The following is a 57,671-nucleotide window of genomic DNA, read 5'->3' as shown; positions in this document are numbered from 1 at the left end:
GATCGCGCCGCACTCGGCGTTCTTCAGCATGTCCGTCACGGACGACTTCTGCACGTTGAGGATCTTGCCGCGGATCGGCAGCAGTGCCTGGAACTCGGAGTTCCGGGCGAGCTTGGCCGTGCCGAGCGCGGAGTCGCCCTCGACGATGAACAGCTCGCTGCGGTCGACGTCGTCGCTGCGGCAGTCGGCGAGCTTGGCGGGCAGCGAGGAGGACTCCAGGGCCGTCTTGCGGCGCTGCGCGTCCTTGTGCTGGCGGGCCGCGATGCGGGTCCGGGCCGCGGCGACGGCCTTCTCCATGACGACGCGGGCCTGCTGGGCGTCGTCACGCTTGGTGGAGGTCAGGAACGCCTTGAGTTCCTTGGAGATCACGTTGTTCACGATGCGGCGGGCCGCCGAGGTGCCGAGGACCTCCTTGGTCTGGCCCTCGAACTGCGGCTCGGCCAGACGGACCGTGACCACCGCGGTGAGGCCCTCGAGGGCGTCGTCCTTGACGATGTCGTCCTCGGCCACGCGCAGCAGCTTCTTGGCGCGCAGCACCTCGTTCATCGTCTTGGCGACGGCCTGCTCGAAGCCGGCGACATGGGTGCCGCCCTTGGGGGTGGCGATGATGTTGACGAACGACCTGAGCGTGGTGTCGTAGCCGGTCCCCCAGCGCATCGCGACGTCGACGCCGAGCTCGCGGGTGACCTCGGTGGGCGTCATCTGGCCGTGCTCGTCGAGGACCGGGACGGTCTCCTTGAAGGTGCCCTGTCCGGTGAAGCGGAGGGTGTCGCAGATGGGCCGGTCGGAGGCCAGGAACTCGCAGAACTCACTGATGCCGCCGTCGAAACGGAACGACTCCTCGCCCTTGCTGCCGCCCTCGCCGAGCCCGAGCTCGTCGCGGACGACGATGGTCAGGCCGGGGACCAGGAACGCGGTCTGGCGGGCGCGCTGGTGCAGCGTGTCCAGGGCGAGCTTGGCGTCCTTGAGGAAGATCTGGCGGTCGGCCCAGTAGCGCACGCGCGTGCCGCTGCGGGTCTTGGGGATCTTCTTGGCCTTGCGCAGTCCGCTCCCGGCCTCGAACTTCGCGTCCGGGCCCGCGGCGGCGAAGACTCCGGGGACACCGCGCCGGAAGCTGATCGCGTGGGTGTGCCCGCCGCGGTCCACCTCGACGTCCAGCCGCGCGGAGAGCGCGTTGACGACGGAGGCGCCGACACCGTGCAGACCGCCGGAGGCGGCGTACGAGCCGCCGCCGAACTTGCCGCCGGCGTGCAGCTTGGTCATGACGACCTCGACGCCGGAGAGGCCGGTCTTGGGTTCGACGTCGACCGGGATGCCCCGGCCGTTGTCCCGGACCTCCACCGAGCCGTCGTCGTGGAGGACCACGTCGATGTGGTCGCAGTAGCCTCCGAGGGCTTCGTCCACGGAGTTGTCGATGATCTCCCAGAGGCAGTGCATCAGGCCGCGGCTGTCGGTCGACCCGATGTACATTCCGGGGCGCTTCCGCACGGCCTCGAGCCCCTCGAGGACGAGCAGGTGCCGCGCGGTGTAGTTGGAACCGTCCCGGTCTGCTCCTGCCAGCAGCGCTGTGGACGGCACGGACGTCTCGGCGGTCACGCGGTTCGCTCCTCGCTGAATTTCAGATGCGGCCCTTGTGGGTAAGGGCGCGGCTTCAGTCACCGGTGAGAGGGTACCGAGGCCTGGTAGAGCCGTTGTACCGCCACCCTCGCTTCAGCCCACCCTAGTCCAGAGTCGCATGCGTGTTCGATCCCTCGATGGAGTGAAGCACACATCACGTTCCCTTCGAGGCATGAACCATTTAGGCTCCGGGCACGTCCTCATGAACAACCGGCAACCCAGCCGGGAGGGCCGACCACCGATACGAACGCGAATCCGTACGACACATCAGACACGCACTACGGCACATTCGCCGCCAACCGGCAACAGCCACCCACCTCGGAAAATTTTTTCGAGGAGAAGCCACGAGCGGGAACGTTTTGGGGCTGGTTGGATGTTGACCCTGGTACGACAGCTCGTCGAGCTAGAGAAGAGGCGACGTGACTACTGTTCTGACCCCCGCGAGCCCCCTGACGGCCGCCGATCGCTGCGACCGCTGCGGCGCCCAGGCATACCTGCGCGTCGTCCTGCTGAGCGGTGGAGAACTGCTCTTCTGCGCCCACCACGGCCGCAAGTTCGAGCCGGAACTCAAGAAGATCGCCGCTGAGATACAGGACGAGACGGAGCGGCTCACCACCCCTCCGGTGACCGCTCCCGACGAGGAGCGCTGACAGAGCTCCGACACTTCGCGTCCGACGACGAGCAGCCCGGCACAGGCCGGTGAGCGGGCGGCTGCCTCCCTTCAGGAGGCAGCCGCCCGTCTCGTACCCCCGCCCGCCGGGAACCGCTCAGCGGCCCCGCCCTGTCCCCTCCCGGCCGTCCTCAGCCCTGCGGCCGTCCAAGGGTCCGCAGGATGTCGGAGACACGCGTGTACACCCCGGGACTGCCCTCCCAGCCGCACCCCGTCCCCCAGGAGACGAGGCCTATCAGCCGTCCCTGGGCCACCAGCGGCCCTCCGCTGTCCCCCTGACAGGCGTCCCGGCCTCCCCGCACCTCTCCCGCGCACAGCATCGTCCCGGCGCGGTAGGCGCCCTCGGAACCGCCCGGATACGCCTTCTCGCACAGCGCGTCGGGCTGCACCCGCACGCGTGCCGCGTGCAGGCTGCCGGCATAGGCCCCGGACCCCGTGGTGTCCCCCCACCCGTAGACGGTGGCCGCGGTACCCGCCCGGTACGCGGGATCGCCGGCCCCGGCCATGGCTATCACCGAGCTCGAGGGCAGCGGCTCGGCCAGACTGAGCACGGCGTAGTCGCCGGAGTTGGTGACACCGTCGTAGTCCGGGTTCACCCAGGTGTCGCGTACGGCGATCTCCTGACCGCGGTCCGAGAGCAGTTCCGTACGCCCTGTGATCACTCTGAGGTCGTCCACGCGTCCCGGGGGTGCCCCCAGCACCTCCTCGTCCATGCAGTGGGCCGCGGTGAGCACGGTGGTCCGGCCGACCGCCACACCCCCGCAGAACTGTCCCGCCCGCGTATCTCCGAACCGGTCGCGGCTGGACAGCGCCACTGTCCACGGCCCCTCTGAGACATCGACGGGGAAGCCGCCGACGACGATGCTGTCGGCGGCTGCCGGCACGGCCGAGGCCAGTGGTATGACGGTCGCGGCGGCCGCGAGGGCCAGCGGCCGGGCCAGGGCCCGGGCAAGACGACGTCGCATGCGCGCTCCTCACACTGGGGTGTTCCTTAACCACCCACAGTGATGGACCCCGTCCGAGCCCGCACCCGCGCGGCAACGCGAAGGCCCGGCTCCCCAGGACGGGAAACCGGGCCTGACGCGGACCGGCGCACGACGGTGCGCCGTGGCGGGCGGACCTGCCTAGTCGAGGTAGTCGCGCAGCACCTGGGAGCGCGACGGGTGGCGCAGCTTCGACATGGTCTTGGACTCGATCTGGCGGATGCGCTCGCGCGTGACGCCGTACACCTTGCCGATCTCGTCGAGGGTCTTCGGCTGACCGTCGGTGAGACCGAAGCGCATGGAGACGACACCCGCCTCGCGCTCGGACAGGGTGTCCAGGACGGAGTGCAGCTGCTCCTGCAGCAGCGTGAAGCTGACCGCGTCGGCCGGGACGACCGCCTCGGAGTCCTCGATGAGGTCACCGAACTCGCTGTCGCCGTCCTCGCCCAGCGGGGTGTGCAGGGAGATGGGCTCGCGGCCGTACTTCTGGACCTCGATGACCTTCTCGGGGGTCATGTCGAGTTCCTTGGCCAGCTCCTCCGGGGTGGGCTCGCGGCCCAGGTCCTGGAGCATCTGGCGCTGCACGCGTGCCAGCTTGTTGATGACCTCGACCATGTGCACCGGGATACGGATGGTGCGCGCCTGGTCGGCCATCGCGCGGGTGATCGCCTGGCGGATCCACCAGGTGGCGTACGTGGAGAACTTGTAGCCCTTGGTGTAGTCGAACTTCTCCACCGCGCGGATCAGACCGAGGTTGCCCTCCTGGATGAGGTCCAGGAAGAGCATGCCGCGGCCGGTGTAGCGCTTGGCCAGGGAGACCACCAGACGGAGGTTGGCCTCCAGCAGGTGGTTCTTGGCGCGGCGGCCGTCCTCGGCGATGATCTCCAGCTCGCGCTTGAGCTTGGGCGCCAGCTTGTCGGAGTTGGCCAGCTTGTCCTCGGCGAACAGGCCCGCCTCGATGCGCTTGGCGAGCTCGACCTCCTGCTCGGCGTTGAGCAGGGGGACCTTGCCGATCTGCTTGAGGTAGTCCTTGACCGGGTCGGCGGTGGCACCGGCGGCGGCGACCTGCTGGGCGGGCGCGTCGTCCTCGTCCTCGTCGGAGAGCACGAAGCCGGCGTTCTCGGTGCCCTCGGGCTCCTCCGCGGCCTTGGTGTCCTCGAGGACCTCCTCGTCGCCCAGCTCGGCGTCGTCCTTCTTGGCCGTGGTCTTCTTGGCGGCCGTCTTCTTGGCGGTGGTCTTCTTGACGGCCGCCTTCTTCGCGGTCGTCTTCTTGGCAGCCGCCTTCCTGGCGGGTGCCTCCTCCTCGGCGGCGGGGTCGGCGGCGGGCGCCGCCGGAGTCGCGGTGACGGTGGCCTTCCGGGTGGTCACCGTCTTGGCGGCGACCGTCTTGGTGGCGGTGCGCTTGGCGGGACTCTTCGCTGCGACGCTCTTGCGGGTGCGCTTGGGCTCTGCGGCACTGACCATCAGCGTCACACCCTCTTCCTCGAGGATCTGGTTGAGGCTGCGCAGTACGTTCTTCCACTGAGTGGCCGGAATCTGGTCAGCTTCGAAGGCCCGACGCACGTCATCGCCGGCGATCTGCCCCTCAGCCTTTCCCCGCTCAATGAGCGCCATGACAGAGACGGACTCGGCGATCTCCGGCGGGAGCGTACGGGATGTGCTGGCCGACACGAACAACCTCTCGGAACGTTGGAAAACGGCTTCCGGCCCCGTCCACAGTGGACAGGAGCCGACCGCCGGCTTGGGGATGGGCCGACGGCGCGGGCGGGGGCCGGGGAGGATGCACAGCGCCATGAACGGCGTCCGTATTCCCTCCGCGGCTGTCACCTCTTAGGTCATCGCGTTCTCCCCAGGAGCGTTACGCCCAATCCGCGTGGCCCGAGTCACACCCCGTAAGCGCACATAATCGGTCAAACAATCGCGAAAGCGTTCACTCAGGGGCGAGGAGGTCACCCCTTCGAGTCTGCCACGCCGTTCTGGGCATCGGACCCCGCGGGATCGCCGGCGATCCCGCGGGGTCCGACGGGGGACGGCTCATCGGTGGGGCGCTGCCACAGGAGGGGGATGGCATGCCGGACCGCGCCGTCCGCGGAACGCGGTCAGTGCTCGCGCGGAGCGGGCACCACGCGTTCCACCTCTGGATGGACCGTGAGCAGTTGCCGCATGGCTGCCTCGGCCGCCGCGCCGTCGCCACCGGCGAGGGCGTCGACGATCCGGCCGTGCTGCGCCAGGGACGTCTCGTTCGGCCGCTCGCAGCCCGTGGCCGGGCCGCCCGAGACCTGCAGCGCGGCGGACACGATCCCGGAGAGGTGTTCCAGCATCCGGTTGCCGGCGACCTGGATGAGCAGGGAGTGGAACTCCGCGTCGGCACGGGCGAAGGTCAGGGCGTCGCCCTGCCCCATGGCGTGACCCATGATCTCGACCATGTCGGTCAGACGCTGCTGGACGTCCTCCCGCCCGTGGCCGGCCGCCAGGAAGGCGGCGAGCGGCTCGATCGTCCAGCGCAGCTCGCTGAGCTCACGGCGCTGGTCGTCGCGCTGCGGCCCGAAGGCCCGCCACTCGATGATGTCCGGGTCGAGGAGGTTCCAGTCGCTGACGGGGCGCACGCGCGTGCCGACGTTCGGCCTGGCGCTGACCAGCCCCTTGGCCTCCAGGACGCGGAGCGACTCGCGGACGACGGTGCGGGAGACCTCGAAGCGCTGGCCGATCTCCTCCGGCACCAGCGGACGGTCGGCGCCCAGGTCCCCGGAAACGATCATCTGACCCAACTGCTGGACGAGTTGGCCGTGCAGCCCCCGACCGCGGCTGCCCGCGGCCCGTCGGCCCACACGGCCCAGCTCCGGGTCCGCGCCGTCCCAGGCGGGGGCCCCGACGCGGTCGACGGCGGGCGTCTCGGCGTAGGGGTAGCGGTCGAGTCCGCCCGGACTCGCGAGGCCGGAGTCTGCGGAGCGGGCGGCGGTCATCATGGTGTGCGCAAGGGTACTCACGCATCCTTTGTCGGCTCCGCTTCCAACTCCCTTGAGGTCTTTGGTGAAAAGCACACGAAAGGGTGATCGCTCACCCCGTCGCAATTGACGCCTTATCGGAAAGAAATGGGCTTTCTGCGGGGAGTTGTGGGCAGGGGTGGATCGACTCGTTCATGGACGGTCGTTATCGGACTCTGCTCCGCAGACCGGTGAGCACGTACGCGCACAGCAGCGCCGCCAGCGACAACGTCAGCGCACCGCCGACGGGTTGGGCGACCAGGCGCAGGACCGCGTCCAGATGATGTCCGCCTCCGAAGGGCCACCGGAGCGGCACACCGTCCCGCAGCCGCGACGCGAGCGGGACCGGGGTGCGCGCCGCGGGCCCTTCCGTCACCTTGTGCACGAGCGGCACGACGAGAAGGGGTACGGCGACGACGGCGGCGAGACCGGCGGTGGTGGACCGGAACACGCCCGCGGCCAGCACGCCGGCGCAGGCGCATCCGGTCACCAGGCCGAGCCAGCCCGCACTCAGCGGCAGCCAGTCGGCGGGAACCCCGACGGCCTCCCGGCCGTAGACGAGGTACAGCAGTTCGGCGTCGCACCCGACGGTCAGGACGGCCAGCACCAGCGCGGTGGCCGAGGCCACGAGGAGTTTGGCGGTCAGCAGCCCCAGCCGCCGGGGCACGGTGCCGCGGTCCGCCGCCAGCGCGGGGTGGCGGAACTCGTCGCCGAAGGCCAGCGCGCCGAGCAGTCCCGCGCCGAGCGCCGCAGGCGGCAGCGGCAGCTCCCTCGGCCACGCGGCCAGCAGGCGCGGCTGCGGGGTGTGTCCGGCCCGCGCCAGCAGTACGGCGGTGAGCGCGGACACGACGAGCACGGCCGCCCCGACGAAGAACCCCGTGCCGACACCCGTGGCGCGGCGGATCTCGTAGCGCAGGGGGCGAAGGGGCCTGGGGGCGGGGCGGACGGAGACGGAAGGGGGAAGCCCGGCAGCGGCGTCGCGCGCGCGGGCGGCCCGGCGCCGGCGGGCCCCGGGAGCCGGGCGGGCCTCCTCGGCGGCGGATTCCCCCGGATCCCGCCGGGGCGGGGACGCGGGCGCGGGGGCACCTTCACCGGCCGAAGCGCCGGGGACCGGGCGGGCCTCCCCGGCAGCGAATCCCCCCGGGTCCCGCCGCGACGAGGACACAGACGCGGGAGAGCCCTCACCAGCCGAAGCGCCGGGGCTGGGATCCGGATCGCGTGCCGTGTCGTCCGCGGGCCCGGGTTCCCCGGCGTCCCGGACCGCGGTGCCGGCCGGGGTCGCCCGCTCGCCCGGCGCCGGTTCGCCCGCCCCGGCGCCGGGGCCCATGTCCCCGGTCTCGTCCGCCAGTTGGTGCACGACGATGCCGTGCCGGAACGCGACCTCGCCGACGTCCGCGCAGGTACTGCCGTAGACATAGAGGCGGTTGCCGCCCTCGTGCACGGCCTCCACGGACCGCCGGGTGGCGCGGGCCTCCTGCGCGAGCAGGGCGGAGAGGCGGGCGGCGTGCGGGCTGCGGACGGCGACACGGGGACGCAGCCGGGTCCGCGAGAAGTCCGCCGCCGCCTGGTCGGCGACGACTCTTCCGCGTTCCAGGGTGACCACGTGGTCCGCGATCCGCGCGGCCTCCTTCGGGTCGGCCGTCGTGCACAGCACCGTGCCGCCCTGGGCCGCGTACGCCCGGAGTGTCCCGTACAACCAGCGGCTCTCGGTGGCGGAGAGACCGCGCGCGGGCTCGTCGAGCACGAGGGTGTGCGGGTCCGGCAGCAGTGCGCAGGCCAGTCCCAGGCGGCGGTCCATGCCGCGCGACAGGATGCCCAGGCGTTCGTCGCGCAGGCTCACGAGCCCCGCCGTCTCGAGGACTTCGTCGGCCCGGCGGACCGGGACGCCCGTGGCGGCGCACAGCATGCGCAGGTGTCCGCGGACGGTGCGGGCGGGATGGCCCGGCACATCGCCGAGCAGCACGCCGACTTCGCGGGCGGGGTGGGGGATGCGGTGCAGCGGGCGGCCCCTGAAGTAGGTGATGCCCCGGCCGCGTTGGAGTTCGAGCATGAGCCGCAGCGCCGTCGTCTTGCCGGCGCCCGGCGCTCCGAGCAACGCGGTGACGCGACCCGCGTGCGCCTCGAGGGAGACGTCGTCGACGGCGGGCGGAAGCTCTTTGCGGGGGCTGCTGGTCAGTCCGGTGGCCTGGATCACCCGATGCAAGATAGCGCGCCATATCGGATTTTCCGGGCATCTGGCGGCCGGTCGGCGAAGGAGGAAGGACTCTGCTCCGCCGGGACCGTTGACCGGGTCCGGCCGTGCCGTGTCAGACCTCGGGGCGCAGCATCGGGGGGTTGAGCAGGGTGGCGCCGCCGGCCCGGAAGAGCTGGGCGGGACGGCCGCCCTGCCGGGTGGTCGTGCCACCGGTGGGGACCAGGAAGCCCGGCGTGCCCGTCACCTTGCGGTGGAAGTTGCGCGGGTCGAGCGCCACGCCCCAGACCGCCTCGTAGACCCTGCGCAGCTCGCCGACGGTGAACTCGGGCGGGCAGAAGGCCGTCGCCAGCGACGAGTACTCGATCTTGGAGCGGGCGCGTTCCACCCCGTCCGACAGGATCCGGGCGTGATCGAAGGCGAGTGGCGCCACCGGCTCGCCGTCCCGGCCGTAACCGCCCTGCTGCAGCAGTTCCTCCACGGGTGCCCAGCGTGCGTTGCTGGCGTCACCGCCCGCCCGGGGCGCGGGCAGGTCGGGGGCGAGGGCGAGGTGGGCGACGCTGACGACCCGCATCCGGGGGTCGCGCCCGGGGTCGCCGTACGTGGCGAGCTGTTCCAGGTGAGCGCCGTTGTCCTGGGCGGGGACGGCGGGGTCGTGCACCCGCAGCCCGGTCTCCTCGGCCAGTTCCCGGGCCGCCGCCTGCGCCAGGTCCTCGTCGTCCCGCACGAAGCCGCCGGGGAGCGCCCAGCGCCCCTGGAACGGCGCCTCGCCCCGGCGTACCGCCAACGCACACAGGGCGTGGCGGCGTACGGTCAGCACGACCAGGTCCACGGTGACGGCGAAGGGGGGAAAGGCTGACGGGTCGTAGGGCATGCGATGATCATAGTCGTCTGCCTGACGATAAACACTCCCTTCGCCGACCGTGACATCAACTGATCCACTCCGCTCCGGCAGACCTGTCGTCCTGTCCTCCCCGGCGAGGACGTGCCCCACCGGGTCAGGCTCCCAACTGGAGTCCGTCGGCCGCCTCCTCGACCATGGCGAGACCGAGCCGGCTGATCCGTACGGCGAAGGGGGCACCCGCCACGCGCAGCCCCGTCAGGACCGTCTCGCCCAGCGGGGCACCGCGCACCGGTCGCAGCGCGACCGTCCGGGCCGGGGCGTCGGGGCGGATCCCCGCGAGCGTGGTCAGCAGCAGGACCCCGGCGGCCGCCGCCGTGGCCGCCGGGCGGCAGGCCGCCGGGTGCGGGAGCGGAGCGCTCCCCTCGGTCCGCTGCTCCCCCGCGTACATCTCGGGCAGCCGGTGGCCGAACGCCTCCGCCGCCGCGAGCACGCCCCGCAGCAGGGACGCCGCCTCCCTCTCATAGCCGGCGGCCGCGAGTCCCGCGACGGCGAGCGCCGTCTCGCGGACCCGCACGGCGCCGGAGCGGTGTCCGAACGGGTTGTGACCCGCCTCCTTCACGCCCATGCCGCGCAGTCCCCAGCCCGAGTCCAGGTCGGGGCCGCCCAGCAGCCGCGCCAGCCGCTCGGTCCGCACCTTGTCGAGGAGGCCGGGCGCGAGTTCACCCCCGCCCAGCAGCCCGGTGTCGAGGAGGTGCGCGGCCGGTGCTCCCAGGTGCGGGACGGGGCGGCCGTCCGGGGCACGGGCCGCCGCCGGCCGGTCTCCGCGCGGGCCGTCGATCCAGAAGTCGTCGTGGAAGGCCCCGCGCAGGGTCCGCGCCCACTGCCGCAGTCCGGCACCGCCCGGTCTGCCGTACGCGTCGAGCAGATCGGCGCCGAGCAGGGCCGTCCGGTGGGCCTGGGCCTGTGTCTCGCAGCGGACGGGTCCGCCGGGTTGCGGGTCGGGCAGGTAGACGCCGTCGCCCACCGTGTTCCGCAGCCAGGTCAGACAGCGTTCGGCGGCCGGAAGCAGCTCCTCGGTCTCGCGTTCGGGGAGCCCCCAGCGGCGGGCCTCGGCCAGGAGCACGGGGAAGAGCAGTGTGGCCTCCGTTCCCGTGCAGCCGGGAGGCAGATGGGGACCGGCGTCGCGGCGCGGACCGGGGATCATGCCGGCCTCCGGCCCCGGCCCGGGGAGCTGGGTGCGGGCGAGGACGCGCAGGGTGCCCGCGGCGAGCCCGGTGCCGAGCGGCAGGGCCATCCGGGCTGCGGCGAGGGCCTCGGCCGGGGCGAGCCCGCAGCGCCAGGGGGCGCCGGCCGCGAGGTGGAGGTCGGCGGGGTGCGCCGGGTCACGCAGCAGGAGGGCCCGGAGGTCGTCGACGCTCGTCCGCAGCAGGGCGGGGACCCGCGGGTCGTCCCCCGTGGCATGCGCCGGGGCGAGAGGGTTCGTGACCGCGCGGCCCGCGGAACGAAGAGGTGCCGCTCCGTCCTGCCGCACGCGCAACTCGATGCTCGCGCTGCCGCCCGGGGGCAGGTCGAACTCCCAGCGCAGCAGTCCGGCGGAGGCCAGTGCCTCGGCGGGGGGCGGTTCGGCGGTGACCGACGCGCGGGCGCCGGCCCGGGACCAGCGCAGGCCACAGGCGTGGACATCGGCCGGCAGTTCGGGCCCCGCGCGGCCGGCGGCGATCGCCCCGAGGTCGGCGAGATCCGTGCCGAGGGCCACCTCGACGGGCAGGCGCAACGGACGCGGGGCCGCGCTGCGCAGCGTGATCCGTTCCGTGCCGTCCGCGCAGCGTGTCCGCTCCACGACCACGTCCGGGTCCGGGCCGCCGCCCCGTGGGGACACCCGCAGCGTCCCCACGAAACGGGCCCGGTCGGCGGCCACCATCCGGGCCTGGACCGCGAGCGGCTCCCGCCCGGCCACGCGGATCTGGCACCGGGAGAGGAGACGCCGCCCCGCGCGGTAGAACCCCTCCAGCCCGCTGCCGGTCTGCTGTCCCTGTTCCGTCGAGATGGCGAGGCCGGGCAGGGCGACGCAGATGATGGCGGTGTGCGCGGGCGGCAGTTCGGCGGGCCACCGGCGGGCGGAATGGTGATCCCGCTGTCGTGGCAGTGGCGTCCGCGTGCCGGCCAGGGTTCCGGCACGGTCGGCGAAGGGGGCGGGCGGAGCCGGCTGGTGCATGGGAAGGCTTTCTCTGTGCTCGGTGTGGCTCGGGCGGGCCCGCCGCCGACAGGCTTCGGTCAGGCCGGTGGAGGTGGACCACGACGTCACGCCCCGACCGGGCGTTCCGCCACTCAGGTGAACGGAACCAGTCGTCTCCGAGTCACGCCCACACCTCGGGCAGAGCCGTGCCTCCCCCGTGCCTGAACGGCCTGGGAGGTGTCCCCGAGGCGATGGGGGTGCCCACTCGAACGGAGCCGAGAGCGGATGAAGGCGGGCGGTGGGGGTGCCTCCCTTTCATGAAGCCTCCGCTCGGGCGAAGCCGGGAGCGAGTGAAGACGGGCACCGGAAGTGCCTCCCGCTCATGGGACCCCGCTCGAGCGAAGCCGGGACCTGGGGAAGCACCCCGCCAACGCCGGGCCGCGTGGCCTCCCGCCCGCTCCGGTACAGCCGTCGCCTGTCCGGAGCGGACCCCGGGACGGATTCCGGCCCGATGGCACAGCACGGACAACACCCCCGCCACCCACCACGCCTCCTTGAGGCCGGTTCCTGCTCGATGAGCGCGAAGCCGCAGATCACTCCTCCCTGTCGCCGCCCCGGTGACCGGTCCGCGCGCCCGGCTGCGGGGTACCACGGCGACGCCCCGCGCCGGGACGTGTTCCGCTCTCGTCCGCGCCGCCCGCCGCGGGGTGGGCGCCCGCCGCCGGCGTACGCGCATGCGGAACCCGTCGTCCCGGTCGGCCGTCCTCCGTGCGGACCCGGCGGGGGAAGACGCTGCCGGTGCCGGGCGTACGGGTGCGGCGCCGGCGGGGCAGGGGGGCCGCTTCGGGGCCCGGAACCGCGGGTTCGGCAGCCGGTGGCTCCGTGGCCACGGCCGCCGGACCGTCCGGCGCCGCCCGCCCGCGGTCCCCGCGCTCGGACCGCAGGCAGCGGCGGATCGACTCCGGGTCGAGTCCCTCGTTGCACGCCTGGTGCAGAAGCCGGGCGAAGAGGTAGTCGGGGTCGGCGCCCAGGGCCATGGCGAGTGCTTCCCGGGCCTCCAGTTCGTCACCGGTGGACCAGGCGACCCATCCGGCGAGGGTGAGGGGTGCCGCGGCGTGTTCGCCGTACGCTCCGACGCAGCGGCGGGCCAGGGCGCGCCACAGGCGAAGGGCCGGGCCCGCCTCGTCGCCCTCCATCCACTCGGCCGCGCGGTCGCGGGTCGTGCGGTCCTGCAGGCCGAGAATCAGCGCCGCGGCCTCGTCGTGCCCGAGCAGTTCGTCGTCCCGCAGGTCCGCCGGGAGCGTGCCGGGCACGGGCGGGGCGCCGGCGAGACGGCCCAGGATCCGCTCGGCCAGCCCCAGTGTCTCCCCGGCGACCTCGTGCCGGCCCTCCGCGTCGAGGATCCTGGGGATCAGCGCCAGGCCGGCGGCGTCCAGGGCGGCCTCCTGCTCCCGGGCGGCGGAGTGCTCCCACGGCTGGAGCCTGGCGCGCAGTTCGCGCAGGGTGCCGCGGACCTGGAGCCCGGCGTAGGTGGCGGCGGCGGCCAGCACCGAGGTGCCGGGCAGGCCCATCGGTGTCCCCTCGGACGGGCAGCAGTCCTCGTCGTCGCAGCAGTACGACCAGAAGCGGCCGTCCGAGACGCACAGGGCCTCGACCACCGGAATGTCCAGGGCGCCGCACTCCAGACGCAGGGTGTGGGCGAGCGGCCCCAGCCGCTCCTTGACCTGCCGGCCGGATTCGCCCCGGACCGGTTCGTGGCAGAGGAAGACGACCATCTGCTCGGGCCGGGCGCCCCGGCGCTCGCTGCCCGTCACCAGGCCGTGGGCCAGCTGCCGGGCGGCGGCGGGCCAGTCGTCGGGGTTGGCGGGGATACCGAGCCGGGCGCGGCCGCCGAACCGGCCCCGTCCGTCCTTCTCGTGCAGGGCGACCAGCACGATGCTGTCCTCGGGGCGGTAGCCGAGCAGGTAGGGCAGGGCGTCGGCGAGTTCGGCCGGGGACCGCAGGGTGACCTGCTGCCCTTCGCCATGGCTGTCGTACGCGGTGCGGGTGATGTCCTGCGGACACGGTGCGCGGTCTTCGCCGCCGGGTGTCCGGGGACCGGTGCCGTGCCCGGAGATGTCACCGTTTTCGGGGGATCCAGTGCTTTCGCCGTGGTTCGTCATGCGAAGACGATCTCGCGGATTACGCTCTTCCGGTTTGCCCTGTGGATAACTTCGACCAGGAACATGTCACCGATCCCGGATCGGCGGGGCCGCTCCCGCGCTCCCGCCCGCATGTCAGTGGCGTCCTGTTGTATGGACCCATGGAGCACACGAGCAACGCGGATCTCCGTACGGCCGCCGACGCGGTTCTCGCCCGCCTCGTCGGGGACGCCTCGGGCGGGGCCCGGCTGCGCGAGGACCAGTGGCGGGCGATCGAGGCACTGGTCGCCGACAAGCGCCGGGCCCTGGTCGTACAGCGCACGGGCTGGGGCAAGTCCGCGGTCTACTTCGTGGCCACCTCGCTGCTGCGGGCACGGGGCAGCGGCCCCACCGTGATCGTCTCCCCGCTGCTGGCGCTCATGCGCAACCAGGTGGAGGCCGCGGCCAGAGCCGGAATCCATGCCCGGACCATCAACTCCTCCAACAGCGAGGAATGGGACTCCGTCCAGGCGGAGATCGCCGCGGGCGACGTCGATGTGCTGCTGGTGAGTCCGGAGCGGCTGACTCACTTGAGCGGCATTCGGATTCCAGGAGCGCCTCCGGCTCGATCAAACATCGCAGCTTGATCTGCGGAAGCTGCGGTGCCGGCAACGGCGTGCTGCGCTCGTGGGCCAGAGCCTCCATCACCTGCTCCCAGAAGCCCGACTTCCTCCACCGCGTCCAGTAGGTCTGGAGCGTCGCCGGACTACCGAACAGCGAGGGGATGTTCTTCCACGGAGTGTCCGTCCGCACCTTGTAGAGGATCCCCGCCAGCACCGTGCGGGGGGCGAGATTTCGCGACTTCCAGTCCACGAGCGGGGCAACCCTGGACCACCCCTCGTCGGTCATCACGGGAACCTCCAGATCCCGCTCGGAGAACCAGGCGGCGAGTGCACAGGGCTGCCCCTTCCGACCTTGAGGAGGATCTCCGATAATGGTCACTTCTGCTTCGAGTAGCACCATGAGTTCGCGCTGTTTTTCCAGCGGCATGTTGAGCAGTCGACGGTTTGCCATCTCGACCAGGTTGATGAGCTGCGTGATCCGCTCTCCAGCAGCGTCGGACTCTTCTTGCCAGGAAGCGATGTCGGCACGGTCCTTCTGGAGCTTGGCCAACTCCTGCTGAAGCGGCGCTACGACCTCGGACACGCGTTTCTCGACTTCCTCCTCCGATATATCCTCATTCTCCAAGGCGACCTGCTTGGCGGTCATACTGATAGTGACATTGACAGCCTTCGTCTGTGTGGAAATCTGCTTATCCAGTTCTGCGATGCGTTCGGCGAAGTTGATTCGGCTTCCTGCACGAACTCCGATCCAGTCATCGGCCATCGCCTTGAGTTGGTCAAAGTTCCCGAGGAGCCGCTTCACCTTCTTCCATGCCTCCTCTTCGACGGGTTCGGCTCGTAGGTATACACAGTCACATGTAGGGGCTCCCGCATATTCGGCCGTGCGCCCTTGGCAGCGGTACTGTTTTTCGCGACGCCCCTTACCTCCTCCGATATAGCGCTTGCCGCAAGGGCTAAGGATCTGGCCACTAAGGGTATAAATGCGCGATGTGGAAGGTTTACGGGGAGGCTTTTCGTTGGCTTTCCTGAGCTCCTTAATTTCTTCGGGAGTGAAGATCGGGTCAAGTTTGATGATGACGGATTCCCCGTATACCGGGTTTCCGTCAGCGTCGCGCTGCACGTAGCGCGAACCGCGAAAGACCTGACGGGCTTCGAGGATGATGTCACTCAAAATCTGCTGACGGGCTGAGTGATAGCCCCAGAGTTCACCGTTTCGCTTTCTGTAGCCGTCAGCGTTGCACCGAGTGGCAACTTCGTTCCAGTCGCGCAACTCGACAAAATATTTTCGCCCCGCGCACAGGAAGTCCGCCTCGTGCCTGGTGACGCAGCTCGGATGGCAGTCTGCACAGTCGTCGATAACGAGGCGGGACTCACCCTTGACTCCTTTGTCAATAACTCGGTAGCCGAATGGTACCTTTCCCCCTACATAGCCGCCCTCCTCCGCTTTCTCCTGGATTCCTCCTTGTGTCCTCTCCCGGATGGTCTCGCGCTCGTCTTCGGCACGATCGGCTGCTTTACGCATCCGGGAACGGCCCTCGGCAGTTGTGTTGTCGTAGTCACCTTTGACGATGGCGACAAAGACGCCTAGGTCTTCGAGTTCCCAGACCCAGGGCCAAAAGGCGCGGCCGGCGCGGCCGATGGCGCGTTCCTCTGGGACGCAGACGACATCGAAGGGGCGGGGTATATGCCGGGCGTCTTGCATGAGGCGGTTGAGGTCAGGACGTTCGTGGGCTTCCAGACTTCCACTAAATCCTTCGTCGGCGTAGGTGCCGACGTGTTCCCAGCCCTTGTTCCCCATGTGCTTCTTGGTGCGCTTGCCTGTGTAGGCGATTCCGTAGCCTTTGACCTGTTCCTCGGTGCTGACCCGGAGGTAGTCAACAGCCCGGAGCTTGCTGGTGGTTGCCCGCTTCCTCGCCGTTTCTATAGATCCTGCAAGGTTTTTCGACACGTCAGCCCCCGAGACTGGCCAGCCCCAGCGCGGCAGCGCGCGCCCGGGATCGATCATTTGGATGCCATCTTATGATGCCTCGCTCTCATCTTGGCGTGCGAATAGGATTTCAAGGACGCGACGGTAGGCTCCTGGGGGCAGTAGGCGCTTCATTGGAGAAGCAGTAGGGGTCGTCTGCTCTTCGCCATATGCCACCCCGAGCAGTTCCTGTTCAGGGCTCAGGCTGCACACTCCTCAGCCGCCGGCATCGCGTGGTTCTCAGTAGAGGTCGAGTAGGTAAGCAGCTCGCGCGCCCGCTGACACCTGAGGGGTAGACGGGCACAGGGTATTGGGGTTCGGCACATTGAAGGTCCTTGCAGGCGGGCACTGGTTGAAAGATGATGCGATCGGTGAAACCTGATGCTTGTCGGTTTCGCCCCAATCGAGCCGTTCACCAACGACTCGTGTAATCGTTCGCTGCGTCCGTAAGCGCCCCACCGCCAAGCACAGCTGCTCACGGACACCTTCAATGCTCGCGATGATTGCCGGTTAGGCAAACCGGCAATCATCGGTTATGTTGTGCGGCCTCGCACTATCACTCCTGTCGATCCAAGCCCCCTACTCGTGGCAGATGTCTCGGCGGGATTACCAGGTCGGGGCGCCAGGTCGTTCGGATCGTCAGCCGTTCCTCAAAGGCTGCCGACGGCGGCAGCAGCCTGGACAGGCATATGGAGGAGGCAGCTGGCCGAAACGGTACTGGCACAGCGTTTCCAACCATCCTCCGTAGAGCCATGGGGCAGCGAGCGTGCAGAGAAGTGGCCGCCAAGGTGGCACCAGACGCTGTCCCCGGTTGGTCCGGTGTGGGCACCGAACGAAAGACTGGTTCAGGGCGAGCCGGGGGGTGCCAGATTTCGGAAAAATCCCTGCTTCCTCGTCTGCGGGTACGTCATGATCGCGGGCATGCATCCTCGGGACGAAGAGATATGGCGGGCGATCGACCAGGGCCTCCGGGCGATCGACTGGGACGCGTGGTTCGGTGGCCCGGAGGGCGCCGACTACCTCTCCCCCGCAGGTCACGAGGTGACCGCACGCGCGGTGGCCGGTCTCACCGCGTTCTTCGATAGCCGCTGGCTACCCAAGGCCGTGACCCCCTCCCTCGGCTCGGGCCGCGCCAGTGACACCTTCGTCGGTCTGGGCCGAGCCGCCCCCGTACTCCAGATCATGAACGGAGCCGCGCCGGGAGCGTGGGTGGAGGCGGTGCGGTGGTGGTCCGCGTACGCCTATCTGGAGGAAGCCAGGGTGCCCGGCCTTGCCTCGGTCAGGCGGGATGCCCGCCGCGACGTCACCCTCTCCCGGTTCCTGCACACGCAGACGCAGGCCCGGCTCGCGCTCATGGGGGCTGCCCGCGGACTCCCGGTCGAGCTGGAGCCGACGAAAGCCAGTGGCGGCCCTGGCGACGTCCGTATCGGTCCGGTCTTCATCGAGGTTGTCACATTCGCCGAGGACCAAAAGTTCCAGGACTACGAGAAGTTCCGCCAGAACTGCCGGGTCCACCTCCTCTCCCTGGACAGGGACCGTGACATCTACTGGGAAGGCGACCTCCCCGAACTCCTCAACGACGATGACTTCGAGACCTGGAGGAAGCGGACCGAGGAGGCCGCCCAACAGTGTGCGGCATCGGGGGCCGCGGTCGACGTCCTCAGCAACGCCGGGAGACTGGTAACCGTCCGCCCCGGAACGGCTCCCCAGGGCACCACCCTGACCGGAGATACCGTGGAGAGCGACCAGGGCAAGCGGCTCCTGGGCAAGGTGCGGGGCAAGTGCGCCAAGACACAGGGAGCGGGCACCGCGTGGATCTGGGTAGAGGACCACAGCGGCCTCTTCCACTTCCCGACGCCCTTCGCCGGCATGTCGCTCGCTGCCAAGACCGACGCGCTCGCAGACCTCTTCGGGCCACTCCTGAAGGAGTACGTCCACGTCGCCGGGATCATCGTCTCGAACGCGGCCCGTCGACGCCTGCCGCTCCCGCCGGATGAAGACGCGCCCCGCCCCGCCGCGCAGGGCTTTCGAAGGGGGCTGCCCCTCGACCGAGTCCGCGAGACGATCATGATCCCCCGGCAGATCCTACTGCCTGAGCAGACCAGCCTGATAGCCAGGATGTGCGACGTCGAAGCCACCGTGCTCGACTGGGTTCTGGGTAGGCTCGGTGTGCCCGGAGGTGTGATATCGCTGCTGGCCGACTCATCGACGCCGCACCGGATTTCCCCGCTGTGGACGCCGTGAGCCGGCCCTGACGGTGAATGAGCACGAAGTCGGCCGAGGACCGGCCAGTGCTCATCCGGCTACGGAAGGACATCGTGTGCTCGGCCATCCTCGGGCTTCCGTGGGACGATCCACGACAGTGCACGCCCCTGCTACGGAGCCTGGACCTCATTGATGAGGCAGAGGAGGGCCTTGGTGGCGGTGAGGTCGGGCAGAACGTGCTCTGCTCCTGCAGCACGTAGTTGCTGTTCGGTGGTGGTGCCTGACGCGACCGCGATGACCTTGGCGCCACCTTCCAGGCCAGTGCGCACGTCTTCCAGCGAGTCACCCACGATCACGGTGTTGTCGCGGTGGAACCGGCCTCCGTGCTTCGCGGCTGCCCGGTCTTGTGCGATGCGGACGAGGGCCGGACGGTGGGGATCATCGGACGCGTAACCGCCGATGGTGGTGTCGAGGTAGCCGATCAAGCCCAGCTCGGACAGCTTGGTTTCGGCGCTGCCTCGCAGGTTTCCGGTGACGACGGTCGGGATCAGGTGCTCCGCCTGCTGGACTGCGGCGAGCGCGTCCACGGCTCCGGGCATGATGATCCCGTCATTGGCCAACAGCTCCCGGTGTCCGGCGAGGCGCTCGGGGAGCTCGGCGATGATGCGCGCTGCAAGCGTCTCCACCCTCTGTTCGGGAACTTGGTTGACGCGCAGAAGCTCGCGGACGGCCAAGGGCATGGTGACTCCCGTGCCACGGGCGGGCAGGGCTGTTGGGGGGCGACCGACGACGTCGGTGAAGGTCTCCTTGTAGACGCGCCGATCGATGTCACCGGTGTAGACGAGGGTGCGGTCGATGTCCCACAGGACCAGGATCATGCGGCACGTTCTTCCATGACGGTCTGACCGCGTTCCAGGAGTTCCTGGACGGGTGCCGCCGAGGAGTAGCGGCGGGCTTCGGTGAGCATCGTGGCGAGGTTGTCGTCCAGGCGTGCGGAGCGTACTCCGGCGACGAGAGCGAGGACTTCGTGTCCGGTGATAGCTCCGGCGTCGACGTCGCCGGCGCGCATCTGGGCGGTGGCGGCGCGGGAGAGGAACTGGGCCCGGGTGCGGATCTCGTTCGGGCTGAAGGCGTTGCGGGCATCTGCGAACGCCTCGGCAGCCTGATCGGGATGGCCGAGGTCGAGCAAGCAACTGCCGGTCTGTCCCATGATCTCGCCGGGGTTGATCCAGTACAGCCAGCGTGGGTCGTCCTCTCCGCCGCCGCGGGCGCACAGAACCTGTGCCTCTTCCAGGGCGATGAGGGCCTGACGGTCTTCGCGTAGACGGGCGTGCCCGCGGGCCTGGCGGGTGAGGAGCATCGCGTGCAGGGCAGGTGCGTCCTGGTCAGCGATGACCTGGCGGGCGGTGCGTGCGGCGGTGACCGCATCGCGGGGGTCACCAGCGGAGTAGCCGTGAATGGCGATGAAGGACAGCGCCCCGGCCCGCAGCCTGCTGTCACCACTGGCATGGGCAGCGCGCAGGGCTCCAAGGAGGAGGTTGTGGGCGACGGTGTGGGCGCCGCTGTCGAAGTAGTACCAGCCAGTCTGGATCGCAGTGTCTGCAGTCACCGCCGCGAGGCGTCGGCCGGTCGCCTCGTCAAAGTCGCCTTCCTTCAGGAGCCGGAGGAGGAATTTGAGGTGTGCTGTGGCGGCTCGGGCAAGATTGCCGCTGCCGTGGCTGGCGTCGGCCTGACGCAGAGCATCGGTGGTGGACTGCAGGCTGGTGAGGAGCTGGTCGGAGACGCTGATTCCGTTCCGGACGGTGGCGGCGACGGCCTCGGGAGGGGCGATGGCTGCTTGCAGGATGTACTGCGTGAGACCGGCCCCACCCAGTGCGGCGATCACGCTGCGGCGGTTCAATCCGTTCATGGCTCCTCCGACGGCTACTTCCAGTGACGTCACCATACGAGCCGCCGTCCACGGCAAAGCCGGGTCGATGGACTCGCCAAGTCGCTGCGATTCGGCCTGTGCGAAGGGAGCGAGGAGGAGCGGGCGCAGGTCGGAGGGAAGCCCGAGTCCGGTCAGGAGATCGATGATGGTCTCGCGGCCGTTGACCTGCTTGAGGCCGCGCTCCAGGTCCGAGATGAAGCCTTGAGTCAGCCCGGTCAGCTCCCGAACGGCCTTCTGCGACAGCCCAGATCGGCGCCGGACCAAACGTAGGACCGTTCCGAAATCCCAGGCCGCAAGGGCTCGGTGCACTTCCTCGTCGCGCCAAGCCCGGTCGGGGATCGTCGGTGCCGCATCGGCCCGGGCGCAGGTGGAACAGCGTGTATCCGGGTTGTACCGGCTGATCGGCAGCCCGCACCGCACGCACGTGCGCCCTGGCCCCCCTGACATGGTCACCTCGGCTTTCCTTGTCACGGTCCAGCTCACCCAACCGTGAAACCAGGCTAGGTGGAGATCGATATCGCTGCAGCGATATCGCTACAGCGATGCCCCTCAAAGCCGAAGCGCCTCCAGACTCATGGCACTGCACCGTCCGCGCACCGACGAACTGCGTTGGTGACAGGTCATCTTGATCTGCCAGCCCAGAGAGGAGACTCCCGTTGGGAACCAGACGCTTGGCTGTGCCCACGTCGCAGGGGACCTGTCGTCGGCTAGATGGCGACCTCAATGCGGAGTTGAGACAGGGCTGGGGTGGCAACGTCCTGGGTGTCGGTCACCCTGCCATCGATGGTACGCTGGCTCACACAGACGGCACGCAGATGCACGGGTCCGTATCTCATAGCTGCTGGCGTCGAATCGGCTGTCCCATCACGGGATGCGAATCATGCTGGCACGGCGCAGCGGAATCCGACGAGTCGTGCCCGCGCCTGAAGTCGCAGTCGCATGTTCACCGCGCCATCCATCTGGGGGGAGCCCGATGACCGTCGCAACAGCTGTCGCAACAGTGATGGCGACATCGCTGCCGCCCCTTGGGTATGCCGCTTTCGAAGCGTGCTTCGCCGCGGAGCCGATCTGTGTGGGCCGATCCCGTCACGTCAGCAGCGTCTTCCTGAAGCTCTGCAAGGTCGCGGAGCCTTTGAGGGAAAGCGTGGTTCTTTGCGTTTCGGAGCTGGTAACCAACGGGGTCAAGCACGGAACTGGAGACGTCGCGCTGCGCGTCCGGTGCCGAGGCGCCGAGATCCGTGTCGAGGTCGTGGACGGCAGTTCGACGCCGGCGACCTTGCGTGGGGCCGAAGCGGAGGACACCTCGGGGAGGGGTCTCGCTCTGGTCCGAGCCTTGTCCTGGGAGTGGGGGGTTAGCAAGGACGGCCGGACTACGTGGTGCACCTTCCGTATCCCCGCGGGTGGGCCCCGATGAACACTCTTGCAGGTGAGGAGTCGCTTCGGCGAGTCAGCTTACGGACGCTCCGATGCATCAAGCCAGTAGGTGGCAAGCATCTCGGCCGGCCAAGCTGGCTGACGGATCGGGCCTCGGGGCCCCATCTGCGTGAAGTATGGCGCCATATCGAGTACGGGGGTTCCGTCAACAGCGTCCAAGTCGGTGACGACGAGGTCCCGGCCGTCCACACTGAGCAGCCTCGGGTAGCTGATCGCCAGTTGGCTTGGGCGCCGGTGGTTGCGGTGGACGAACGTACCGGTCGCCGGCCAGATCGGGTTTCCCCGTGGGCTGCGCGCGTGAAGCTGTACGTCCTCGGGTCGCGCCAGGTGGAAGCGCCAGGTCACCGCCAGGTGGGAGAACTCCTCGATCCCCTGCAGCGTTTCGAGCGGGAAAGCGTCGTTCAGTCGGATGATCGATTCGATCCCGCCTTGGTAGTCGTCCTGGACGCGGGTGTGGCCCCCGACGACCGTTCCGATCGATTCGACTTCGTATGTTGCCATCGGCGCTCGTTCCTCTCCCCCAAAATCGCGTGTTCGGCAGTCGCCGACCGCAGGCGCGATCTTCCATTGCGGTCAGCCTATGGCGCGCAGCATTTCCCGTGCGCGGCGGTCCAGTTCGGCGGCTTGGCGGCCTCCGCGTTGCCGGACGGGCGAGAGGTCGCTCCGCATGCGAACGATGACGTCGCGGGCACGGCCGGACTGAACGCCGACCATGGCGTCGAGGGCTTGTTCCCAGGTGCCGCACGCCTCATCGAGGCGTCCCTGCTGGACCTGGACGGCACCGAGGTAGCCGAGGGTCACGCTGTGGGTGCGGGCGTACTGCTGCTGGCGGCGGGTGGCGACGCTACGCTGAAAATGGATCTCCGCCTCGACGGGGTTACCCAGGTCGCGCAGGGCGCAGGCAGTTTCGTGGGCGAGGGACGCGTCCTGGAAGAAGCCGACGCGGTCTGGCGCGTCCTCGTTGTTGGCGTGTGCGAGGTCACGCTCCGCGCGGCTGATGGCCGCGAGGGTGCCGGGGCGGTCGCCGTCGGCGGCCAGGGCGCGGGCGTGGACGATCGAGAGCAGGGCCTTCTCGCGCGAGCTGGCCTGGCCGTAGTGGGTGTGGGCCATGGAGGCGTCGGCCAGGTCGAGGGCCTTGCGTGGGTGCCCGAGGTCGACTGCTTGATGGGCAAGAGCGCGCAAGATGTGGCCGCCCAACGGTCCGTCTCCGGCTTCGGCCGCGATGCGTGCGGCGAGGGTGAGGTACCGCTGGGCGGTGCGGTGCTCCGAGGCATCGAACGCCATCCAGCCGGCGAGGTAGGTCATCTCTGCCACGGCCGAGTACGTGTCCCGGCGGTGCCGTTCCGTGCGGAACCGGCTGCCCAGCAGCGGAACAGCTTCGTCGCGAAGATGGCCGGCCAAGGCCGAGCGCCCCGAGGCTCCACCACGCTGCTGGTCCCGTGCGGAGTAGAAGGCCGTCAGGTTGCGGACGTCGTCGATGTCGGCCTGCGTTACCAGCCGTGGGGAGACTGCTGCGCGCGATGCCGCCGCGGCTGGGGCGGTTGTCCACCACGAGCTCGCAGGCAGAGTGAGGCCGGCGGCCGAGTATGCGGCGGTCGCCAGCAGCTTGCGTCGGTGCATGTCCAGATCGTCGCTTCCCAGCTCGGCCAGCACGGTCAGAGGATCGACGCTCCAGTCGGAACTACTGTCGGTCGAGCCTGTTGGCCCGTCTTCCAGCCCGAGGTCAGCGAGGGTGAGGCGTCGGCCGAGCCTGCGGGACAGCGTCTCACGCAGGATATGAGGCGCTCGTCCGCTGGGCTTCGTGCCCTTGACCCACATGGCGATGTGCGAGCGGGAGATGGCCTCCAACTCGCGTGCACCACTCTCCGCGGCAACACGAGCGACCGCAGCGGCTGCTTGGGGCTGGGACCAGCCCGCTTCGCGCAGGAGTGCGGCGAGGGCGACGTTTCGCTCACGGGCCATGGACTGCCCCTCATGTCCGAAATGATCTTTGACGCCTTTGACGGCCTTGGGGGCCACGCAGGCATACCCATCAGCGGGGATTCGCGGTTCGCTCAACGTAGCGGCCGGATCACTCACCTTGCACGCCGGCCGACTGCGGTGCACGGCGTTCCTCAATCAACTTAGCTTGATCCATATAGGAGTTGTGTCATGCGTCTCTCACTGGCCCCTCGCCGGGTGCCCTGCCAACGCAGTGGTCAGGACCGGAGAGCCCTCAGTGAGCCGGGGGTGCGGCGTGACCAAGCAGCTTCCGCGACGGAGACGGTGACGCTCGTGCTGGGCGAGGACTCGCCGGTGCCCGAGACTGCGGCCGATGTGGAGGACCTCGCACTACGGCTACGCGGGCACATCAACCAGCTCGGAACCCTGACGTCTTCGCAGGAGCCGACCCTGCTCCGTGCGCAGCGACTCTGCTCGGATGGCCTCCCGGAGGGTTACGTGCCCAGCCGGGTACATCTCGTCAAACTCGCCGAAGCGACCCAGGAACTCATCGCGAAGGTGCAGCAGGACGACATCGGAGCGACCCCGCCGGCGCGGAGACGGGCCTGGCGGAAGCCGCAGCCCAACGTCCTGCGCGGTGCGGTCTTGGCCGTCGCCCTCGTCTGCCTCGTCTGGGCCGCTTCGGTGCCTCGGACATGACCCTCACCGGAGCCGTCCTCATCGGCCTGATCCTCCTCCCGACGGCATGGCTGGTGTGCCGAGGCGCTCGCGCGGCTGGCCTAGATCCAGCAGACAGGGACTCCACGCCGCTTTCGACGATGCCTCCTTCATCCCCGTGACCGCGGCTCCTTGGACTCACTGCCCGGCCCCGGCCGCTTCGGCGGCCCTGACGCCACCCCTCGCCCAGCGGGGCTTAACGGAGACCCACACGATGAAACGCCTTCCACGTATCGAGCAGTACGGCCTGATCGGCGACATGCAGACCAGCGCCCACGTCTGCGACGACGGTTCGATCGACTGGCTGTGCCTGCCCCGCTTCGACTCACCGGCCGTCTTCTCTGGCCTCCTCGGCACGCAGAAGCACGGCACCTGGCGGATCGCACCGGCCTCGCCTGTCGACCGGCCCGGCTCCGAAGCGATCGCCGAGCGCCGGTACCGCGGTGACTCGCTCGTACTCGAAACGATCTGGCGCACCTCGACGGGTTCGGTCCGCGTCCTGGACTTCATGCCGCCGCGCGACGGAGCACCGCAGGTGATCCGGATCGTCGAGGGACTGGCTGGCGAGGTGGAGATGGTCTCTGCCATGCGTCCGCGTCCGGGGTACGGCAGCGTCAGCCCGTGGATCCACGAGGTCGGTGGGCGCATGGTCGCGGAGGCCGGCGCGGACGCTCTGTGGCTCGACACCTGCGTCCCGCAGGTGGAGAAGGACGGCGTGGTCGTCAGCGCCTTCGTCATCGGCGCCGGGCAGAGTGTGGCGTTCGTGCTCAGCTGGTGCCCGTCCCATGCAGCCGCGTCCGACGTTCCCGACCCGGAGGCCGCGCTCGGCGAGACGCTCGCCTTCTGGCAGGACTGGACGCAGGAGTGCGCCTATGACGGGCCCTACCGCGAGGCCGTGGTCCGTTCCTTGATCGCGCTGAAGGCGATGACCTATGGGCCGAGCGGCGGGATCGTGGCTGCGCCGACCACGTCGCTGCCCGAGGAGATCGGCGGCCGGCGGAACTGGGACTACCGCTTCACCTGGCTGCGCGACGCCGCCACGACGCTTGCCGCGCTGCTAGGAATGGGGTATCGGCAGGAGGCGCAGGCATGGCGGCGCTGGCTCCTGCGTGCCGTGGCCGGTGACCCGGAGAACCTGCAGATCATGTACGGGATCACCGGGGAGCGTGATCTGCGGGAAAGGGAGCTTCCCTGGCTTCCCGGGTACGAGGGCTCGGCCCCCGTGCGGGTCGGAAACGGCGCGGCGGATCAGCTGCAGCTGGACGTGTACGGCGAGGTGATCGAGACCTTGTACGTCGCGCACCAGAGCGGTGTCGCCCACTGCGCCGACACCGCGGTCCTGCACCAGCGGCTCGTCGAGCACCTGGCGCAGCGCTGGCAGGAGCCTGACGAGGGCATCTGGGAGGTCCGCGGGGCCCGCCGGCATTTCGTCCATTCCAAGGTGATGGCCTGGGTGGCGGTTGACCGCACCATCCGCCTGGCCGAAGCTGGCGCGCTCACCATGGACCTGGCCCCCCTGGTCGAACTGCGGGCGACGATCCACCGGGAGGTCTGTGACAAGGGCTTCGACCCGGTGCGCAACACCTTCACCCAGTCCTACGGCTCGAAGGAACTGGACGCCGCCACGCTGCTCATCCCCCGCACCGGCTTCCTTCCGCCCGACGACCCGCGCGTCATCGGCACGGTGGACGCCGTACGTCGGGAACTCTCCACGGATGACGGGCTCGTGCATCGGTATCGGACCCGCGGCAAGCGCACCGGGGTGGATGGTTTGAAGGGCAATGAGGGCACTTTCGTCCTCTGCTCCTTCTGGCTCGTGGATGGCCTGGCCCTGACCGGCCGCCTCGGTGAAGCCCGTGGCCTGTTCGAGCGTCTCCTGGCGTTGCGTAGCGACCTCGGGCTCCTGGCGGAGGAGTACGACCCTGTCCAGCAGCGCCAGCTCGGCAACTTCCCGCAGGCGTTCAGCCACATGGGCCTGATCCAGAGCGCCTTGCTCCTTCAGCAGGTGGCGAAGCAGTCGTCCTCCCGCCACGGCGCGGTCGCGGTTCCGGCGCCCCGCTCGACCTCCCGCAGCACGCGCCAGAGCGCCGCAGATCTGACGCCGCAGCACGCATAGCCACCCCACCCCCTGACGAGGATTCCCATGTCTGACAGCGCCTTCCCGGCACGGCCGGCCGCTACTGGCCACCGCAGGCGGCGGCCCCCGGTCGACGCGAACACGCTGCGCCTCGTCCGCCGCGCCGTGGCACTGCCCCTGGTGCTCCTTGCCGCGGTGCTGGTCGCCGCCTTCGCTCTCCAGTCGGTGTCCGCAGTAGGCCCCGGCTGGGTCCTGGCCGGCCTCGTCTGCGGACTGGCGGGCGTCGTCACGGTGGCGGCACGCGGAGCGCGCACCGTCGCCAGAGCCGTGCAGTCGGCCGGGGAGGGGTTCCGGGCAGCGGCACTGAAAGCGGTTGCAGGAGCAGCGGCAGCCGTCGAGAAGTCGGTGCAGTGGTCGGCGGACGAGCTGTGCCGTGGAAAACGCCCACCGTTGCCGGATCCGCAGACGCCGCAGTCGCCCACTGCGAACGCCGGGATCGACAACGCGTTGAGTGCTCTCCAGGCGCAGGCCATCGCGTCGCTGATCCGCGTGCACGACGAGTCCCAGTCCGTCGTCCTCCTGGAGGTGCTGCGCCGCCTGGCCATGCGGGAGCACGCCTTGGTCAGTAAGGCGCTCCAGGCACTGAGTCGGCTGGAGATGCTGACCGACGACCCGGAGCTGCTGGCCGCGATCTTCGAGATTGATCACCTCGTGACGCGGATGCGTCGCCAGGTGGAGAGTACGGCGGTGCTGGGTGGGCAGTCCCTGCGCAGCGTGCGCCGGCCCGTTCCTGTCACGACGGCCCTGCGCGGTGCCGTCTCCGAGGTCGTGCAGTATCCGCGGGTCGCTGTCGCGGCCGGGTCCGTGGGCGCCGAGCTGGGTCTGCCCGGCCATGTAGGTCCGGACCTGACGCACCTGCTGGCCGAGCTGATCGAGAACGCCTGCGAGTGCTCCGATCCGGCGACGAAGGTGATGGTGCGTGCGCAGCGGGTGGCGAACGGGCTGGCCATCGAGGTCGAGGACCGGGCCATCCCCATGCACCCGCAGACGCGGGCGCAGATGAACCATCTACTCAAGGCCCCGGACGAGGTCAACGTCAGCAGTCAAGTCCGGGCCGGGCAGCTCGGCTTGCTGGTCGCCGCGTTGATCGCCCGGTCACACGGGCTGTCCGTCCTCCTGCAGGAGAACGTGACGGGGGGCACCACTGCCCTGGTCGTCATACCGGCACGGCTCCTGGTGGCGATTGCCCCGGTCGACGATGCGGGCGCGTTGCCGCCCGAGGAAGTCCGGCCCTCCGGGCGGCAGCCGCAGCAGGTTGCCGCGACTCCTGCCGCCCCGGGGGCAAGTCAGGTCGCACGCCCCGGCATCGCAGGGGGGCCGGAAACCGCAGCGGCTGGCGACTCGGCCGACGCGCCCGCTCTTCCCACGCGTACACGCCGGACGGGATCTTTCCGTCCACCACACGAGCGGGAGCAAGTCCCCGTGGCTGCAGCGACGCCAGGGCTCGCAGCCGCCTTCCGCAACGGCCTCCAGGCCGGCGGGACCGCCGGTTCCCCTACCGCCTCGACAGAGCACCCCACACCCTGACTCGTCCTTCCGCGTTCCCGGTGGCCCGGTACATCCGCTGGCCCTTCCCCCTTCTGGAGCGATTCCTATGAGCACCCACCCCGCGATGAGCAACGTGACCGGCGGCACGCCCGCATCCGCGACGACCACAAGCGGACAGCGGGACAGCATGGTCTGGCTGCTGCGTCAGTTCGCCTCCGAGACGCCGGGCGTCACGCACGCCGTCCTGATCTCGCGCGACGGACTGCGGCTGCTGGACAGCGACGTCGACAAGGACTGGGCGGACGAACTGTCGGCCGCCTTCAGCGGGGTGGCCTCCCTCGCGGCGAACATCACCGGCCCCAGCAGGAAGAAGAGGCCGGCCCGGCAGGTCATCATCGAGCGAGACGACTGCCTGTTCTTCGTCCAGAGCGCCGGGCGCAGCGCGGCCTTCGACAACCACCCCGGCAACGAACGCGGTGAGGTGGACACGATCCTCGCCGTCATCGCCGCCAGGGACGCCGATGCGGGCACCGTCGGGTTCGAGATGGGGCGCCTGGTCCAGAAGTTCGCCCCGTACATGCTGATCCCCGTCCGTGTCGGCACGGGCGGAGAGGTCCGGTGACCACGTACGGTCGCGCGGCCGAGGAGTCGGCGTTCGTGCGGACCTACACCCTGACGCGCGGGCGTACCAAGCCGCGGCACCTGCTCGGTCTGGAAACCGTGCTGGAGGCCGGGCTGAGAAGGCCCGGCCCGACGCAGGCCGAGGAGTGCGCGGAGATTCTCGCCCTGTGCCGGGAGCGCCGGCGGTCGGTGGTCGAACTGGCGGGCCGCCTTGGCCGTCCCGTCACCGCCGTCAAGATCCTCGTCTCCGACCTCCTGGACGCCGACGCCCTGGTCGTCCCCCTGACCCAGTCCTATGCCGATACCGGTGCAGGTTCCGGTCCGTCTACCCAACTGCTGGCAGCCCTTTCAGCGGGCTTGAAGAGGAAGTGGCCTGATGCCGTCGCCTATCCCCAGGCCGGATGACCCGGCCGCGGTGCTGCGCAGTTCGCCTCACCCGCGGGCCGCTGCTCCGACGGTGCTGAAGATCGTCATCGCCGGGGGCTTCGGCGCGGGCAAGACCACCGCCGTGGGCGCCGTCAGTGAGATCACGCCACTGAGCACAGAGGAGTACCTGACCGAGGCGAGCACGGACGTGGACAGCCTGGCGGGCATCGAGGCGAAGCAGACCACCACGGTCGCCTTCGACTTCGGCCGCCTGAGCCTGCCCGACGCGCCGACGCCCCTGGAGCTGTTCCTGTTCGGCACGCCCGGCCAGGACCGGTTCGTCAACCTCTGGTACGACCTGGCCCGCGGCGCCGTCGGCGCGGTCGTCCTGGTCGACACCCGCCGTCTGGAGAGCAGCTTCACCCCGGTCAGCTTCTTCGAAGACATCGGCCTGCCCTTCGTCGTCGCCGTCAACCAGTTCGACGGCGCGCACCGCTACCACCCCGAGCAGGTCCGCACCGCCCTCGAACTCCCCGCCTCCGTACCGGTGGTCACCTGCGACGCCCGCGACCCGAACCACGTCGTCGGCGTCCTGCTGACCCTCGTCGACCACGCCGTGAACAACGCCGCCACCACCAGCCGCGCTGGTCACGCCCCTTCCACCACCCTCCAGGACGCCTGATGTCACAGCACCCCAGCGACCCCTACCGCACGCCGCAGGCCACCCCGCCCGCACGGTCCTTGCCGCGACGCGACATGCGGGACGCCACCCGCGCCCCGTTCACCCCGCCCGCCACCGTCCTCACCAGCCAGCCGGCCCAACAAGCGGAGCTGGCGCAGCGCTACGAGCTGCTCGCACGGCTGGGCGTTCCCACCGTGGCCAACGAGGACTTCGACGACCTGGCCCGCGACATGGCTGAGCAGGCCGGGTTCCTGTACGGATTCATCAATTTTTTCCTGGAGGAGCAGACCTTCGTCGGGCTGCACCAGCCGCCTGCGGACAGCGGGTACGTCATCGTCGGCCGCACCATGAGCCGCGACCACGGCTGGTGCCCGGAGGTCATGACCCGCCGAAAGGCTTTGCCGCTGCACGACGTGCACGCCAGTCCGCGCTTCAGCGGCAACGCGGTGGTCGACGCGGTCGGAATCCGCTCATACTTCGGCGCACCGCTCATCCACGACAGCGGCACCGTGCTGGGCACGGTGTGCGTCATCGACCCGGAGAAGCGGCCCCTGAGCGAGGCCCGCCGTCTGCGGGACATCGTCATCAACGCCGGCACCCAGGTGATGGACCACATCGCCCGCGCGCCCGTCCGCTAGGCCGTTCCACACCCCCCACCCGGGAGCCGTAGGCGATCCCCGGCCGCTCCATGTTGCGACCTTCACCCAGGGAGAGGGAGACCATGTCCGCCACACCCACCAAACCGCCACCGGCGCTGCGTCCCTACCTCACCACCCGCCACGAACTGCTGTGGCAGGAGGCGGACGCCTTCGCGGCCGAGTACGTCGCACCGCGCGCCGTGCGGATGGAGGCCGCTCCGGGCAGGGTGGAGCGCAAGGTCGCCGAACTGATGGCCACGCGGGGCTGGTTCGCTGTCACCGTCCCGGCGGTCTTCGGCGGGTTGGGCGCCGGACACGTGGCCAAGACTGTCCTGGTCCACCGCATCGCGCGGGTCTCGGCGGCTGCCGCGGTCATCCTGCAGGCCACCTTGATCCCCGTGGGTGCCCTGCTGCACTTCGCTACCTACGAGCAGAAGAGCCGTTGGCTGCCCCGGGTCGCGGACGGTTCCCTGCTGCTGTCGATCGCCGTGACCGAACCGCTCGCCGGCGGACACATCGGCGGCATCGAAACCACCGCCGAACGCGTCGGCAACGAGTGGGTGATCACCGGCAGCAAGATCCACATCGGCAACTGCCACATCGCGGGGGCCCACCTCGTCGTCGCCCGCACCGCCGCGGCCGGCGTGAGCACCTCCCAGGCACTGACCGCGTTCATGGTCGAAGCCGACCGCCCCGGGCTTTCCGTCCCCGACCACCGTGCCGGCCTCGGCCTGCACGGCTTCTCCGCCGGCCGACTCGACCTCGACCACGTCCGCGTCCCCGACGACAACGTGGTCGGCGAAGTCGGCCAGGGCCTGGCCGTGGCACAGAGCAGCAGCATCCTCTACGGCCGCCCCAACCTGGCCGCCGTCAGCCTCGGCATCCACGAAGCGGTCATGGACACCACCACCACGCGGCTCAAGACCCGTCCCCGCTACCGGGGCGCCCTGTCCGACCTGCCCGTCCTGCGGGACCGCATCGGCGGCATGGAGGCCCGGCTGCGCGCCGGCCGGATACTCGCCTACCAGTCCGTGCACCTCCTCGACCAGGGCCTGCCCTGCGACGCGGACCTGATCAACTCGAAATACCTCGGGCACCTGTGGGCGATGCAGTCGGCCCAGGACGCCATGGAACTGCACGGCGCTCATGCCCTCGACCGCGACTACGTCCTCCAGCGCCTGTGGCGCGACATCCAGCACACCTACCCACCGGCCGGAACCGGTGAAGTCCAGCGCATACGCCTGGCCGACGCTGCCTTCGACGAGGACCACATCCAGTGGTCCGAACGCTTCGCCGCCGAAGCCGCCTGGGCACGACCCGGCCCCACGGCCGCATGAGCCCCTGTGCGCGGCACCCCGTGAATCCCCACCGCCGCGCACGGGCCCGTGCCGCCGGCCCCGTCCCCCGCGGGGACCGGCGGCACCCCTCCCAGTGACCATCCACCCAGCCGAGGAAGAGACACCGTGACCCCGCCCGTGACGACGGCCCACGCACCGATCACACCCCTGACGCCGACCCTGCAGCGCGTCGCCCGACACCTGGCCAATGGGCTCACGCCGAAGGAGATCGCCGCGCAGACCGGACTGTCGATCGTGACCGTCCGACAGTACGTCCGCGACATCCGCGAGAGCCTCCACTGCCCGCCCCGCTGCAAGCCCCCGGTGATCGTGCACCGCCTGTTCGCCGACCAGCAGGTGGCCCCGCCCACGGCCGACAGGCCGGCACCGATGCTCAGCCTGGACGAGCTGCTGCTGCTCCGAGCCGTCGCCGAGCACAGCGACGCCCGCGACATCTCCGTCGCCGCCAAGCTCGCCCCGGCCGACCTGCGCGCCGCACTCGACCAGCTCCTCACCGACACGGGCGCACAGGACACCACCCACCTGGTAATCCTGGCCCATGGCTGGAACCTGCTGACAGTCGAGCAGGCCCACGCGACGCGGAGCGGAGCGAACCAGTGAACCGGCCCCCGACTCCCCTGGCCCGCGGGGAGCGACCGGCTACGGCGTCGTTCGCCCCGGCACCCCTGGCCGCCGCATACGAGGTCCGCACGTTACGCACGGACGCCGAACGCGAGGAAGCCGCCGCCCTCGTGCAGGACCGGCAGCGCTGGCTCACCCTGCGCGGTCTCCCGGTACCCGCCCAAGCCGACATCCCAGCACTCTTCCGCAACCCGCAGAAGAAGCCAGCCGGCCTGTTCGAGGACGGGAAACTACTGGCCTGCATGATCCCCGAGCGCGCCCCCCGCTTCGGATGGGGCGAGGGCCCCTGCCTCCACCTGCACTGCGTCCACACCCTGCCCGACCAGCCCGACGACATCACCCGGCTGATCACCCTGTGGGCATCCGACTTCGCCGTCCGACTCGACCTCCCCCTCGTACGGGCCGAGACCCTGGCCCGTCACGGACTCGAAGCCGAGCCCACCGCCGCCCTGCTGCGTCGGCTCACCGACATGGGCTGGGACGTACAGGGCTCCGGCACTGGACGGGAGGGTGACCGAGTCGCCCGCCTGGAACTGGCTGCCGAGCATCGCTCCGGACTCCATGCACTGATCGGCTGCCGGGTCTACGAGCCGAAGGCAGCCCCAGACGATCGGGGCAGCGCGTGACGACCGCCGCACCACAGCGACCCGACCTTGCTCGCGAGCTGATCGCCCGCGCCCAGGCGTCGGCCGCGCACCGGGCCCGCCGACTGCGCAATCAGCTCAACGCCGTCCAACTCGGCCAAGGCCGACACGCCGACCACGCCAACACCAAGGTGCTGCGCCGCATCCTGGGCGAACACGAGTGGCCCGGCCACCGCCTCGTCGGCCCTGCTGCTGCCCGCGCCGCCTGGAGCATCGCTCTTCACAGCGACGACGAACCCGACTTCCAACGCGCCGCGGCCATCCTCTTGGAGCGTGCGGTCAAGTCTGGCGATGCACTCATCCAGCACTGGGCGCACCTGCACGACCGCGCTTTGATCAACAACAGGCACCAGCAGGAGTACGGAACCCAGCTCCTCCTTCGAGCCGACGGCATCGAACTGTGCCCGCTGCGCGCGCCTGAATCAGTGGACGAGCGAAGGGCCGGCGTCGGGTTGCCGCCCATCGCTGTCGCCCTGGAATCGGTCCGTCGCCGGTACACCTCGGATCGTCATGCCGAAGAAGCCCCGGCCGTCGTGCTTGCAAGAGCCGCATGAAGAAGCGGAACCCCGAAAACCTCACCAGCCGGACGCTCGTCCACAACTCCACATTCAGAAAGGACCGTTCCCTATGAAGCTCACCACGGCCGTCCTCGCTGCAGGCACCGCCGTCGCCTTCACCACCGCCGTGGTCGGAGCCGCCCGGCTCAAGCAGGACGCACGCCACCAGACCGAGCGCAACGAGGCGGTCCTCGCCCGGAACCAGCTCGACTGGCTGGCCCAGATGTCCACCACCCCCGATCTCACCAAGCTCTGGACGCCCGAGGGCATGGACGTCGAGGAGTACATGCAGCTGTTGAAGGCCAACCAGCTCATCTGCATGCTCAGCCTGCGCGACCGCCTCGGCTTCGTTCGTTTCGGGCACCTGCCGTGGTACGCCGCGCAGCTCATGGAAAGCGACGTCTGCCGACGATACTGGCGCCGGTTCGGCGACCTCCGCGCGCAGGAAGCCGAGGGCGACGAGCGCGCCGAGCATTTCACCCGGGTGCTGGACAAGGCCGCGAAGAACCACTCGCAGGCACGGCCCGCAGCAGCCTGACGGCACCAGATACCGACTCCCAGACGTCCTGGCCCAGGCGGTGTCTTCGCCCGCCACCGTCTGGCACCAAGCTCCGGGCCCCGACCGGGTCCCGGGATCCCGCACCACCCATCGCCACTAGGAGGCAAGCATGACCGCCGTGCAGACGGAGAGGCCGACCGCCCCTGTGCAGTCGGACCTGGCAACCACCACCGAGGCCGACCCGTTCGGACTCGACATCACCTTCATCGAGGGCACGCCGGCGACCGAGACGGTCCTGATGTGCAGCACGGGCGACACCTGCGGCAGCTCCTGCCCCAGCGCCTGCACCACCTCGTAAGCCGGGAGATCCCGGCAACGCGGGCCGGACGGGGCTCTCCCCGGCCGGCCCGCCCCGCCCGCCACGCAGAAGATGAGGAGAGCTCGGATGACACGGCATCGGCCCAGCCTGTACGAGGGAGCGGGGCAGGCCATGCTGCGCGCCGCGGTGCACACGACCGAGCCCGCCATGCCGCCCTGGCCGGCGACCACGGCGCCTGTGGAGGAGTGGCGCGCGTGGCTGAGCACGGTGTGGTCCGACACTGACTTCCGTCGGACCGTGTCGCAGGCGAGCCCTCACCTGGCGGCCCAGGTGCAGGCCATCATCGATGGCCGCACGCCGAAGGTGCGCAGGATGCGCCGGGCGGCGCTGGCCACCGCCCGCTACGCGATCCGCTACGCGCGCCGCTCCACGCCTTACGGCCTGTTCGCCGGCGTCGCCCCGCTCGGCTTCGACCAGACCACGTCTGTCCGCATCGGTGACGAGCATCAGGCCGTGGTCCGCCCCGATCCGGTCGGGCTCGATGAGGTGCTCAGCGCCTGGGAGAGCGACGCGGCGCGCATGGCCGACGCCGAGGTCTACGTCAACACCCTGATCTATCAGCGCGATCAGCACATCCACGTGCCGTCCGAGGGCGACGCCGAGTTCCGCCTCGCCCTGGGCTCCGCGCTGCGTCTCGTCCTCGACCTGGCGCGATCGCCGATCGGATGCCGCCAGTTGTCCGACAAGCTGGCCGCGGAGTTCCCCGCCGTGAGCGGCACCGCGCGCGACCGGCTGCTGGGTGAACTGTTGCGGGTGCGGGTGCTGCGCTCCTCGCTGCGCGCGCCCGCCACCGTCGCCGACCCCACCGACGTCTTACCGCCCGCGGCGCGCGCTCAGGCAGCCGACCTGCGGACCGCGTGCGACCTGCGGCTGGACGCCGATGTACAGCTGCCCGAGCAGGTGCTGACCGAAGTGGAGACTGCGGCGACCGTTCTGGCCCGCCTGGTCACCCATCCGACCGGGACACCGACCTGGCGGCGGTGGATCGAGCAGTTCTCCGAGCGCTACGGCGAAAACACCGCGATACCGGTGGACGTGGCCACGGATCCCGACCGGGGCGTGGGCTTTCCTGCAGGATTCGTGACGGCGAGCGAACCGCCTCGGCCGATGTCCCGGCGTGACCGCCTGCTGCTGGAGCTGGCCGGCACCGCCGCCGCCGAAGGCAGCCGCACCGTCGCGGTGACCGGGGCGATGATCGAGGAACTGGAAGCAGCGGCCGGCGCCAAACCTCACGATTTGGCGCCCCACCTCGAACTGGCCGCGCAGGTCCACGCGCCCTCTGTTCCGGCCTTGGACCGGGGCGACTTCCGGCTGCGCGTGTTGACCGTCTCCCGCTCGGCCGGATCGATGACCGGCCGGTTCTGGCACCTGTTCCCCGGCACCGAGACGGCGTACGCGAACCTGCCCACGGTCGATCCGCAGGCGGAACTCGCGCAGCTCTCCTTCCACGCCGGGCGTGTGTCGGCCGACCTGCTCACCCGCGCGCCCCAGGCCCTGCCCCGCGTCGTCAGCGTCGGCGAATTCCGCCACCCCGCTCCGCACGTCCTCTTCCCCCGCGACCTCTCGGTCACCCTCGCGGACGGCCGCCCCCAACTGGTGGAAACGGCGACGGGCAAGCCGCTGGAGCTGCTGGCCCCCACCGCCATCAACTTCCTGTGGAACAACTACACCCCGCCGATGGCCCGCTTCCTCGGCGAGATCAGCCGAGCCGCCTCCCCTCAGGTGACCTGGTTCGACTGGGGCGCCGCCTGGACCCTGCCCTTCACCCCGGCCCTCACCTACCGGCGCACCATCCTCACCGCCGCCCGGTGGAAGATCCGCAGCCGCACGCTGCCCGCCCGCACCGCCCCCATCCAGCAGTGGGCGGACCACCTCCATGCCTGGCGCTCTCGGTTCCGGGTGCCGGAGCAGGTTCTGCTCGCCGAGGACGACCAGCAGCTGCCCCTCGACCTCAGCCGCGACGTCGACCTGGACCTCCTGCGTGCGCACCTGGACGCCAACCCCTTCGGCATCGCCACCCTGCATGAAGCGCCCCCGCCGGACGCCGACGGGTGGATCGGCGGCCGGGCCCACAGCATCGTCGTCCCCCTGGCCAGGCGCTCATGACCACGACGACCGTGCCCCGTACGCAGGACCTGTCCGAGGGGCCCCTGGGGATGGCCCTGCTCGACATCGAGCGCCGTGACCTGTCCACCGCCCGCCGCCACCTCGCCCAGGCCACCGCCCGCGGGGTCAGCACCGGAAGCAACGCCAGCCTCTTCCACGGCGCGCCAGCCCTGGAGTTCGTCCTGGCACGCGCCCACGGGGCCGGCGACGACGTCCGCTCGGCCGTCGACCGCGTCGTGGATGCCCGACTCGCCGCCGCCCACCGCCGTCAGGCGACCGGCGTGCTGCCCCACCTCGCCGAATGGGACCTCATCCGCGGCCTGACCGGGCTCGCCGCCCTGCTGCTGTCCCGCCGCCCGATCGCGCCCCGGTTGCCTGACGTGCTCGCATGCCTCGTCTCGCTCGCACACCCTGCCCGCGGTGACGGCCGGATGCTGCCCGGGTGGTGGTCGGCGGTCGGCCCGGATGGGAAGGAGATGGCTGGCGGGCACGGCAACAACGGCATGGCTCACGGCATCGCGGGGCCCCTGGCCGTGCTCTCCCTCGCCCTGCGCGCCGGCGTCAGCGTCCCCGGCCAGGAGGAAGCCGTCGGCACGTTCGCGACCTGGCTCGACCGGCACGGCGCCCATTACTGGTCCACCGCAGCGCACCTGGACGCCGAACAGCCACCCGCGCCAAAGCCAGCCCGCCAGTCCTGGTGCTACGGCCAGCCCGGCATCGCCCGCGCCCAGCAGCTCGCCGCGCTCGCCCTCGATGACCCCGCCCGCCGCCAAGCGGCTGAGGACACCGTCGCTGCCATCCTGACCGACCCGCTGCGGCTCGCCCGCATCACCGACTCGACCCTCTGCCACGGCTGGGCCGGCCTGCTGACCCTCACCCGCGCGGTCGCCGCCGACAGCCCCGCACCCGCACGCTTCGCCCCCATCATCCAGGACCTACACCGACGGCTGGCCACCGACTGGGAGCACCTGCCCAAACCCGGGCTCATGGAAGGCCGCGCCGGCGCCCAACTCGCCCTGCAGGCCACCGACACCACCGGCTGGACCCGCGCCCTCCTGCTCAACTGACCCGCCCCGCCGCCTCGCAAGGAGATGACTCCTCATGCCCTTCGACGACGAGAACCTGCCGATCCCCGCAGACACGTCCTGGTGGCACGCCTCCGTGGCCTTACCCGACCAGCACGCGGGCGCCGCCCGGGCCCTGGCGACCGCGCTGTCCGGTCGCTGCTTCCACTTCCTGCGCAAGGACGCCGGCGTGCGCCTGCGCACCGAACAGCCCGCCACCGGCCTGCTGGACCAGCTCGTCACCGACCGCGTAATCACCGGCTGGACGGGCGGGATGTACGAGCCGGAGACCCATGCCTTCGGCGGTCCCGAAGCCATGGCCGTCGCGCACGACGTGTTCTGCGCCGACAGCCCGGCCGCGCTCGCCGAGACCGGCACCCCCGGCGCCCGCGAGCGCAGCGTGATGCTGCTGTCCGCCATGATCCGCGAGGCCGGGCTGGACCCGTTCGAAGCCGGAGACGTGTACGCCCAGTGGGCCGCCCTGCGGCCCCCCGTCACCCCGCCCCAGGGCCTCGCCCTCGAACAGGCCGCTTCCGCGATGCGGCGGCTGATGAACGCGGACGCCGCCCTGCGCCCCGACGCGGAGGCTGGCTGGGCCGAGCGCGTCGCCGCGTTCGAGGACGCCGGCCGCCGCCTGCGCCGGCTCGCCGCCGACGGCCGACTGATACGCGGAATCCGGGGCGTCATCGCCCATCACGCGATCTTCGCGTTCAACCGCGCAGGCGTGCCTGCCAACGCGCAGGCCGCCACCGCGTGGCTTGGTCGTCACGTCGCCTTCTCCACCGGAGAAGGAGCTGACGTGTCTACCCGCAAGTCCGCCTCCGCGGACCCTAGCCTCCCTCGAATGGAGACCACCATGACACCCGTAACCGACCCCAACCAGCTGCGCGAAGCCCTCGCCCAACGGCTCGCCAATAGCGGCCATTTGCGCAGCCAGGCGGCCATCGACGCCTTCCGAACCACCGATCGGCACGCCTTCCTGCCCGGCGTCGACCTGGAGAGCGCATACAAGGAGGACGCGGTCCCGATCAAGCACGACGAGCACGGGGAGATGATCTCCTGCATCTCCGCGCCGTCCATCGTCGCCACCCAGCTCGAACAACTCGGCGCCCAGCCCGGTCACAAGGTCCTGGAAGCCGGAGCGGCCACCGGCTACAACGCCGCCCTCCTCGGCAAGATCGTCTCCCCCGGCGGGCAGGTGTGGACCCTCGACGTCGACCAGGACCTCGTCGCCGGCGCCAGCCGACACCTCGCCAAGGCCGGCGTCGACAACGCCACCGCGGTGATGGCCGACGGCGCGGCCGGGCTGCCCGAGCACGCCCCCTACGACCGGATCATCTTCACCGTCGGCGCCGGCGACGTCCCCGTGAAGATCCTCGACCAGCTCGCCCCCGGCGGGCGCCTGGTCCTGCCGATGCGCATCCGCGGCAGCATCTCCCGCTCCTTCGCCTTCGAACGCGACGGCGACACGTGGAAGACCGTCTCCTGCGAGATGGCCACCTTCATCCCGCTGCGCAAGGGCGTCTGCGACGACATCTACACCCTCGTCCCCATGGCTGGCGACGGCAACGTCCGCCTGGAGACGTTCAGCGAGCAGGACGTCGACCGCGACGCCCTGCGTACCGTCCTCGACCAGCAACAGACCAAGGTCTACACCGGGGTGAAGTTCCGCCAGGGCTCGGCCTGGGAGTGGCTGTACCTGTACCTGGCCTGCGTGCTGCCCAATGGCCTCTCCCGCCTGCCGGGCCAGCGCCCCGGGTTCACCCCGCACTTCGGGTGGGGCTCCATGGCCGCCCTCGACGGCGGATCGCTCGCGTACCTGACCATCCGCGAGGGCGAAGACGAGAAGGGCCGGTACTGGGAGGTCGGCGTGATCGGCCACGGTAAAGGCGGTACCGACCTCGCCGAGCGCGTCGTGAACGAGATCCGCGCCTGGGACGCGACCGGCGGCAACGACGCCCCCGAACCGGGCTTCCGGATGGCCGTCGCCGACTCCCGCAACCGGCTGACGGCGGACGACCCGCGCTTCGTCGTCGACAAGCCCTACAGCCGACTGGTCGTCGACTGGGCGCGCAAGGGCTGAGCCGATGATCCCCGCGATAGCCAGCCGCATCCCCCTGGTCCGCCGCACCAAGGCGCCCGCGCTCCCGCTGCAGGAGCGCATCAACCACCTCACCGGGCTGACCGTCGCGCCCGCAGGTACGAGCCACCACGACCTGGTGGCCCGCGCCTGCGGGCTCCTCAACTACGCGGCGCTCATCGCCTCCGACGTCGGACTGCCCGGCTTAGCCGAGGATCTGTGCTGGCGCCAGCACCAGGTCTTCGCCAACGCCGGACGCCTCAGCGGACGGATTGCCGTCATGGCGCTGATGCCGCTCGTCAACCTCGCCCGGCTGCAGACCCGCGCAGGCCACGGCGAACTCGCCTACAGCTTGTTGCACTGCCTCAACGACGCCGCCCGGCACCGCAACAAGACCGACATCGACGGCCGCACCGTCGACCTCTCGCCCCTGACCGGCACGGACGAGGACCACCGCACGGTGTGCCAGGAGCTGTACGTCACCCTGCTCGTGGACGGCGCCCGCGCCCTCGCACGCATCGGACGGTGGACCGAAGCCGCCGACGCCATGGCCCAGCACCGCGGCATCGGCAACCGGCTCCTCGACGGCCGCCAGATCAAAATCATGGCCCTGATGGAGCAGGGCCTGGACCAGCAGGCCCGCGACCTGATCGACACCACCCAGCCCACGGAACCCTGGGAGATGGCCGTGGCCACCCTCCTGCGCGCTCACTGCCACCAGGCCGCGGCACCGCTTGCGCGAGCCGACGTCGACCAGGCCCAGCACGCAGCCGTCTCGCTCCTGGCCGATCCCGAACCCTCGATCGCCGTGTTCCAGACCCGGACGGGCCTGGCCGCCCTGGAACTCGACGCCAACGGGCCGCATACGAACGCGCTCCTCTCAGCTCTCACCGACGTGGCCCGCCTCGACGCCTATGCCGCGCGTGAAGTGCTGGACCACCCGACTATCCGGGCACTGCTCAGCGCCGAGCGGACATCTGCGCTCGGCTCGGTGGTCGCTGACGCAGGTCTCGGTGCCGGAACCCTGCCCGCGGATCACCAGCGGTCTCTGACCGAAGCCGTCACGCTCGGCGAAGCCGAGCTGAGGCGACTACTCCAAGACGACCAGGCGGCACCAGGCAATCCCCCGATGGAGGTACCGCAACCCACATGAGTGATCGAACGCAGCATCACAGCCCGCCCCGCCCGACCACAGAAGGAGAGAGCCCGATATTCGAATTCAGGTTCTAGATTTCGCCCGCGTCCACCCGTTACAGCGACGACCGACCCGCCGTTACCCGATCACCCGTCCGCATCTCAGCCCAAGGAGCCCCCGTGAATCCCGTACGCCGCCCTGCGCTTGTTCATCCCGCGTTCGAAAACATCACCGCTTCCTCGGGTACACCCCGGCACTCCGCAGCCGACCGCAGCGCTTCGTCCGCCCGTGGGTCACGACCGGATACGAGGTACCTGGCATGACCCACGCCGCCACCCACGGTCGGGACCGGCACACCGCCGGGTACCTGCCGCAGGAAGGTCGCCTGTGAGCAGGGAGCCTCACCTGCTGATCGCCGACGTCGCCCAGGTCCTGCTCCGGTCCAACGGCGCCGCCCTGTGCGTGCGCCGCAAACCCGACGCCGCCCTCGCACCGGGACAGCTCACGGTCGTGGGCGGCCACCTGCAGGCCGGTGAACCACTCGATCACGCCGCGCGGCGCGAAGCGCAGGAGGAGGCGGGCGTTTTCATCAGCGCTGAGCAGCAGGAATTCTGCGGCCTCATCCACCATCACGACGCCGAGGGCGGGCTGGATCGGATCACCTCTGTGTTCGTGGCCCAGTCGTGGACGGGTGAGCCGTACAACGCCGAGCCGGACAAGCACGAAGGGCTCTTCTGGGTACCAATGGAGAGACCCTCCCCGGACTGCCACGCCTACACCGCCACGATTTTCCACATGCTTACCCACGGCCCGTCCTACCGGGCCACCAACTGGCCTGCGGGAGGCGCCCGGTGAAGAGGTTCTTCGGTCCGGTCACGATGGCCGACCCGCAGGTCTCCGACGCCGAGCACGAGTTGTTCGGCGGGCCCCTGCGCTACGACATGGGCTGGTCCCAGCACGAGCACGCGACGTTGGACCTGACCATGATGTCGGCGCTGCGCTCCATGCCCGGCCTTGTCGGTGCGACGCTGCGCATGGCGTGGCAGGCCGACCGGCGTGCTCTGCTGTCGGTCGGGGTGAGCGAGGTCGGCCAGGGCATCGCCGCGGCCGCCGGCCTGCTGGCGATCAACGCAGTCATGCACGCCCTGCTCGCCGGCAGTGGCAGCGCCGCCGAGCGGCTGCACGCGCTGTTACCCGGCCTGCTGGCTGCAGCGATCATCGGCGTCGTCAACTCCGCCCTGTCCGCCTGGTCCACCTCTCGCGCCGGGCGGCTGGAGCCCAAGGTGGAGCGGATCGCCACCACGCAGTACCTGGCCGCCGCAGCCCGCGTCGAGCTGGAGGCCATCGACGATCCCGACTTCCGGCGGCTCGTGGACATCGCCCAGCACGGCCCCGGATCCGCCCGTCGCATGATCAGCTCCTGCGTCGCCGCGCTGAACGGCCTGATCTCCCTGATCACCACCGCCGGCGTCCTCGCTGTGCTGCACCCCGCGCTGCTGCCCATGCTGATCCTCATCGCCGCCCCGCGCGGCTGGGGCGCCATGCGGGTCGCACAGGAGCGGTACGTGTCGGTGATGAGCTGGATCGAGCACGTGCGGGCCAGCCGCCTGATCGGCAACCTGCTCACCGAACGCACCGCCGCGCAGGAAGTCCGTCTTCACGCGGTCGGCCCCTTCCTCCTCAGCCGCTACGAGCGCATGGCCGAGAGCGCCGAGGCAGAGCAAGAGCGCCTCGCCTCCAGCAAGGCCCTGACCGAATGGGTGGCCTCCGCACTGTCGGGACTGGCGATGGCCGCGACCTACGGGGCCATGTTCTGGCTGATCATGGCCGGGCACATGAGCCTCGCCGTCGCCGGGACCGCCGTCATCGCCGTACGTGCCGGCTCGGCGAGCCTGGGCGCGCTGGTCATGAACATCAACCAGCTCCACGAGGAGAGCCTCTACGTCCGCGACCACGGCCGTTTCCTCACCGAGGCCGGCCGGCGGACGCTGCCCGTCGGCGGTGCACCCGTACCGGAACGCGTCAAGGAAATCGTTCTCGATCAGGTCACCTACCGCTATCCCGACCGAGACACCCCGGCCCTGGACGGGGTGTCCCTGAAGCTGCCGATGGGGTCGGTGACTGCGGTGGTGGGCGAGAACGGCTCCGGCAAGAGCACCCTGATGAAGATCCTCTCCGGCATGCTCCTGCCTGAGACCGGCACGCTGCGCTGGGGCAAGGCGGACCTCACCGACCTCGACCGCGCCCAGGTCTTCGAGCGCGTCTCCCTGCTCACCCAGGACTTCCAGCGCTGGCCCGTGACCGCCGCGATGAACATCCGCCTCGGCCGCCCCAACCACCCGGCAACCGACGATGACCTGAAGCCCTCGGTCGACTACGCCGTCGCCGGCCCCGTCATCGCCAAACTCCCCGACGGCCTGCGCAGCCTGCTGGCCCGCATGTTCCGCGGCGCCATCGAACTGTCCGGCGGTGAATGGCAGAAAGTTGGCCTGGCCCGCACGCACTGGCGTAGCTCAACATCACAGGCAGACGGCGTCCTCATCGTGGACGAGCCGACCTCCGCCCTCGACCCCGAAGCCGAGATCGAAGCCTTCGACCGCATCCGCCGCCTCGCCGCCCCGAACCGGGCCGTCGTCCTGGTCACCCACCGCATGTCCGGCGTCCGCCACGCCGACCACATCTACGTCCTCAACAACGGGCACCTCGCCGAGCACGGCACCCACGACGACCTCATCGCCGCCCGCGGCCGATACGCCGCCATGTTCGCCGCCCAGGCCGCCCAGTACGCCCCCACCACGGCCATTCCCCACCCCGCCGCGCCCACCGTCCCGGACCAGGTATGACCCGCTCGACCGAAAGGCCCACCGTGACCACACCCCCCGTCGCCACGGACCTCGGCGAAGCCGCCCGCCTGCGCCACCAGCTGGCCGACCACCTGGCCGCCGCCGGACATGTCCGCACCCCTGCGGTCGACCACGCCCTGCGTACCGTGCCCCGCCACATCTTCGCCCCCGAGGTGTCTCTCGAAGCCGCGTACGCCAACGACATCGTCGCCACCCGCCATGCGCCCGACGGCCGAGTGATCAGCTCCATTTCCGCGCCCTGGCTGCAAGCCGACATGCTCGAAGCCGCCCGCATCCAGCCCGGCCACCACGTGCTGGAGATCGGCTCCGGCGGCTACAACGCCGCCCTGATCGCCGAACTCGCCGGCCCGACCGGGCACGTCACCACCCTCGACATCGACCCGGCCGTCACCGAGCGGGCCACCCACTTCCTCGCCGAGACCGGGTACGACGGCGTCCGCGTCGTCACCGCAGACGCCGAGCACCTGCCCGCACGGCTGATTCCGGACGGCGGCTTCGACGCCATCGCGGTCACCGTTGACACCTGGGACCTGCCCTGGATCGGCGCCCTGGCCGAAGGCGGCCGTCTCATCGCGCCGCTGCGGCTGCACGGCTACCACTGGGCCATCGGCTTCACCAAGGACCATGGGGCGCTGCTCAGCGACGAGCCGCTCATCGTGTGCGGCTTCGTCGCCATGCAGGGCGACGGCGCCTGGAACACGAACCGCCGCACCGTCCCCGGCACCGGCGTGCACCTGTCCTGGGAAGACGGCACCCCGCTACCCGTCGACCAACTCGCTCCCGCCCTCACCCGCCAGCCGACCGTCACCCGCACCGACATCACCGTCGGCGGCCAGGAACCGTTCGACGCCCTCATGCTCTACCTCGCTGGCGCCCTGCCCGGCTTCTGCCGCCTGGAGGTCGACCCCGACATCAACAAACGAGTCCTGAACCCGCCGCCCCAGCACTGGCCCGGCGCCGCCATCGTGCGCGGAGCCTCCCTCGCCCGGCTGGCCCATGAGCGCATCGGCGACGGAGATGACGGCAAGGGCCGGTACGAGTTCGTCGTCCACGGCTATGGCACCCAAGGACACGTCGCCGCGCAGGAGATGGCCGAGCAGGTGAAGTACTGGCAGCGCAACCACCGCGGCGCCCGCTGCCCCCGCATCACTGCCTACCCGGCAGCCGGCCGTGCCCCGGCGGACACGGACCACCAACCGCACGTGTTCGCCAAGAAGCACACCCGCATCACCCTGGACTGGCCGATCGTGCCCAACAGCACTGGGAGCCGCAGCACCGGATGAACGGCGGTGCCCTCTGAGCAACCCTCGCCGGCACGCTGCACACCCTCCCGTCCATCGTCTCGGAAGGCAGAGCTACGTGACCTCTCCCGTGTCCTCTTCGGATCACGTCTCAGCGCGTGCCGCTGTGCCCGCAGAGCAGTACGCCGCGTCCCGCCATACCGCGTGGCTCGGTGCCGCCGCGATCATCACCAACGAGGTTGGTCAGGTCCTGCTGGTGCGCCCCACCTACCGCGAGGACGGCTCGTGGCTACTGCCCGGAGGTGTCGTCGAACTCGGTGAACACCCACACGTCACCTGCCGGCGCGAGATCACCGAGGAACTGGGCCTGGATCTGCCGCTGTCGGCCGTACTCGCCGTCCACTCCTTCTCCGCGCACCACCCCGACCTTCAGCTCGGCACGCACTGTCCTGGCGAGGTCCGATTCGTCTTCGACGGGGGGTCCCTCACCCCTGGCCAGATGGAGGCGATCCGCTTGCCGCGCGAGGAGCTGTCCGAGTACGCCTTCTTGGAGACCCGGGACGCGGTCCAGCGGCTGCGCCCCGTGGACGGGCAGATCATGCTTGCTGCCTATCGTGCCCGGCTCGGGAACACCGCCACCGCGCACCTCGCCGACGGACGGCACATTCTCGACGTCCCGGCGCTGGACCGGCACGACGTCCACGTCCGCTACCGGCCCTTGTGGAACAACCCTCTCCACCGCAGTTCCGTGCCCGAGCGGCTACCCGTGCAGCAAGCCTGGGCATGGTGCTTCGTCCCCGACGGCCGGGTCGTCCTGGTGGCCGACCCCGGCCCGCGGGGCGCGCTGCCGATGCTGCCCGGCGGCACCGTGGAGAGCACCGACGCGACGCCCGAGGACGCCCTGCACCGCGAAGCCGCTGAGGAAGCCCAGCTCACCCTCACCGATCCGGTGCGACTGGGCTGGGTGCTAGACGAGATCGGCGAGGTCTACGGAGGCGTGGGGCCCAACGCCCGGCTTCGCCTGACCGCCCGGGTCACCGCCATCGGTCCAACAGCCGTCGATCCAGCCACCGGCAGACCCTTCGCCCGCCTGCTCGCCACCCCCGCCCAGGCAGCCGCCCTGCTGGGCTGGGGCCCGCCCGGAGCCCAGCAAGCCCAGCTCGCGGTGGACACGGCACGGGAGCGGTGGCGCCTGCCCACCGCCCGCGCCACCGCCATCGAGGAGATCCCGGCGGAGGGGATGCGGCTGAGCTGACCCGAACCCGCCCCGTCTCGCCTCCTCCCGCTCCGCACTTCTCTGAGGTAGCCCTCATGCCGTTGTCGCACCGCCACATCCTCACCACCGTCGATGCTTACCTCGCTCGTCACCCTCACGAGCGCGAGCAGCTCGGCGGACTCCTGGACGCCCTGGACCGGACCGGTCACGACATCACCAGCCGTTCCTCCTTCACCGGACACGTCACCTGCAGCGTGATCGTCGTCGACCAGCTCGGCCGCGTCCTGCACGTGCTGCATCTGGCGAGCGGAAAGGTCCTCGCCCCCGGCGGACACACCGAGCCCGCTGACGAGTCCCTGGCAGCAGTGGCGCTGCGAGAGCTGCACGAGGAGACCGGGATCCCGCCCCAGGCCGTCACGCCGTGGCCCGGCTATGAGACGGTGCCCTTCGACATCGACACCCACGACATCGACGCCCACCCAGGCAAAGGCGAACCAGGCCACCAGCACTTCGACTTCCGGTTCCTCTTCCGCCTGCACACCGCGCCCGAGACGCCGGTGGTGCTGCAGGAAGAAGAGGTCGGCGGCATCGAGTGGCGCCCGGTGGACCGGGTGACCTCCCTGGCCCTGCGCGACAAGCTCCTCAAGCTCCCGCTCCAGGTCGGACCGGAGACGGCCAACGCTTCCGCCCTGATCTACAACGACCGCGGCGAGTACCTGCTCCACCTTCGCGACTACTTCCCCGGCCAGATCTGGGAGCCGGGCATGTGGTCCCTGTTGGGCGGAGGCCGAGAGCCCCAGGACGCAACCCTGGAGCACACCGTCCGGCGCGAACTGGCCGAGGAAGCCGGCCTCGACCTCGCCGACCTGACCCCCTTCGGCACCGAGTACGCCACCGACGACGCCGGCACGACCGTGCCCATCGCCATCTACGCCGGCCGGTGGAACGGTGACCCCCGCGAACTCCAGTTGACCGAAGGGGTGATGCTGGCCTGGTTCGCCCCCGACAACCTCCACCGCCTGCGCATCGCCGACACCACCAGCGACCTCGTACGGCGCCACGCCGCCAGCCGCCCGGTCAGCACCACGCCGCAGAGCGAGCTCGCAGCGCAGAAGGCGCGTCGCCCAGCTTCGCCACACGGCACGGTCCTCAACGTCATCGGTGTCCACCTCTACCTGGAGCGGCCTGACGGGACGGTGCTGCTCGGGCTGCGCCACCCCGACTCCATCTTCGCGCCGTCCACCTGGCACGTCCTGGCTGGCCACTGCGAGCAGGAGAACGCCATCACATGTCTGATCAGGGAGGCACGGGAGGAAGCCGGTCTGCACATCGAGCGCCAGGATGTCGAACTCGTCCACGTCGTCCACCACATCGACAAGGCCGGGGACCGGCCCCGCATGGGCCTGTTCTTCCGCGCCCGCGCCTGGAGCGGCGAGCCGGAGCTGCGTGAGCCGGACAAGTGCACCCAGTGGAGATTCTGGGATCCCGCCGCCCTTCCCGACGACCTCGTCCCCTACACCCGGGTGGCCATCGCGAAGATCCAGAACGGCGAGCTGTACAGCGAGACGGGCTGGCCGGCATGACCGGCACCCCGAGCGGCGCACCCTGCCGCGTGTCCTCTGCGACTGCGGCCGGGCGTCCGGACACCCGCCTCGTAGTCATTCGCGGCAACTCGGCGTCGGGCAAGTCGAGCGTGGCCCAGGGCCTGCGAGACCACTACGGCCGTGGTGTCGCGATCGTAGGGCAGGACGCGATCCGCCGGAACGTGCTGCGGGAGCATGACACGGCGCGAGGCGCCAACATCGCCCTTCTGGGCAGGATTGCCCGCGAAGCACTGGACGCCGGCTTTCATGTCGTGCTCGAAGGGATCCTGTACGCCGACCGCTACGGCCACATGATCACGTCTCTGGTACGGGATCACCGCGGTGTCTCCCGCTGCTACTACCTCGACGTTCCGCTGGAGGCGACGTTGGTACGGCACGCGTCAAAGGCGGATGCCGCGTACCTGGCGCACGTCACCGACAACCACCTCGCCTCCTGGTACCGGGAGCTGGATCTGCTGCCCGGCGGTCTGGAGAGCATGATTCTGGCCGACAGCACGCTGCAGGACACCGTCGCCCGGATCGTGCGCGAAACCGATCTGAACGCTGCCGCCCCCACCCCGCCGCCTCAGCGCAATCCGTCACAGGGAGACTCAATGACCCCTCTGGTGTTGATGTCCGATCCGCAGGTCGCGGCGATCCCCGTGCGCGAGTGCGGAGAGCCGCTCGTCGACGTGCGCGACCACGACTTCCGCGTCGACCCCCGCAAGCGAGACCCGCTGGGCGCGTTCGCCCACGTCCGCGAGGGCGTCCTGGGCCGGCTGAAGCACGCCCGCTCACTCCTGCCCGCTGGCACCGACCTGCTGTTCATCGAGGGCTACCGGCCGCTTCCCCTCCAGCAGCGCTACTTCACCGAGTACCGCGACGAGCTGGCCGCCGCCCACCCTGACTGGACACCTGAGCAGCTGCACCAGGGCGCCAGCCGGTACGTGTCGCCGCCAGAGATCGCGCCTCACTCCGCGGGCGCTGCCGTGGACGTGACCCTCGTCGACCAGGACGGCCACGAACTCGATCTCGGCACCCGTGTCAATGCCTCCCCGGAGGAGAGCGACGGGGCCTGCTTCACGCATGCTCCGAAACTTGGCGATCTCGCGCGCCACCACCGCACGCTGCTGCTCAACGCCATGGAGGGCGCAGGTTTTACGAACTATGGGACGGAGTTCTGGCACTTCTCGGTGGCGGACCGGTACGACGCGTTGACGAAGCAGGAGCCGCACGCGCGCTACGGACCGACCGAACTGCCTTAGCACGGCAGCGGACTCGTCCACTTCCTCGCCACGCATCCGCTCCCAGCCAGGCAGGCAGGAACGCGGCCACCGCTCCGTGGACGGTCGCGACTCCACGACCGCGACGGACGGAAAGCATCGAACGGAGGCACGAATGTCTGACGACACCCAGCAGGCGATTTCAGGCGTCCCAAGCCCAGCGGGCGCAGACGTACCGCCCGAGCACCACATGCACCTGCTCGGGCGGTACTACCGGCAGGTGGAAGCAGGGCGCAAGACGATCGAAGTGAGGGTGGCCACCCCTACCAAGCGCACCGTCGCCGTGGGCGACACGGTCGTCTTCCACGACCGGGATACCGGGCGGGAACTCGACGTCATCGTGCAGCGGATCACCCCGTACCCCTCCTTCGAGGACCTGCTCCGCTCCGAGGACACTGCGCGGATCGACTCGGGCGGGCCGCCCGGCGAGCTGCTCGCCAACCTCCGCGGCATCTACCCGCCGGCCAAGGAAGCCCTCGGCGTTCTCGCCCTCGCGTTCGACCACCGCCCCGCCCGGCCCGGCCACCCCATGCCGATGACGGCCGAGGAGTACACGCAGACCGTCCCCCACCACACGGTCTACGGCTGCCTCTACATCCGCGACGAGCACGACCGGCCCATCCAGCTCCGCTCGGTCTACGGCTCAAGACTCTGGCAGTTCCCGGGTGGCAACCTGGACGCCCCAGGCGAGGACCCCCTGCAGACCGCCCGGCGCGAGGCGATCGAGGAGACGGGCCTCGAACTCGGCCTGGGAACGCCGAGGCTGCTCCTGACGCACTTCCTGCACGCCGGGCCGCGCCTGCCACTGAACAAGGTGGGGCTCATCTTCGACGGAGGACGGCTGACCGCGGACCAGCTCGACCGGATCCGCCTCGACCCCGCCGAGCACGACATGTGGGCCGTCCACGACCTCGCCACCTGGCAGGAGCTGATGGCGCCGCGCGCCTTCGCACGCCTCGCCGCCATCGAACGAGCCCGGCGCGGCGAAGGCCCCGCGTACCTGATCACGCACACCTGACCCCCAGCACGCCCACCCAGGAGGCAACCGTGCCCGCCGAGGACACCAACACCCGGGCCTGGCAGATCTACGGCCGGCGCCAACTCGCCCGCGCCCACACCCCACCCATCCCCGACCGGCTCGGCTGGACGCCCTGGGAAGGAATCGGACCGGGAGCAGAAGTCCTCGGCGACGTCACCGGCCGCCGCGTCCTGGACATCGGCTCCGGAGCCGGCCACCACGCCGTCCATCTGGCCCAGGCTCACGGAGCCCGCGTCACCGGCATCGAGCTGTCCCCGACCCAGCACGAACGCGCCGTCTCCGCCCACGCGGACGTTGACGGCGTGGAGTTCGTCCAAGCAGACGTGACCGAGTACCTGGCCGGAGCCGAGCCGTTCGACGCCGCGTACGCGATCGGGACGCTCGCCTTCATCGACCCGCACCGCTCGCTGCCCGCACTGCGCGACGGACTGTGTCCGGGCGCCCCCTTGGTCCTCTCGTTCCTGCACACCGACCTGCACGGCCGCGGTCCATCCACGGAAGTGGCGCCGCGCGAGCAGATGATCCTGCTGCGCGACGACCCGCCCCTGCCGACACAGATGTGGGTCCTGGCCCCGCAGCTGTGGGAGGACCTACTCACCGAGTACGGCTTCCGTGTCGAGGCCATCGACCTGTTCCCGCACCCCGACGAGAGCGCCTCGGTCATTCAGCAGCTCATCCGCGCCCGGCGCCTTCCCGACCGGTCCACACGCGTCTCCAGCCGACCCCGCAGCACCCGAGCGCCGGCCGCCCACGCGGCCGTCGGCGTCGGAGCGATCCTGCTCAGCGAGCAGGGCATCCTCTTGGGCCGGCACCGCCGCGGCACCCTCGAACTGCCCGGTGGCAGCGTGGAGGCCGGGGAATCCTTCGAGGACGCGGTCGTTCGCGAACTCGCTGAGGAATCCGGTCTAGTCGCTCGGCCCGGCGACGTGAGTCTCCTGGGCACGCTCGTCGACCGCGTCGAAGGTGTCCTACGGGTCACCGTCGGTGCGCTCGTCCACGCCTGGCAAGGACAGCCGGCCACGCAGCCGGGCGAGAGTGTCGGCGACTGGGCGTGGTACCCGCTCGATCAGCTCCCCGACGGCCTGTTCGTGTGCAGCGCCCAGATCCTCACCGCCTGGCGGTCCGACTTGCCCATCGACCACCCGCCCGCGCACTTCACGCGTTTCGCATCCGGACCAGCGGCCACGCCGGGCAACGGCCCGATCTGAACGCCGGCACCGACGAACCTGTCGCGCCACCTCAGCCTTGCCGTCGAAGGAGACAAAAGTGGGCGCGGGTGTACTCGTGGAACTCTGGGTATTCGCCGAGGAGCACGAGGGCGCGCGGGGATGGGCCCCGCCCTTCCCGATCTTCTTGGGAAGAAGAAGATCTCCAACTTCGGGCTCGTGATGGGATGAGGTTGCCGTCCTGGACGGTAGCGGCTGGTGCTGCGCGCGAGATCCTCGAAGTCCCTGCGGTCTATGGGTGTAGTTCAGAGCGTGCGGGCGTGCTGGAAAACGCTGTCGAGCCGTTCACGCAGTCCGGGGTCGGGAATCAACTTCACAGCGCGGGTGAAGTCGTCCTGGGCGGCGTCCAGCCGGGGCCGCTGTTGGCGTTCATGGTCGGCGAGGACGGCATTTCCGGCTCCGGTGGCGTCGAGCCGCGCCCGGGCTGCGTAGATCATCGTGAGAGGGAAGGCGAAGCATGCGTGGAGGAACCCGTAGGCGGGCCGCTGGGTGCCGCGCCACGGGGAGAAGTACGTCTTATCGTCGGGGATGGTGATGTGGAGCGCGGCGAGGGCGTCGTTGAGCCAGTTGTGGGCGGCTTCGTGGACGAGGTCGCGGCCCAGCACGGCAGCGTCACCGGTGTGGTCGGCGAAGACGGTCGCCGGGAGCCGTGTGATCGCGAAGCTCCGCAGGGTCTGGTCGGGACGGCGTCGGCCGGTCAGGCAAATCACGGCGGCGTGCGCTTCGACAAGCTCGTCGAGGCCGGTGGCAGCGATGTGGCCGGAGGCATCGTCGGCCAGCGCGGCCAGGGACTGGGCGGCGCCGGCCGTGTCGGGGCCGAGGACGTAGTACGGGGTGTCGGAGTGCGGGCCGCGGATCATCTCGTCCTCGTCCGGGGCGATCACGATGCGCGGGCCAAGGCGAGAGGAGTGGGCCAGGCGAGCAAGGGCGGGGGCAGCGGCGTTGCGGTACCAATCGAGGGTGGTCGCGTCGCGGCGGCGTGCGGCGTTCTCGGCGCCTTCGAGCCGGTGGTGTGCCAGGGCGTAGGCCAAGGGCAGTGCCTCATCGTCCGGCGGCAAGACGGAACCGGGGTCGAGCAGGGTCAGCGCGGCGGCGGTGCGTTCGCGGCGGTGGACGGCAATGACGTCCAGGTCGAGGGCGGCGGCGATGTCGTTCATGTCGGGAGGCTCCTTGGCAGCGGGCCCCGGTGCCGGGCCGTGGGGCGCCGGCACCGGGTCTGTGATGTGGGCTGGCTGGATGGATGGGCCGGCCCGATCAGATGGCGCTGTCTGCCTCCGGGGTAGCCGGGGCCGATTCGGCGCTGGTGGCCGGGGCGTTCCAAGCGTCGGCGGAGACGCTGGAGGTGTGGGCGGTCAGGCGCACGGTGCCACTGTCGTCGCGCAGTTGGTCCACGGCGGCGAGGAACTCGCCACACGCATCGGTCGTCATCTCTTCCTCCGTGGGTTGCAGGGACTGGCCGGGATGCAGTGCCCGAGAGGGCGGGCTGCGGATGAGCGGGGGCATGGCCGGTCAGGCTTCGTTGATCAGCCAGCTGATGAACTTGCGTTCGCGCCCCGCGCGGACTGGCTCGGTGCCGTGGGTGACCTGAGATCCGTACAGCAGAGCGGTGCCGGGGGTGGGGCGCACGTTCCAGCGGGTGCGCGGCATGGTGCGGAACCATTCGGCGGAGTGGTCGGCGCCGTCGTGGGTGAACGCCATGGCCGGGTGGTAGCCATCGCCGCCGTGCTGGTCGCTCCACAGGGCGGGGTGGGAGGTGGTCTCGACGAAGAACTCCCCGCCGTCTTCGGCGTGGTCCAGGACGACGCTGATCCCGGCGAGTTGACGGATCGGGTCGGTGGGGTTGGGGGCGATGCCGTCGACGTGGGGGGTGATGTGCTGTCCGGGCGCGTACTCGACGTACATCCATTCGCGGCAGGAGGTCAGGGCGGGCAGGGCTCGCCGCAGTGCGGGCATCGCCCGCTCGACGGCGTGGGCGAGGATTTTGGCCGCGGTCTCGGGCGGCGGGTGGATTTCGAGGCGGCCGGCAGGCTCGTAGACGGTCATGGCCTGCTCGCTGGTGTGGCCGGGGATGGAGTGCAAGGTGGTCGTGCGCTCCGTGTCGAAGCGCCGGATGCCGTCATCGCCGAGGTCGTAATCCATGGCGGCGGTCAGGGTGGTGATCTCGTCGGGGGTGAGGAAGTTCTCGATGCTGGAGACGGTGAGCGTCTCCGCTATGTGGATCATCGTGCCTCCCGGGTGGGGCGGGGCGGGCGTAGGGCGCAGGCGCATCCGGTGACCGCCGGGGCGTGGCGGGCGACGTGCGTGAGCGTGCGTACGGCCTGGTCGAGGCTGGTGAAGTAGTCGGCCCAGGTGCTGCCGGGGGCCGGGGTGAGGACGAGGTTGAGGACCGGGTGACGGCGGCTGGTGGGGGCGCTGGTCAGTTCGGTGCGGACAAGGTCCGCGGTGACGGCGGCGGGGAGGTAGCCGTCGGCGGCGGCGAGCGTGTGGCACAGCCGGGCGGCGAGTGCGGCGTACTCGGCGCGGGTGCGTGGCAGCAGGCTGACGCGGAATGTGGACGGGGCCAGGCCGGTGCCGGTGTGGGCGTGCCCTTGGCAGGAGTCGTAGGTGACGGCCTTCCAGCTGCGGGTGATCGTGTCGACCAGCGGCCACGCCCGGTCCTCTATGCCGTCGCGCCACTGGGCGTGGAGCGGGTCGAGGTCGTCGGCCGCGTGATCGCGGGGCAGGCCGGCGGCATTGATGTTGCCGTGGTCACTGGCCCGGGGCAGGCCGGCGGCATTGATGTTGCCGTGGTCACTGGCCCGGAGCCGGGCCGGGAAACGGGGAGCTGCTGGATCGTCCCAGCGAGTGAGGAAAGCGTCGACGTCGTGCATGACGTTCGGGGCGACGGGCCGCCAGTGAGCGCGGAGGCAGAGAGCGCCGGCCGGGTGGTCGGGGGCGGCGAGCAGATGAGCCATGCCGTCGATGAGGCGCCCGCGGTGGTCGCAGTACGCATTATCGCTGCCGGTCGCCTTCATCATGCGCCATCGGGTGGCCGTGCACCCGCCGCCGCAGACCGTCCGGTACGGGCAGGGGACGCATTTCGTCATCATCTCCCGTCCGGCGGTGAGCAGCGGGTTGGTGTGCTGGGCCTTGGTGACGTCCGGCTCGCTGCGGGCGGCGGCGAGCGGCAGCAGATGGGCCTGGGGCCAGGGAAGTTCGTCGCACGAGCCGAAGCGGCCGTCGGGGTAGGCGGTGAAGACGTGGGAGCACTTGTGCGCGGCGAAGTGGCAGTGGGCGGTGTCCAGGCCCTTGAGGCGGCGGATGGTGGCGACGGCCGGGTCGAGTTTGATCCGCCGGAAGTGGCCGGCGCCGATCCAGCGGGCAGCGGCCTCGATGACGAAGGTGGCGTACTGCGCGGGAGTGATCGCCCAGGCCGCTCCGTCGGTGCTGACCGCACGGGCCTGGAGGCGGCGGCTGGGGCTGGTACGGCGGCCGGTCGCCGTGAGTGGCTTGGTGACGGTGGTGTCGAAGGCGGGCAGGAGGTGCAAGGCGTGTACGGCGTCGAAGGAGGCAATGTGGTCGATGACCTCCGCGGCGCGGCCCAGGACGGCGGGTGTGACCACGGTGACGATGCCGCAGGTGCGTCCGCGCTCCGCCAGCAGATTGAGGGTGTCCACGATGTGCGGGTAGATCTTGGTGCCGTCGTAGCCGACGCGCCAGGAGTTACCCTGTTCGTCGCCGTCCATGGAGATGCCGATGTGCAGGCCCGGATAGTGGGCGTCGAACAGGTCGAGCCACTCACCGTCCAGCCGCACGCCGTTGGTCTGCAAGTGGACGCGGTGCACGGTGGGCTGGGTGGCGAGTTCGCCGAGGAGCGCGGCCATGGCGTCCTTGCCGACGGTCAGGGGCTCCCCGCCGTGCAGTTCGATCGCGAGTGGCCGCTCACCGAAGATCTGGCCGAGGCGGCGTATGTGCTTGACGGTGATCTGGGCGCCGCCGGGGGCGAGTTTGCGTTTCTCGAAGCAGTACAGGCAGTCGACGTCGCAGGTCTCGCCGCGCAGCTTGAGGACGACGGAGACCGCTGCGGCGTGGTCGGTGTCCTCCAAGGGCCGCCACACTTCGGCGCCGACGGTCGTCGTGGGGGTGGTGAGCGTGCTGGGCATCGGGGCCTCCCCGGCCGCGGGTGGGCGGATGGGTTTCAGGTGCGGGCGCGCCGTGCGGCGGAGTGCTGCCAGGCGCGCATCCGGCCGTCGGTGAGCGGAACGCGGACATCGCCCCGGCGCAGGAACCAGCCGTCGCTGTATCGCTGCGGCAGCCATCCGAAGCCGCCGAGCCCCGCCTCGTCGACCGGCTCCGGCTCGGCGTTGGTGGGCCAGAGCGCGAGCAGGGCGTCGGCGAGGCGGGCCTGGACGGAGGCGAAGAAGGGGCTGTGCGCGGCAGCGCTCAGCCAACGCGGCTCGGGCAACGCGGGCACGGGCCTGAACCGGTCAGCGTCATCTTTGCTCAGCAGGCTGGGCAGCCACTTCTCGCCGAGCAATGGGGCGCCGGCGGCGACGGTCTCGGCCTGGGCGACGACGCGGGCGAGCTGGTCCCACACCAGGTCGGCGTGCGGGTACAGGCCCGCCTGGGCGAGGCCGAGGAGGTCTTCGGACAGGCTCGCCGCGGCCTCGCAGCGGTCCGCAAGTGCCCACCGCTGATAGGTGACCCGCTGCTCGGGGAGCAGGATCTCGCAGGGGTTCGCCTCGTCGCAGACGTGTGTGAGCGGGCGGGCGGTGCGCAGGAGGGTGAGGTCGCCGAGCCGTTCTCGGACCGTGCGGAAAGTGGCGATGTCCTCGCGGGTCACGGCGAACGCGTCGAGAAGCCGTCGCCACTCATTCACGGTCTGCCCGGTCTCCGCCCGTACATCGACGCGGATGCCGCCCAGGAGGCGGGATCCGGGTGCGGCCACCGGTTCGGGGGTGATCAGCAGCAGGTCCACGTCGCTCTGCCTGTGGGCCAGTCCTTCGGCGAGCGCGCCCACCAGCCACACGTCGGCGCCGAAGAACTCCTTAGCCAGGGTGCCGGCGGCCTGCTCGGCGACTTTCAAGCGCTCGCGTAGCCACGGTGTCGTGCTCATCGGACCATCCTTTCTGTACTGGTCAGGGCACCGGCTGCCGTCGTGGCAACCCAGCGGTCGAGGGCTTCGCGGACGTCGTGGCGCTGGGCGCCGATGTGCGGGGTAGCGAGAAGGTTCAGCGGTCCCGGTGTGGTGACGGCGGGCCACAGCGGCAGGTCCGTCGTCTCGATGGGATCGAGGGCGAGACCGCCCAGCCGGTCATCGGCGAGCGCGCGCAGACAGGCGTCGACGTCGAGCGTGCCGAGTCGGCCGACGCAGATCAGCAGCGGGCGCCGCTCGCGTGCCGTGGCAAGGAACTCGGGACCGAACCGGCGCCGGTTCTCGCCGGTGAGCGGGAGCGCCACGACGTGGGCGTCCGCCCACGTCGGCAGCTCGTGGCCGGGGCGGGCGGGCAGGGTGTCGGGCAGGCTGGGCCGGGCCGCGAAGGCGATCTCGTCGACGTACGGAGCAAGCGTGGTGGCGCAGGCCCGACCGACGGGGCCGGCACCCCAAATCGCCACCCTCATACGGGAGATCGGCGGGGCGAGGCACTGCTGCTTCGTGTGCTGCCCCCTGAGCAGAGTGGCGTGCCCGTACGGAATTCGGCGGGCGAGGCCGAGCAGTGCGGCCAGCGCCCATTCGGCGACCGCGTCGGCGGCCGGGGCCGGGTTGCGGTGCACGGTGACGCCGCGTGCGGCCAGGGCTTCGACGTCGAGGCCGTCCAGCCCCGACCCGGCGCGAATCACATGTCGAAGTTTCGGCCACCGGGTCAGGCGCTCGACGTTGAGCCGGTGCCCCGACCTGAGCACGAGCACCTCGGCGCGGGCGGCCAGATTCAGGTCGGCCGTGTCGAGGGAGTCGATCTCGCGGATCACGCAGCCGGGAAGGTGCCGCCTGAGCACCACGGGGTCGGCCGCGCCGGGCACGGTCACGAGCAGCGGGGCCGCCGAGATGCCGCTCACTGCTCCGCCCTCGCTGGCGCGGTGTAGCGGCCGAAGGCCAGGTCGCCAGCGCCGACGATGACCTCCAGCGGCGACGGCGTGCGGAAGTAGTCCTCGCAGGCCGCTTTGACGCCAGGCAGTCCGTTCCACGCCTTCGGATTCGCCTCCAGGTCGGCATAGTCGTCGACGATCAGCGTGCCGCCCGGGGCCATTCGGGGAACGCAGGCGGTCAGGCAGGTGTGGATGGAGTCGTAGTAGTCGCCGTCCAGGTAGGCGAAGGCGATCCGGTCGGGCAGCTGGTCGGGGAGGGTGTCGGCGAACCAGCCGGGGTGGATCACGGGCGGGGTGCGGCCCCAGCGGTCGTGCAGGGCGAGCACCTGCTCCGGCTCGGCGCGCAGGGATCCGGCCGGGAACAGCTCCGGGTCGTG

General features: G+C 70.4%; 48 protein-coding genes and 1 pseudogene (2 of these 49 running past the window's edge). 29 read left to right on the top strand and 20 right to left on the bottom strand.

What is annotated here, in order from left to right; all coding sequences use genetic code 11:
- On the bottom strand, window positions 1–1,596 hold the 5' portion of the coding sequence (locus IH50_RS0116730) for a DNA gyrase/topoisomerase IV subunit B (protein WP_030862087.1). It extends 528 nt beyond the left edge of the window; only the first 1,596 of its 2,124 coding nucleotides appear in the window; it begins with the start codon at window positions 1,594–1,596; its stop codon lies off the left edge, out of view.
- Between the two features lie 440 nt (window positions 1,597–2,036).
- Between IH50_RS0116730 and IH50_RS0116725 the strand changes: the two genes are divergently transcribed.
- Window positions 2,037–2,267, top strand: coding sequence for a DUF7455 domain-containing protein (locus IH50_RS0116725; RefSeq protein WP_030862085.1), 231 nt, complete (start codon window positions 2,037–2,039; stop codon window positions 2,265–2,267).
- A 151-nt stretch (window positions 2,268–2,418) separates the two neighbouring features.
- Here IH50_RS0116725 and IH50_RS0116720 read toward each other — a convergent pair whose 3' ends face one another.
- The 7 genes from IH50_RS0116720 to IH50_RS0116690 all read right to left on the bottom strand — a co-directional run bounded on the left by IH50_RS0116720 (window position 2,419) and on the right by IH50_RS0116690 (window position 13,627).
- A complete protein-coding gene (locus IH50_RS0116720; RefSeq protein WP_030862082.1) occupies window positions 2,419–3,252 on the bottom strand; it encodes a S1 family peptidase in 834 nt (277 codons plus the stop codon).
- A 159-nt stretch (window positions 3,253–3,411) separates the two neighbouring features.
- Window positions 3,412–4,941: an RNA polymerase sigma factor gene (locus IH50_RS0116715; protein ID WP_030862079.1), complete on the bottom strand. Its 1,530-nt coding sequence runs from the start codon at window positions 4,939–4,941 to the stop codon at window positions 3,412–3,414.
- 428 nt (window positions 4,942–5,369) lie between these two features.
- The gene (locus IH50_RS0116710) at window positions 5,370–6,257 is read right to left on the bottom strand and encodes a FadR/GntR family transcriptional regulator (RefSeq protein ID WP_030862076.1); all 888 of its coding nucleotides are present in this window, start codon (window positions 6,255–6,257) and stop codon (window positions 5,370–5,372) included.
- Window positions 6,258–6,420: 163 nt separating this feature from the next.
- Entirely contained in the window at window positions 6,421–8,448 is a 2,028-nt protein-coding gene (locus IH50_RS0116705; protein WP_030862074.1) for an ATP-binding cassette domain-containing protein, read from the bottom strand.
- Between the two features lie 112 nt (window positions 8,449–8,560).
- Window positions 8,561–9,319 carry an NUDIX hydrolase gene (locus IH50_RS0116700; RefSeq protein ID WP_030862071.1) on the bottom strand — a complete coding sequence of 253 codons (759 nt, stop codon included), beginning with the start codon at window positions 9,317–9,319 and terminating at the stop codon, window positions 8,561–8,563.
- A gap of 124 nt (window positions 9,320–9,443) precedes the next feature.
- Window positions 9,444–11,504, bottom strand: coding sequence for a glycogen debranching N-terminal domain-containing protein (locus IH50_RS0116695; RefSeq protein ID WP_078913993.1), 2,061 nt, complete (start codon window positions 11,502–11,504; stop codon window positions 9,444–9,446).
- A gap of 554 nt (window positions 11,505–12,058) precedes the next feature.
- Entirely contained in the window at window positions 12,059–13,627 is a 1,569-nt protein-coding gene (locus tag IH50_RS0116690; RefSeq protein WP_030862064.1) for a DUF4192 domain-containing protein, read from the bottom strand.
- A 140-nt stretch (window positions 13,628–13,767) separates the two neighbouring features.
- Between IH50_RS0116690 and IH50_RS0116685 the strand changes: the two are divergent.
- Window positions 13,768–14,175: pseudogene (locus IH50_RS0116685) on the top strand (DEAD/DEAH box helicase); the annotation flags it as partial.
- Here IH50_RS0116685 and IH50_RS39810 read toward each other — a convergent pair.
- Entirely contained in the window at window positions 14,078–16,213 is a 2,136-nt protein-coding gene (locus IH50_RS39810; protein ID WP_078913992.1) for a recombinase family protein, read from the bottom strand. The pseudogene IH50_RS0116685 and the gene IH50_RS39810 sit on opposite strands and share 98 nt — an antisense overlap.
- Before the next feature lie 882 nt (window positions 16,214–17,095).
- Between IH50_RS39810 and IH50_RS41665 the strand changes: the two genes are divergently transcribed.
- A complete protein-coding gene (locus tag IH50_RS41665) occupies window positions 17,096–18,418 on the top strand; it encodes a hypothetical protein (protein ID WP_199822095.1) in 1,323 nt (440 codons plus the stop codon).
- Window positions 18,419–18,549: 131 nt separating this feature from the next.
- Here IH50_RS41665 and IH50_RS0116660 read toward each other — a convergent pair whose 3' ends face one another.
- Entirely contained in the window at window positions 18,550–19,257 is a 708-nt protein-coding gene (locus IH50_RS0116660; protein WP_030862049.1) for an HAD family hydrolase, read from the bottom strand.
- Window positions 19,254–20,756: a helix-turn-helix domain-containing protein gene (locus tag IH50_RS0116655; protein ID WP_030862047.1), complete on the bottom strand. Its 1,503-nt coding sequence runs from the start codon at window positions 20,754–20,756 to the stop codon at window positions 19,254–19,256. The genes IH50_RS0116660 and IH50_RS0116655 overlap by 4 nt, the downstream gene beginning before the upstream one ends.
- Before the next feature lie 424 nt (window positions 20,757–21,180).
- Between IH50_RS0116655 and IH50_RS0116645 the strand changes: the two genes are divergently transcribed.
- Complete coding sequence (locus tag IH50_RS0116645; protein ID WP_324617144.1) at window positions 21,181–21,723, top strand: ATP-binding protein; 543 nt, start codon at window positions 21,181–21,183, stop codon at window positions 21,721–21,723.
- Window positions 21,724–21,761: 38 nt separating this feature from the next.
- On the opposite strand, the gene IH50_RS0116640 is transcribed toward IH50_RS0116645, so the two are convergent.
- Together IH50_RS0116640 and IH50_RS0116635 are read right to left on the bottom strand one after the other, a co-directional pair.
- Window positions 21,762–22,244 (bottom strand): TrmO family methyltransferase domain-containing protein, encoded by a 483-nt coding sequence (locus IH50_RS0116640; protein ID WP_030862043.1) that lies wholly within the window; start codon window positions 22,242–22,244, stop codon window positions 21,762–21,764.
- Between the two features lie 72 nt (window positions 22,245–22,316).
- Window positions 22,317–23,705 (bottom strand): Tat pathway signal protein, encoded by a 1,389-nt coding sequence (locus IH50_RS0116635; protein WP_199822100.1) that lies wholly within the window; start codon window positions 23,703–23,705, stop codon window positions 22,317–22,319.
- 303 nt (window positions 23,706–24,008) lie between these two features.
- Here IH50_RS0116635 and IH50_RS0116630 point away from each other — a divergent pair, with 303 nt between their 5' ends.
- The 25 genes from IH50_RS0116630 (at window position 24,009) to IH50_RS43315 (ending at window position 51,210) form a co-directional block, all read left to right on the top strand.
- Complete coding sequence (locus IH50_RS0116630; protein WP_234328178.1) at window positions 24,009–24,383, top strand: DUF6415 family natural product biosynthesis protein; 375 nt, start codon at window positions 24,009–24,011, stop codon at window positions 24,381–24,383.
- Window positions 24,384–24,615: 232 nt separating this feature from the next.
- Window positions 24,616–26,517 (top strand): glycoside hydrolase family 15 protein, encoded by a 1,902-nt coding sequence (locus IH50_RS0116625; protein ID WP_030862037.1) that lies wholly within the window; start codon window positions 24,616–24,618, stop codon window positions 26,515–26,517.
- Window positions 26,518–26,544: 27 nt separating this feature from the next.
- Window positions 26,545–28,065: an ATP-binding protein gene (locus tag IH50_RS0116620; protein WP_030862033.1), complete on the top strand. Its 1,521-nt coding sequence runs from the start codon at window positions 26,545–26,547 to the stop codon at window positions 28,063–28,065.
- Between the two features lie 67 nt (window positions 28,066–28,132).
- Window positions 28,133–28,648 carry a roadblock/LC7 domain-containing protein gene (locus IH50_RS0116615; protein WP_030862031.1) on the top strand — a complete coding sequence of 172 codons (516 nt, stop codon included), beginning with the start codon at window positions 28,133–28,135 and terminating at the stop codon, window positions 28,646–28,648.
- A complete protein-coding gene (locus IH50_RS0116610) occupies window positions 28,645–29,052 on the top strand; it encodes a DUF742 domain-containing protein (protein ID WP_030862029.1) in 408 nt (135 codons plus the stop codon). The genes IH50_RS0116615 and IH50_RS0116610 overlap by 4 nt, the downstream gene beginning before the upstream one ends.
- Window positions 29,024–29,695 carry a GTP-binding protein gene (locus tag IH50_RS0116605; RefSeq protein ID WP_420709064.1) on the top strand — a complete coding sequence of 224 codons (672 nt, stop codon included), beginning with the start codon at window positions 29,024–29,026 and terminating at the stop codon, window positions 29,693–29,695. The genes IH50_RS0116610 and IH50_RS0116605 overlap by 29 nt, the downstream gene beginning before the upstream one ends.
- Window positions 29,695–30,333 (top strand): GAF domain-containing protein, encoded by a 639-nt coding sequence (locus IH50_RS0116600; protein WP_030862024.1) that lies wholly within the window; start codon window positions 29,695–29,697, stop codon window positions 30,331–30,333. Before IH50_RS0116605 ends, IH50_RS0116600 begins: the two co-directional genes overlap by 1 nt.
- A gap of 83 nt (window positions 30,334–30,416) precedes the next feature.
- The gene (locus IH50_RS0116595) at window positions 30,417–31,670 is read left to right on the top strand and encodes an acyl-CoA dehydrogenase family protein (protein ID WP_030862022.1); all 1,254 of its coding nucleotides are present in this window, start codon (window positions 30,417–30,419) and stop codon (window positions 31,668–31,670) included.
- Window positions 31,671–31,796: 126 nt separating this feature from the next.
- Window positions 31,797–32,291: a LuxR C-terminal-related transcriptional regulator gene (locus tag IH50_RS0116590; protein WP_037872481.1), complete on the top strand. Its 495-nt coding sequence runs from the start codon at window positions 31,797–31,799 to the stop codon at window positions 32,289–32,291.
- A complete protein-coding gene (locus IH50_RS0116585; RefSeq protein WP_107062069.1) occupies window positions 32,288–32,938 on the top strand; it encodes a hypothetical protein in 651 nt (216 codons plus the stop codon). The genes IH50_RS0116590 and IH50_RS0116585 overlap by 4 nt, the downstream gene beginning before the upstream one ends.
- On the top strand, window positions 32,935–33,510 hold the full coding sequence (locus IH50_RS0116580; protein ID WP_030862015.1) for a DUF6624 domain-containing protein: 576 nt from the start codon (window positions 32,935–32,937) through the stop codon (window positions 33,508–33,510). The genes IH50_RS0116585 and IH50_RS0116580 overlap by 4 nt, the downstream gene beginning before the upstream one ends.
- Window positions 33,511–33,583: 73 nt before the next feature.
- Window positions 33,584–34,051, top strand: a complete 468-nt coding sequence (locus IH50_RS0116575; protein WP_030862013.1) for a DUF6082 family protein — start codon at window positions 33,584–33,586, stop codon at window positions 34,049–34,051.
- A 130-nt stretch (window positions 34,052–34,181) separates the two neighbouring features.
- Window positions 34,182–34,370, top strand: coding sequence for an FxLD family lanthipeptide (locus IH50_RS0116570; protein ID WP_030862011.1), 189 nt, complete (start codon window positions 34,182–34,184; stop codon window positions 34,368–34,370).
- Between the two features lie 87 nt (window positions 34,371–34,457).
- Window positions 34,458–36,497: a lantibiotic dehydratase family protein gene (locus IH50_RS0116565; protein ID WP_234328177.1), complete on the top strand. Its 2,040-nt coding sequence runs from the start codon at window positions 34,458–34,460 to the stop codon at window positions 36,495–36,497.
- Window positions 36,494–37,564: a lanthionine synthetase C family protein gene (locus tag IH50_RS0116560; protein WP_030862008.1), complete on the top strand. Its 1,071-nt coding sequence runs from the start codon at window positions 36,494–36,496 to the stop codon at window positions 37,562–37,564. The genes IH50_RS0116565 and IH50_RS0116560 overlap by 4 nt, the downstream gene beginning before the upstream one ends.
- Window positions 37,565–37,598: 34 nt before the next feature.
- On the top strand, window positions 37,599–39,644 hold the full coding sequence (fxlM, locus tag IH50_RS0116555; RefSeq protein ID WP_030862007.1) for a methyltransferase, FxLD system: 2,046 nt from the start codon (window positions 37,599–37,601) through the stop codon (window positions 39,642–39,644).
- Between the two features lie 4 nt (window positions 39,645–39,648).
- Window positions 39,649–40,794: a hypothetical protein gene (locus IH50_RS0116550; protein ID WP_030862005.1), complete on the top strand. Its 1,146-nt coding sequence runs from the start codon at window positions 39,649–39,651 to the stop codon at window positions 40,792–40,794.
- A gap of 369 nt (window positions 40,795–41,163) precedes the next feature.
- Entirely contained in the window at window positions 41,164–41,631 is a 468-nt protein-coding gene (locus IH50_RS0116545; protein WP_030862003.1) for an NUDIX domain-containing protein, read from the top strand.
- Window positions 41,628–43,619 (top strand): ATP-binding cassette domain-containing protein, encoded by a 1,992-nt coding sequence (locus IH50_RS0116540; RefSeq protein WP_030862001.1) that lies wholly within the window; start codon window positions 41,628–41,630, stop codon window positions 43,617–43,619. The genes IH50_RS0116545 and IH50_RS0116540 overlap by 4 nt, the downstream gene beginning before the upstream one ends.
- A 23-nt stretch (window positions 43,620–43,642) precedes the next feature.
- On the top strand, window positions 43,643–44,923 hold the full coding sequence (gene fxlM, locus IH50_RS0116535) for a methyltransferase, FxLD system (protein ID WP_158801252.1): 1,281 nt from the start codon (window positions 43,643–43,645) through the stop codon (window positions 44,921–44,923).
- A 124-nt stretch (window positions 44,924–45,047) separates the two neighbouring features.
- Window positions 45,048–46,136, top strand: coding sequence for an NUDIX hydrolase (locus IH50_RS0116530; RefSeq protein WP_234328176.1), 1,089 nt, complete (start codon window positions 45,048–45,050; stop codon window positions 46,134–46,136).
- 56 nt (window positions 46,137–46,192) lie between these two features.
- Window positions 46,193–47,680 (top strand): NUDIX domain-containing protein, encoded by a 1,488-nt coding sequence (locus IH50_RS0116525; RefSeq protein ID WP_030861996.1) that lies wholly within the window; start codon window positions 46,193–46,195, stop codon window positions 47,678–47,680.
- A complete protein-coding gene (locus IH50_RS42600; RefSeq protein WP_234328175.1) occupies window positions 47,677–48,945 on the top strand; it encodes a M15 family metallopeptidase in 1,269 nt (422 codons plus the stop codon). The genes IH50_RS0116525 and IH50_RS42600 overlap by 4 nt, the downstream gene beginning before the upstream one ends.
- A gap of 133 nt (window positions 48,946–49,078) precedes the next feature.
- Window positions 49,079–49,981: an NUDIX domain-containing protein gene (locus IH50_RS0116515; RefSeq protein ID WP_030861992.1), complete on the top strand. Its 903-nt coding sequence runs from the start codon at window positions 49,079–49,081 to the stop codon at window positions 49,979–49,981.
- Window positions 49,982–50,010: 29 nt separating this feature from the next.
- Window positions 50,011–51,210 (top strand): bifunctional class I SAM-dependent methyltransferase/NUDIX hydrolase, encoded by a 1,200-nt coding sequence (locus tag IH50_RS43315; RefSeq protein WP_037872479.1) that lies wholly within the window; start codon window positions 50,011–50,013, stop codon window positions 51,208–51,210.
- A gap of 263 nt (window positions 51,211–51,473) precedes the next feature.
- Here IH50_RS43315 and IH50_RS0116505 read toward each other — a convergent pair whose 3' ends face one another.
- The 7 genes from IH50_RS0116505 to IH50_RS0116475 form a co-directional block, all read right to left on the bottom strand.
- Window positions 51,474–52,385 (bottom strand): aKG-HExxH-type peptide beta-hydroxylase, encoded by a 912-nt coding sequence (locus tag IH50_RS0116505; RefSeq protein WP_030861988.1) that lies wholly within the window; start codon window positions 52,383–52,385, stop codon window positions 51,474–51,476.
- Between the two features lie 97 nt (window positions 52,386–52,482).
- Entirely contained in the window at window positions 52,483–52,656 is a 174-nt protein-coding gene (locus tag IH50_RS42035; RefSeq protein WP_199822094.1) for a hypothetical protein, read from the bottom strand.
- 81 nt (window positions 52,657–52,737) lie between these two features.
- Window positions 52,738–53,451 carry a 2OG-Fe(II) oxygenase gene (locus tag IH50_RS0116495; RefSeq protein ID WP_030861984.1) on the bottom strand — a complete coding sequence of 238 codons (714 nt, stop codon included), beginning with the start codon at window positions 53,449–53,451 and terminating at the stop codon, window positions 52,738–52,740.
- Window positions 53,448–55,370, bottom strand: a complete 1,923-nt coding sequence (locus IH50_RS0116490; RefSeq protein ID WP_051767338.1) for a radical SAM/SPASM domain-containing protein — start codon at window positions 55,368–55,370, stop codon at window positions 53,448–53,450. Before IH50_RS0116490 ends, IH50_RS0116495 begins: the two co-directional genes overlap by 4 nt.
- Before the next feature lie 35 nt (window positions 55,371–55,405).
- Complete coding sequence (locus IH50_RS0116485) at window positions 55,406–56,323, bottom strand: nucleotidyltransferase domain-containing protein (protein WP_030861980.1); 918 nt, start codon at window positions 56,321–56,323, stop codon at window positions 55,406–55,408.
- Window positions 56,320–57,264 (bottom strand): NAD(P)-dependent oxidoreductase, encoded by a 945-nt coding sequence (locus IH50_RS0116480; protein ID WP_051767336.1) that lies wholly within the window; start codon window positions 57,262–57,264, stop codon window positions 56,320–56,322. The genes IH50_RS0116485 and IH50_RS0116480 overlap by 4 nt, the downstream gene beginning before the upstream one ends.
- Window positions 57,261–57,671 carry the 3' portion of a TylF/MycF/NovP-related O-methyltransferase gene (locus tag IH50_RS0116475; RefSeq protein WP_030861975.1) on the bottom strand. The gene runs 276 nt beyond the window's last position, so the window shows 411 of its 687 coding nt (coding positions 277–687); its start codon lies beyond the right edge, outside the window; the stop codon is at window positions 57,261–57,263. Before IH50_RS0116475 ends, IH50_RS0116480 begins: the two co-directional genes overlap by 4 nt.

Source organism: Streptomyces sp. NRRL S-37, assembly GCF_000721605.1.
Classification (GTDB): Bacteria; Actinomycetota; Actinomycetes; order Streptomycetales; family Streptomycetaceae; genus Streptomyces.
Note: the sequence above shows the minus strand (reverse complement) of the source record. Positions and strands in the feature narration are given on the sequence as shown.

Coding starts and splice junctions, on each gene's coding strand:
- IH50_RS39810 (WP_078913992.1), bottom strand. CDS start 16,213: ATGATCGATCCCGGGCGCGCGCTGCCGCGCTGGGGCTGGCCAGTCTCG.
- IH50_RS0116615 (WP_030862031.1), top strand. CDS start 28,133: ATGAGCACCCACCCCGCGATGAGCAACGTGACCGGCGGCACGCCCGCA.
- IH50_RS0116490 (WP_051767338.1), bottom strand. CDS start 55,370: ATGCCCAGCACGCTCACCACCCCCACGACGACCGTCGGCGCCGAAGTG.
- IH50_RS0116550 (WP_030862005.1), top strand. CDS start 39,649: ATGATCCCCGCGATAGCCAGCCGCATCCCCCTGGTCCGCCGCACCAAG.
- IH50_RS42035 (WP_199822094.1), bottom strand. CDS start 52,656: ATGACGACCGATGCGTGTGGCGAGTTCCTCGCCGCCGTGGACCAACTG.
- IH50_RS41665 (WP_199822095.1), top strand. CDS start 17,096: ATGCATCCTCGGGACGAAGAGATATGGCGGGCGATCGACCAGGGCCTC.
- IH50_RS0116570 (WP_030862011.1), top strand. CDS start 34,182: ATGACCGCCGTGCAGACGGAGAGGCCGACCGCCCCTGTGCAGTCGGAC.
- IH50_RS0116495 (WP_030861984.1), bottom strand. CDS start 53,451: ATGATCCACATAGCGGAGACGCTCACCGTCTCCAGCATCGAGAACTTC.
- IH50_RS0116700 (WP_030862071.1), bottom strand. CDS start 9,319: ATGCCCTACGACCCGTCAGCCTTTCCCCCCTTCGCCGTCACCGTGGAC.
- IH50_RS0116605 (WP_420709064.1), top strand. CDS start 29,024: ATGCCGTCGCCTATCCCCAGGCCGGATGACCCGGCCGCGGTGCTGCGC.
- IH50_RS0116660 (WP_030862049.1), bottom strand. CDS start 19,257: ATGATCCTGGTCCTGTGGGACATCGACCGCACCCTCGTCTACACCGGT.
- IH50_RS0116515 (WP_030861992.1), top strand. CDS start 49,079: ATGTCTGACGACACCCAGCAGGCGATTTCAGGCGTCCCAAGCCCAGCG.
- IH50_RS0116640 (WP_030862043.1), bottom strand. CDS start 22,244: ATGGCAACATACGAAGTCGAATCGATCGGAACGGTCGTCGGGGGCCAC.
- IH50_RS0116600 (WP_030862024.1), top strand. CDS start 29,695: ATGTCACAGCACCCCAGCGACCCCTACCGCACGCCGCAGGCCACCCCG.
- IH50_RS0116635 (WP_199822100.1), bottom strand. CDS start 23,705: ATGGCCCGTGAGCGAAACGTCGCCCTCGCCGCACTCCTGCGCGAAGCG.
- IH50_RS0116690 (WP_030862064.1), bottom strand. CDS start 13,627: ATGACGAACCACGGCGAAAGCACTGGATCCCCCGAAAACGGTGACATC.
- IH50_RS0116720 (WP_030862082.1), bottom strand. CDS start 3,252: ATGCGACGTCGTCTTGCCCGGGCCCTGGCCCGGCCGCTGGCCCTCGCG.
- IH50_RS0116695 (WP_078913993.1), bottom strand. CDS start 11,504: ATGCACCAGCCGGCTCCGCCCGCCCCCTTCGCCGACCGTGCCGGAACC.
- IH50_RS0116565 (WP_234328177.1), top strand. CDS start 34,458: ATGACACGGCATCGGCCCAGCCTGTACGAGGGAGCGGGGCAGGCCATG.
- fxlM (WP_030862007.1), top strand. CDS start 37,599: ATGCCCTTCGACGACGAGAACCTGCCGATCCCCGCAGACACGTCCTGG.
- IH50_RS0116560 (WP_030862008.1), top strand. CDS start 36,494: ATGACCACGACGACCGTGCCCCGTACGCAGGACCTGTCCGAGGGGCCC.
- IH50_RS0116620 (WP_030862033.1), top strand. CDS start 26,545: ATGTCTGACAGCGCCTTCCCGGCACGGCCGGCCGCTACTGGCCACCGC.
- IH50_RS0116655 (WP_030862047.1), bottom strand. CDS start 20,756: ATGTCAGGGGGGCCAGGGCGCACGTGCGTGCGGTGCGGGCTGCCGATC.
- IH50_RS0116595 (WP_030862022.1), top strand. CDS start 30,417: ATGTCCGCCACACCCACCAAACCGCCACCGGCGCTGCGTCCCTACCTC.
- IH50_RS42600 (WP_234328175.1), top strand. CDS start 47,677: ATGACCGGCACCCCGAGCGGCGCACCCTGCCGCGTGTCCTCTGCGACT.
- IH50_RS0116485 (WP_030861980.1), bottom strand. CDS start 56,323: ATGAGCACGACACCGTGGCTACGCGAGCGCTTGAAAGTCGCCGAGCAG.
- IH50_RS0116505 (WP_030861988.1), bottom strand. CDS start 52,385: ATGAACGACATCGCCGCCGCCCTCGACCTGGACGTCATTGCCGTCCAC.
- IH50_RS0116645 (WP_324617144.1), top strand. CDS start 21,181: ATGCGAATCATGCTGGCACGGCGCAGCGGAATCCGACGAGTCGTGCCC.
- IH50_RS0116525 (WP_030861996.1), top strand. CDS start 46,193: ATGCCGTTGTCGCACCGCCACATCCTCACCACCGTCGATGCTTACCTC.
- IH50_RS0116575 (WP_030862013.1), top strand. CDS start 33,584: ATGAAGCTCACCACGGCCGTCCTCGCTGCAGGCACCGCCGTCGCCTTC.
- IH50_RS0116625 (WP_030862037.1), top strand. CDS start 24,616: ATGAAACGCCTTCCACGTATCGAGCAGTACGGCCTGATCGGCGACATG.